Here is a 57,671-nt window from a genome sequence, read left to right on the forward strand (position 1 = left end):
AATACTTATTGAAAAGCCGTCCAGAAAACCGCCACCCGAAGAAAAACATCCTGGGCTCCTGGGAAAAGAGGGGGCGACTGTTAGGCAACCGCCAGCAGCCAGCGCACAGTTACAACTCGGACGAACCCGAAAAATCCCTAAGTCGGAACCGCCGGCTTACGATTGCCGGCGGCTGGGGAGGGTAACAGCGGGCCAGGTCAGGCACGACGGTTTCGGGGGCTCAACCCGTAGAATTTTCTTCGAGTTGACCCCCCCTTTTTTTATTCTTTGCTGGGCTGGCCCTTCATGGGTTTTCCATTTGTGGACCCGGTGGCCGGGGCCTCCTCTGCAGGCGGTCTGAGTTCATCGAGCAGCGCCCGAGCCTCGGATTTGGGCACATACCGCCGAACGGTTTCCACCATGTCCTCCTGGCAGTAGCCCTTTGCCTGGATACCCTCGATGCGCAGGTTGCGCGGGCGGATTCCATACGGACTCAACTGCCGCGCCAGCCACCGGTCGTCAATCGGTTTGCCTCGCAGCAGGTCCTTCCATGGCCGGTTCGAGTAAGCGTTCAGGCGCTCGACCAGCCTCGAACTGAACAACCGATCGCTTTTGGCCAAGTCAAACTGGATGAACACGTCGAACAGGAGCACCGCCATCGGATTCGAATCCGAAGAGGCGGCGGCTACGCCGATGGCCGCATCCCGCGCGAGCTGCGGCCAGGAGCCGCCTGCCAGGTCCGCTATAACGAACAGCGGTTCCCAAACATCGGCCGCGCGGTCGTTGAGTTCACCAGGCATCTCCGGTTCGGCTGCGGCTATCTCCGCCGCGTGGTCCAGCACAAAACGCAGGCATTTGCGGTTCAGGTCGTCGGATTTGAATTTTCTGAGCCGCTCGCAAGGTTCATCGGCTGTTTTGCGCTGCAACCGGAACACAATGCAGCGATCGGCTAGAGTCGCAGGCAACGCCCCGATGCGGGCGATCAATTTCGGGCACCAGCAGGAAAAGCGCAGAATTCCCGGGTTATATCCGCAAGAGGGATTAACGGAGGATGCACCGCCATTGCCGGACGCCGCCCCGGTTTGGCTCGGCAGGTTCACCGCCCGCAGCACGAACGCGGTCTTTTTGAAAGAGCTCGAATTCAGGATGCCACGCAGCTCATCGTTGCCGGTCAGAAACGTATCGGCTTCATCGATGAACAGCGTCGGCAGGATTTGGGCAATCACCCGGAAGAACGATGGCGCGGTGACGTTCGAAGCGACCACCGCCCGCTGGGTCAGTTCGCTCAGTATGGTGATGAGGGTGGATTTGCCGCACCGATGTTCCGGCGACTCGATGCCCAGGTAGGTCGTGATATCGCGATATTGAAAGGCAAACGTGTGAGGGACCCATAGAGCCATCGTTTCGGGCGCCCACCTGGGAAGCACCACGTGGCTCGTAATTTTAAGGCGAATCGCTTCGAGCAACTCGGCCCCATTCACAGGCTCCGGCCAGGGCGCGACCGGCGGAAGTGCCAGGATGGATTCGAGGTATTCGTCGAGCTCAGCCGCGGCCTGCTGCGAGACCGCCGGGAGCGCGGCAGTCGTCCCCGCCGATGGATCGATGGCGCGCGTTTCCGCTGGCCCCGCCGGCCCAGCCTGACTGACGAGAGGTGAGTTGTGACCATTGGCTTCTGATTCCTTATTCATGTAGTTTTCATTTCCCATTTTGGCCTAAGCCAGACAAAAAAGGTTTAGGCATGATGCCGCAATGCAGTATCAGTGCGCTGAATGCAGCGATTTCCGGGCCAAACTCGGGCGCAGCAACATTGGACTCCGGTGCGCTCGGTCCCCGGATTCTTTCGTCTCCATTCAGCCTCTGACTTCCTGATCCCCTGGAAAAACGAGTGAGACGGAGTGATGGGGTATTGGAGTGATGGAGTGGTGGAAAAACCCAATACTCCGAGCCTCATCGCGCTTTGATTGGGACGGTTGGGACGGTTTGGGACGGCAGTGGGACGGTCGCAAAAGTGAGAATCGCCCGTGTTTACCGGCCTTGGGACGGTGGGACGGCTGTACACCCCCAAAGCACCCCCTCTCCCCCCCACCCCGGCTCCGTGCCCTTCCGATCCTTCGGTTCCTTCCGATGTTGAATGTTCGACGTTGAGCGTTCGATGTTCAGCCCCTGGATTCCGCTTCCCCCTCATGACTTGCACTTAATTGCACTTAATTCCACCAAGTTTCACTTAATTTCTCCTAATTGCACTTCGACCTTGTTAGCCGACCTCCCAGTCTGTGGTCTTCTGGCCTTCTTTCTAAAAATTCAATGTCAAATTTCATCCTCGTCCTCGCTCGTTTTTTTTCGAACCCTTCCTCCTTCGAACCAAGCCAGACCTAACCTGTCTAACGCCTGCCAACAAAATCACGCCTCCTCATGAACCGGAACCAACCGGAGCTAATCGGAGGTAATCGGAACCAATCGGAGGCAAACCGCCCCTTTCTCGTGCCTCCGTGGTTTAGTCCCCTCCGGTTCAGTCTTCAGCCCACCGACCACCGACCACCGACCACCGACCACCGGTTGCACCAAATTGCAGTTAGTTGCGCGAAATTGCAGCAAATTGCGCCAAATTGCACTTCGCTCATTTTGCCCCCCTTCCGTTGGCTATCGGCCATTGGTTATTGGCCATTGCCTCTCCCCCCCAGTCTGCTCTTCCCCAAAAAACCGGCGTCATCCGGAGTCAACCGGACCTATCTCAGTTTCCTTCACACCTTCCCCAGTTGACTGCTCCTCCATATCGCTAGATAACGGTAAATAACGGTAAATAACGCTATTTTGTAATATTTCAGTTTCCCTGCTGTTCGTCTTGCAAACTGCTCCCAGCGTTCGTGCTTGGTTTGTTCCACCGCCCTGACAATCTGCTCCCAAGTCACGGACGGGGCAAGCTGCTTCAAAGCCGCTTGTGCTCCCGCCGGTTGCCCCGCATTCGACGGACCAGGCTTGGCGCGAAGGCTTCCGTGCCCAGCACCAGCTCAGTGGGTGAGGGCATAGACGGCGATGTTGAGGGCGAGGCGCTGGCCGTCTTCGGGGCTGATGCCTTTGCCTTCGTTGCAACTGTTGTTGGCGCTGAAGGCGCAACAGAGGCCGTCTTCACACAAGACAGCCACGAGGTTTCCTTTGTAAAAGAGGCCCTCGAGCTGGATGTCGCGCGGTTCATTGAGGCAGCGGATGCGACTCAGCTTGTAAAAAGAGCGATAAATCAAGTGATCGTAGGGAATCGGCTTGACCGCTTCACCCGGGAAAATCCGGCTGAATTCGCGCCGCCAGGCCTTCGGGAAATTCGGATTGGTGCAACAACCCGAAGCCAGGAAGAACCCGCCATGGCTCAGATAAACTCGCAGGTTGTCGATTTCAGACTGAGTCAGGGTGAAATCATTGTGGCCGTTCATGAAAAGGAACGGGGTTTCAAACAGGTCCGGGTCGGTGAGGCTGATTTTGCGTTCTTCCTGGACCTTGATAGTCGAGGCGCGGGAGACCAGATTCATGAGTTCCTGGCCAACACCGCCGCAGTCGTTGCCATCATTGGAGCTATACTTGACGCGGCCCATAAAGAAGGCGGCCCGGTTGTCCTTGATCTGGTTGTCCTTGATCTCCTGGCCACGGGCGGAAGCGAGTAAAGACCAGACCAGGAAACCGAGGGCGAGCGCAAGTCGAGTGGGGCGAAGGACAGGGGAGAATCGACAGGGAGGACCGTTGGATGGACTACACAGAGAGGGCCCGCTCTCCCCCGCCCTCTCCCTTTCTGAAGGGGAGAGCGGGAATGCTCGGCACCTTACAGTTGTAGCGCATGCCGCGAGCGCGTGAAGTTCGGGTATGGATGTTTTGGCAATTATCATTACCTCAGCCCCCAGTGTTTGCGCGCCAGCCAATCCCCGCATAGGCCCGCCAGCACCAGGGTGAGGGTCCAGCCGTTCAGGCCAATGGGCCGGTGTACCATTTTGGCGTGGCGGACCTCCTGGATTTTGCCTTTGATGCGCGAGACCAAGTCCGCTGCGTCCGGACAATCCTCGACTTTGAAGGCCAAGCCATCGCTCACGGAAGCCCATTGGCGCAGGGTTTCCATGTTGCGCGCGGTATTTTGGAGTTCGATATTCGGTTCGCGAATCTCGATTGGCCGGGTGCAAACCGGCGTCTTTAAGTTGTCGGTCACCAGGACTGTGTAGTCCCCGGCTTTTTGAGCATAGAAAGAGAAATCCACAGGCTGAAGGGGCTCCAACGCGATGGCCTCCTCATGGAGCACCTGTTTGGCTTCGTTGAGCACACGCACAAAAAATGTTTGGTTCGAATTTGTGAGGCTGGCGGGACTGGGCTGCTTTTCGATTGTGACATGGACATCCATGCCCGGGTGCAGTTCCTGGTCGGCGAGGTGAATGGCCACATCCTGCCGGGCGGTGTCGCCCAGCCAGCGGAAGAGCTGGCGCCAGAAGCGATCGAATTGGCCGGGGTTGGAATCTTTTGCCAGGCGCCAGCGCCAGAAATTTTGCGCACACAGAACCGCTGAGAGACCGGCGCCATAGCGCTGGGCCGCCATGAGGATGCGTTTGCCCTCGGGTCCCTGATCGGCAGGATGGCGCATCCAAACCAGCGCCCCTGGTTTGGCCGCGTCCACCCGCGCGTATCTTGAAAAGGTTGGCAACTGGGCCCATGCCTCGGCTGAGGAGCGGTCCTCGGCGATTTGGAATACGGGGTTTTCGAGCGCTTCCTGAGTCAACTGCAAGTGAAAGGGCCGCTCCGGGTCAGCGAGGGCGTCTTCAGATGAAAAGGTCACCGGCAGCAACTGTTCAAGGCGGCTATTTTTCCAGGAACTATCAAAGGTCGCCGGACCGCCGATGAGCAGCACGCCGCCGCCCAACTCGCCGCAAAACCGGGCGAGCATCTCCTGTTGTCCGGCGCTCAGGTCTGATGGGCGCAAGTTGGATAGGACCACAATCCGAAACGGGGCCAGTTCGGCCAATGACGTGGGAAACCCATTCACCAATTCGCCCGCGCTCTCCACATTCTGCCGGAAGACGGAGTTATGCGATGTGCGCGCCAGGCCCGTGATCTTGATGGCCGGATCGGAATGCAAGGCGAGGCTGATAAACTTGTAATCCCAGGTAAGGGCCCCTTGCATATAAAGCAGCCGCAGCTCTTTTTGATCGGCAATCCGAACCGGGACGCTGGCCAGCGCGTTGAGGCACTTAAGGCCCGGCTGTTCAGGAGGCACCAATTGCACGGTGTAAGTATGCGCGCCCTGGGTTTCCTCAGTTTGCCGAAAGCTCTCGAGCCAATCGCGGGCGCCTTTGCCGGGGTTCGCGGTTCGCTTTTGCACAACCTGGCCGTCCCGCAGCAGCAGCAGATCAAAAGCGGGCATTGGTTCGGTGTCCATCATTTCCAGGCGCGCTGAAATGCTGAAGGAGGTTTTACTCGCCACTGTCGAGGGGGCTTCGACCCGGCGCAGGGAAAGGGTATTGAGCCCCTGGTCACTGCCGAAACCGAGGCCAATGAATGGGGTATGGGTTGCAAGCAGCCCGCCTAAGGCGCGCGAATTGTCGGCATCTTCGTTAGCGCTCCCGTCGGTTAGGGCAATGACGGCCAGCGGCTGTGGCGTCGAGCCCTCCAGCGCTTGGGCAATTGCGCCCGCCAGATTGGTGCGTTTGCCTGACGGCTTGGTGGCAGCCAGTCTGCGACCGTCGGCCAGTTCGGTGGATTCATCAAAAAGAAGGGCGCGCACGGGCACGCCGGTGGCCTTAAATGCAGGGAGCAGGCGCTGGCGCAGGAATTGGAGGGCCTCTTCATAGCGTGTTGTGCCGTTCTCGGCCAAAGACATGCTCTCGCTGCGGTCCATCAGCAAGACGACCGGACGCGATGAGGCAGACAAGGCCGCTCTATTCAGCCAAATAGGCCGGGTTGCAAGAAAGAGCAATGGCAAGAAGGCGGCCAGGCGGAGCACGGCCAGATAGGCAATGCGGGAGCGACTCAAACCGCGTTGATGCTGTTGCCAGGCGGCAAAGGCCAGGGCCGCGCTCACAGGGATTGCAGCGAGCCAGCCGAGGGGGAATTCAAAGACGATTGCCGCAGTCATCAAAACTTGGAGTGGAAAGCCCTCAATGTTCAGACAGTTTTTGGAAATAAGTTTGTATGCGACTGCGGTAGTTCGGAGGGAACCGGGAAGGGTCCATGCTTGTAACCTGTGGCTGGTCTTCCTGTTTCGCCAACCGGGCCGAGGTCTCCGTCGAGAAGCGCTGCAGCTCATTCATAAGCATTTGCAAGGCATTCGGGTCAATCGGGCCCCCGCCCTTGAGGGTTTGTTCAAGCTGGTTGAGGAGTTGCCGGCCTTGATCGGTTCCCTGAGAGTCGCTGCTGATGCCGGCCTGCAAATTAGCGAGCGCCTCCTGAGCCTGGCCTGCCCGATCACCAGCGGAGGATTTGCCGTTGTGTTCGAGTTGCTTCAGGAGGCTGTCGAGTTGGGCCATGCCACGAGTTAAACCGCCCTTTTCATCGGGCTTCAGAGGGTCAGACTGGCGCGCCATTTGAAGGGATTTAGGCTGGCTTTGCTCGAAGGCCTTGCTGACCTGAGCCAGGGCGTCGCGAGCCTCGGCAGCGCGTTGCGCGGGCGGGACATCGCCGGGTGCCTGGCCTGGGGATTGTCCAGCCTGTTCGAGACGGTCCAACCGAGTGTCCAGGTCCACTTTGCGCTCGCCGCTGAGGGCCTCGCGCAAAGGGTCGCCGAAAGCAGCACGGGTGGGTTCCTCCTCAGCAGCCGACCGGAGCTGATTGATGGTCTCGCGGGCCTGCCCGGCAGTGCGGGCGCCCTGCTCAGCGGAGACCTGCCCATCCTGCCTGGCCATGTGGTCGAACGTTTGGATATGTTGATCGAGCATTTGTTTGAGCCGGTAGGCGTCGGCCAGCTGATCAGCGGTGGCTTGGCGTTGGAGTCGCTGGTTAAGCTGTTCCAATTTCTGCGTGGCATTGCTGACCGCCTCGGGCGCCTGGCTGCTGCCGTGCGCGAGCGCGTTTGCGGCTGATGCCATAGCCTTCTGCGCCTGCTCGGAAGCGCCTTGCGATTTTTTAAAAACCTGCGGGTGCTGTCCCTGAAACTGGTTGAGATCATTGCGGAGTTGTTGCTCCTGTGAGGCCAGCCGCGAGCCTTCATCGGGCGAAGCCGCCTCAGACGATTGCTGTTCGATTTGGCGCTGTTGTTCGAGTGTTTTCTGAACGAAATCCGCGCCGGCCTTTGATTCGTCACGGAATTCGGCCATGTCTTTTAGGCTTTTGCCTGCCTCGGCAGAGCCTGATGATGCCTGCTGGCTTTGTTTCTGAAATGCGCCGGGCTGCCGGTTCACGCTTTGTTGAAAGAGTCTTCGAGCAGCAACCAGATGGGCGAGCGCATCGCGCTCAGGGCCTTGGGCTCGCTGCATTTGGTTCGTTTGAAGAAGGGTCGAGGCGGCTTCGAGGCTCTTTTGCGCCTCTCCAATACGATGCAGCGTCTCCGCGTCCGGCTGGTCTCCAACTTGGGCCGCCAGGTCTGCTTTCAGATGTCCTGCCGCGCCTCCAATGTCTTGTTCGGTCTCTGCAAGTTTTCTCTGGTCTGCCGAAGCGGTTTGAACGGGGCGCTGAATATGTTGGTAGGTTTTGCGGATAACCTGTTGCTGCTGTTGAATCATCCCCGAGAGTTGGCTGAGGGTCTTATAGGCCTTGCCCTCCCGGCCTCCAGGCAGGTTCATCAGCTCCTGCTGAAAAGGGCGCACTTCCAAAAAATAGAGTTGAGACGCGTAGGAGCTTTGGTGATCGGTGCGCGCGCGCGCGAAATAGGCAATCACGTCCCAATTCGTCAGATGCAAGCTGCTGAGGTCCAGGGCGGGCTGATATAAGGCGTAGTGCGGTTCGGAGGGCGCCGCCAGCGGATGGGTAACTTCCTCTCCGCCATTGAGCGTTGAGAACCAGCCGACATTGGTGAGAGCCTGATTAGCCGCCGCTTCAATCTGAAGCCGAACGATGTCCACGCGGGTGACGGCCAGGTCCGCACCCGGCTCGGTAATCCGCACCTCACCCCAAGCCTGGTTTGATTGGATGCTATTGGTTGGCGGCAGAGCCAACTCCAATGGTTGTTGAGTCGGGCGTGGTCGGACCGAAGTGATCTTTTGCGCCGCCATTAGCCGGCTCCAGGGAGCTGAACGCTCCAAAAACAAGACGGTCACCGCTGCCGTGAGGATGAAGGCAAATAAAAAGCCCAAAGGCCTGCAGGCTGAGAACGGTTGAGGGGATGCACTGCCCGTCAGCAGATGATGAGTTTGGCGGGCGATGCGCAGGGCAAAGGATTCCGAGCGGGCCTGGCTGGGGCGGTTTTCCAGGAAAGCAAGGGTGTTCAACCGATCGAGCAAACGAGCGTCGGATTGCTCGACAGTTCCAGCCAGCCAGCCCCGGTCAGGCCCGCCTTTCAGCAAATAAAACAAAACCATCAGCCACGCTGAAAATCCGCAGCCGCCGATGAGGCTGAACCCGATGGCCGCTGTGGTCTTGTGAGTAATCCATCCACGGAGGATGGCCGTCCCCAAGGCAAGGGCTGCCAGACACAGCAGAATGCCCAGCGCCGAACTCAATTCCAGCAGCCATAATAATTTCCAGCGCAGTTCCGCCCGTTTCAGGCTATGTTCGACAATCGTAAAGCGCGATTTCACGCGGCCTCCTTCTTTGCGTCTGCCAGCGCCGACTCAATGGCCAACGCCAATAACGCTGCCAAAAGCATCCACCACCACCAGCGCTGCTGCAAGATAACCCGCATCGACTGGCCCCCGGGTATTCTACCACCGATTGAGCCAGCGGCTTTATCACCGCTTCTCCAACTCTTCAGCGCATTGGGTGGGGCGGCATAGACTAATTGCGATTCCTTTGGCGAGGGGTTTACGCAAAGCATCCTGCCGGTTCCCTCAGCGCCATAACGCAGATCATAAACTCCAGGCTGGTCTGGCATTGGCAATTGCACCCTGCGCTGCTCGATGCGGACGCGCTCGACTTCGCGTCCCTCATGCAAAAGGACGGCCTCACGCCCCGAGGCCCCATCAGGCAAATCGAGCCGGACAACCTCGCCGGGTTCAAACACGCCAGGACTGGCCCGTTCGGCTCTCGCGGCTTGCAGCGCCAGGTCCAAAAACGGGATAAAGGTGGGATGAATCGGCCACGAGGTGTGCTCCCGGTCCAGACCAAAGGCTAGCAAGAATAATTTTCCTGGATAATTCTTGCCCTCGAAAAAAAGACCGGCGCCGCTCTGGCCCAGAACGAGGGGGACGCCCTGGACAGTCCGCAGGCGGGCGAACTGGGTGACTTCGATGTCCAACAGATTGCCAAAATCCGGCGCCAGGAATGGACGGAAAATGGGATGCGTTGAACAGATGAAACCAAAATGCTGAGGCGTTTGGGTTGCGGACTGCTCGCCCGGCTCAAGGTCGAAACCGAGTTCGTGCAAGAACGCCACCACAGCAGGCGCCATCCGATTGACGAGCAAAAAGACCCCGCGCCGGTTGTCGAGATAGCGGTGGACCAATTTGCGAGCGTTGGCCGATTGGAGATAGCCGCTCTCGATGCAGAGCACATCCGCCAGCTCTTGCGTTTCCATTTCCGGCGCCAGATTGGCCGGGTTCAGCAACCGAGGGGCCCATTGGCCCCGCATGACCTCGGGCGAAAGCGCCAAACGCAGGTAAGGCGATTGAGCCAGCAACGCCACTTTGCCCTCGGCTAATGGGTCCAGTGAAAAAAAGACGCTATTGTCCGCCTTCAACGCGTCGGGTTCTCCCTGGATGGTTGCCTCGCCCCGGACGGGCAGCTCGCGGGCGGCTTGCCACTGCGCTTGGAGCAGCATCGTCTCTGGCTGGCCTTCCAGGGGAACGGACCGGCTGAAAACCGGCTGGCCATTGGCGGTGACAATGACCCGAGCGGTTTTTGCAGGACCAGCGTGGTTGAGTTTCACAGTAAGGTGCACCAACGATTTTTCACCCGGCAATACCCGCTGCGCGTGGGGGTCAGCCAGCCAGAGATTTGGGAGCGAGGGCGCGGTGGACTTTGGAAGCTCGATTTGCGCGTTGCCCAAAAAGGGCGGGACGCTGCCATTTTCATCCCATTGATTGCGCTGGTTGTCCCCCAGCAGAATGATGCGCTTATTTTTCACCAGGGAATTGGCGAGCAGCGAATTGGCCATACGGAAAGCGGCCAGATACGAGCCGCGCTGGAAAGAAGGCCGCAATGCACGAACCTTTTGGCGAGCCGCCTGGCGGTCAATGCCAAACGGGGCAATGAGCCGAGGCGCGGCGGTTAATTCGACCACCGCAACCTGAACATCCTGGCCGGCGCTTTCGAGCTCATGGATGACCCGGGCACGGTCGGTTTCAAAGCCATTGTTGGCCTGGCGGCTCATGGTATTATCCAGCAGGTAAACACGGCTTTCCCGAATCCCGGCAACGCCGGCGCGATGAAGGTAGGGCCAGGCAAAGGCCCCCAGAACCAGGAGCAATCCTAAAACCCGCAGAGCCAACAGCGCCGCGTCCCGCAACCGCAAAGGGGCGCGGCGCGCAGCGGGCTGGTCTGTCAGAAACTGAACGGCAGAAAACTGGATTAGACTTTTCTGCTGTTTGCGGCGCAAGTGCAGCCACAAGGGCGCCACAAGACCCAGGGCGCCAAACCAGAACCAGGGATTGAGAAAAGACAGCGGCATCGGTTTAGCACAGCCGTTTGCGTTTGGTTAAAAACAGGGCCAGCGCCTCCCAGGGGTTCTGGTCGGTGCGCACCACGCAGTGGGGCATCGAGAGATCACGGAACAATTCATAATGACGCCGCATGAAGGCGTGGAACCGCTCGAGGTACTTCTCGCGGACGGCTGCTGGAGAAACCACTCGCCGGACTCCACTTTCCAAATCCTCGAAAACTCGCGGCTCAAGGAAAGGAAACTCCACCTCGTCGCGGTCCAGGACCTGGAAAATAATGACCTCATGGCCTTCGAAGCGGAGTTGTTTAAAGGCAAGGGCGATTTCATCGTTGGATTCGAGCAGGTCTGAAAAGAGCAAAACGACGCTGCGGCGATGAATCAAGCGGGTTGCCTGCTGCACGAGACGCGCCAGGCATGGGCCGCCGCCGGGCGCCAAGGCTTCCAGGCGCCGCAGCATCAATCCAAATTGCGCAGTGCCTTGCGATGGGCGTATGTACTCCGCCGCGTTCTGCTCATCCAGCCGCACCATTCCCGCCGCGTCGTTCTGCTTCAATAAGAACCACGTCAAGGCCGCCGCGAGGACCTTGGCGCACTCAATCTTTGAGCCCCAGGCCCCAGCCCCGCGATAGCCCATTGAGGCGCTGGCGTCGCAAAGGATATAAAACCGGACATTGGTTTCCTGCATGTAGCGCTTGATACAAAGCCGATCGCTGCGCGCATAAAGGCGCCAATCCAGGTTTCGCAAGTCATCCCCGGCCTGGTAATTGCGGTAATCGCTGAATTCCACGCTGAACCCATGGAACGGGCTGTTGTGCAAGCCGCTCAGGAAACCTTCCATCACATAGCGCGCCTTGAAATCGAGACCTTCGAGGGCAGAGAGCACCTTCGGATCGAAATGCTCGGCTAAAGTCTGTGTGGGCTGCTTAGGCATTTGGCTTTTTGGTGTTGATCAGACCCGCCTGACGCCGGCTCCTGCATGTTTAAACCGCCTTCTCAATCCCGGCCCACGTCCTCAATCAGTTGATTTATGATGTCGTCGCTGGTCTTTCCGTCCGCATCGGCGTGGAACGTGCGAATAAGCCGGTGGCGCAAGATGAGCGGCGCCAATGCCGCAATATCCTCACACGCCACGTTGAATCTACCCTGGCAAGCAGCCCGTGCGCGCCCGGCCAAAACGAGGTACTGGCTGGCGCGGGGGCTTGCGCCCCAGCGGACCCAGCGTTTGATGTAGTCGAATTGCTGCCCATCGTCAGCAGGCCGCGTGGCGCGCACTAGGCGAACGGCATAATCGATAACATTGGGGGCCACAGGCATCTCGCCTATCGCGCTGCGGAACTGGAGGATTTCGTCGGCTCCCAGCACCGGCTGGATATGTTCGAGCGGGGTAAAGGAATGCTGGTCCACCACGCATTTCTCTTCCTCGAGCGTCGGATAAGGCACCAACAGTTCAAACAGGAACCGGTCCAGTTGCGCCTCCGGCAACGGATAGGTCCCTTCCTGTTCGATCGGGTTTTGCGTCGCCAGCACCATGAACGGCTCTTCCAACCGGTAAACCTTTCCCGCAACCGTTACGGTCTTTTCCTGCATGGCTTCCAAAAGGGCTGCCTGCGTCTTGGGCGGCGTGCGGTTGATTTCGTCGGCCAGCAACACCTGGCCGAACACCGGGCCGCGGATAAACTCGAATCGGCGATGCCCCGTCGCGGTATCTTCTTCGAGTATTTCCGTGCCGGTGATGTCCGAAGGCATCAGGTCTGGCGTAAATTGAATCCGTGAAAAGCTCAGGTCCAATGTCCGAGCCAGGCTGTGGACCAGGAGCGTTTTAGCCAACCCGGGCACACCGACCAACAAGCAGTGCCCCCGCGCCAATAACGCATAGAGCGCCGCCGCGATGATCTCTTCCTGGCCGACAATCACTTTGGCTATCTCACGGTGAAGGGCTTTTGCCTTTGGCGCCAGGGCCTCCAGGACCGCCCCTGGGTCCTGAACGACGCCCATCGCCGGCCGGATGGCCTCACCCGGTTGAATGGTGGATCGGGCAATCATACAACTCTCAACCTCCAGAACAGTCCCAGGGCTATCAATCAGGATAATCCCCCCTTTGGGGTGGGTTTAGTCCTCCTTGATCATTAGCCGCGAAGGAACGCTAAGAATCAAAGGAAATCCAGAAGCCAATACCCAAGCCGCTTCCGAAGCCCAAGGCTCTTAACGGAGGTCTCCAGAAGTTTTTCCCGCTCTTTGCGTTCTCTGCCTTCTTTTGCGGCTAATTCGCCCGCGGGCCCCTTAGATCTCCGCCTCGTCATCGTGCATGTACACAGCCACGTTGGCGAAACCTTCGGTCCCGGCCAACTCAGTCTGCAGCTCGCTGGAACGGGAGATGTCGCGCAGCAGCAGGCGGTAAGTGATATCGGTTCCTTCCTTGGTGGCGCGTCGTTCGCTGGCGAGGTCGAGACGGGTGGCATGCCGCTTGAGGATGGATTTCAGAGCGGCCATGCCCGCTGCGATGTCGCCGGTCAACCGCAGGCTCAGCACAGCATCATAGCGATGGCGTGTGCCAAAGTACATGAGTCTGAGGCACACAAAGGCGGCAGCGATGCCCAGGGCGGCGAGGACTGCCGTAGAGAAGCGGGTTGTGCCCACGGCCACCCCTTCCATGATCACCCAGAGGATGTAAGTCGTGTCGCGCGTATCCTTGAGCACATTGCGGAAGCGCACGACGCCAAAGACACCGAGCAAACCAAAAGCGACAAACAGGTTGCTGGCCATGGCGATCATCAACATCGCCACAATAATCGGCAGAACAGCCAGGCCGCCCACAAAAGTGCGCGAGTAGGAGAGGGCCTCGTGCGTCCACATATAGACGAAGCCGGCAAACATCCCAATCGCAAACGCCAGCACGATCATGAAGATGATGACCATCGGCTCCGGAGCGCCAGGAATCGCGGAGCGGCTGAAATCCGCACTTGAAAGGGAATTGAGAAACTCATTCATAACACGAGTTCTTCCTCTTGTTCGGGCAGGACCTGGCGGCCGCAGTGGAGTTGTTGCGCATAAATACAAGCCGAGTACTTGCAGACGGGTGTCTGCCGGAGATTGAAGATTTTGACAAGATCAAACATCCAGCGGGGTGCCTGGTTATCGAACTTCAGTTCGAGGATGACCCCGTCTTTCGGAAAGGGGGCCAGGTAGGGCGGGAGATAAGGCTGCCAGCCGCGGCGGGGCACCCGCATCTCGCCGCTGCTGTCGTAACGGCTGCCGTGAATGTAACGGTCCAGGGTCACACGCAATTCCTCATCATCCGGGGCTTCATAGATTTCCCGGTAATAAGAGACGTAAATAGCGCCGCGCACCCTGGTGGTGTTGGCGAACTGCCAGAAATCATCGCTAACATCCCGCCGGCGGGCGCCGTGGATCAGGTGCCGGGAATCGGCCCAATAGGGCTGGTCGGGCCATCCGTTGAGCAGGATTTGGCGGACGCCGTCCCGGGTAATCATGGCGCGGTCTTTGCAAATCACTTCGCTCACGCGGCGTTTGACTTCTAGAAAAGCGGGCCGTTTCCACTCGTCATCATAAAACCGGATGCGGAGTTTCATACGGTTTTTATGCCCAGTGTAGGACTGCCAGAAGAAAAAGAAATCGGGTGAATCCAGGTACAGGCTGATAACGGGATGACCGCGAATCGGGCCGGAACCGTTGTGCTCGGAGGGACGAAGGTAACTGCAGAGGAAATCCGCGATAGCTACCGCGCGTGACTCCTCGATGACAAATTTCAACTCGAAACGGGCGCTGTGCCCCATAAAAACAGGAGGGGGTTCTTACGGAAGTTCATCCGAAGGAGCAGCATAAGGGGCCTCGACGGCGGCCCCCGTCTGGGATTGACTCTCCAGCCGGCGGGTTTCATAGGTCAGCACCTCCCGCGCAAATCGGATGCATTCGATTGGCCGTGGGCTAAAGACGGTCTCCTTTCCCAGCATAATGGCGTCGGCTTGCTGCCGGGCAATCAGCGAGAGGTCGGAAAGCTCGGCGCGTTGTGGCAAACCGGTCTCGGCGAAGGTCTCGAGGACCTGGGTGGCCACAACCACCGGTTTGCCTGTCATCCGCGCTGCCCCGACCAGCCGGTCCTGCGCCTCGGGCAGCCGGGCATAACCCAAGGCAAGACCCAGGTCCCCGCGCGCCACCATAATCCCGTCCGCCGCGTTCAGGATGTCTTCGGCGCATTCCATAGCAGCGGCGGTCTCGAACTTGGCCATGATTTTAGTCTTCCTGCCCAAATAATTGCGCACCTCACGCCGGGCTGCGGAGACGTCTTCTGGAGAGGCAATTAACGAAAGAGCCACCCAATTGGGCACAAGGCCGGCGGTTGCGAAAGCTTCCAACAATACGCGGTCGGCCGGGGTAATGGCCGCAAATGGGCTGGGGCTGTCGGGCAGAAAGAGTGAATTAGACGATTTGAGCGGGATGGTCCCTTGAACCAGATGCGCCAAAACGCCTTGGGCGCACAGCTCATCGACAACGAAGTTGAGCCGCCCATCGCAAAACCACATCCGCTGCTTGGGAACGAGCTTTTCGTGCAAATGCGCCAAACCCGGCAAGGGCACTGCGCAGAGGCCATTTTGGGTCGGCGCGACTTCAAAAATTTCCGAGTCCCAGAATAGCACGCGGTCGCCAGGATTGAGCCGGACTTCCTGCATGGAACCGGTGCGTGGCCGCGAAGAAGGAAGGTCCAAAAGCAGTTGGATTGGGATACCGCTTTGAGCGGACGCCGCGCGCGCGACCCGGGCGTTCTCCAAGTGGGGGCGCTGGCGGTAGCCGCACGGAAGCCTTATCCAGCGAGCGCCGGCTTCAATGGCTCGGACCAAATCTTCGGATTTCTCCAAAGTTGGTCCCATCGTGGCCATGATTTCCGGAACTTTCCAATCACCCGCTAGAGTCATTCGGCGATATGTCACAGATGGTTCGAACAATTCAGAATAAATGCCTTAAGGCATAATCCGCGCCACATTTAACACAAAGGTAACAATTCTGTTGTCAGGAGTCAATCATTTTGAAGCCACAAGAACCAACACCCGACGGGACCCCCCTCCCAACACCCGCGCTGTACCCAAGCCGGCCCGCTGCGCCTGGGCTAAGATTTCTTCTGCGGAAAACCAGGCCTTCTCCTCCGGGGCATGCTGGAATTTCGAGCGAGCCGCCTGATTGAGAAAATCAAAAATGAGAAAGCCTCTTGGAACAAGGGCTTCTTTTGCCGCTCGGAGCAGGGCTTCACTATGTTGCCGCCCGTAATGGGATAGCAGGACGCCTCTTGAGAGGACTGCTCCGGCTTTGGGGCAGAGGGCGGCTAGCCGGAAACAATCACCCTGGAGGAACCTGGCGTTAGGGATTCTCTTCCGCCGCGCCATTGCGAGCATTTGTCGGCTCACATCGACCCCAATGCCCCAGGCGAATGAGGAGAGAACCTCCGCCAGAACCAGGCCCGTGCCACAACCGGCATCAATGACGCCGTGTCTGCGACAAAAGGCGCGTCGTGATTCAATCACCCGATGAACTTGGCGCAGAAAGCGGGCATAGGCCGCGTCCTCATTTAGATGGCACTCGGCCTGGTTCAGGGTGCTGTCCCACTCTGCCGCTCGGGCATCCCAACGCGCGGCGATCGCCGCCACCTGGCGGCCTTCGTAGAGCCGGGAAGACCTGAGCGCCTGGGCGTCCGACGAATCCCGGCTCCCGAACTTTCCGCTGCGTTTCACAGGTGAATCTGTCCGTTCACCGCGTTGAAAGTGGCCACCAACTCGCTTGCGCCTGGGTAATCCCGCCAGTGCCAGCGCTCGGGCAGCCCAATGGCGTCGCAAATGATTCGGCGCACCAATTGAGTGGGGACATCCTTCCCATCATAGGCCAAACGCGTGCCATCATTTTCCTGAACCAGGAGATAGCCGAATTCAGCATGGCGGAGCTGGGACAGTTCAGAAAGAGCGCCGATGGGAAAGCTCATGCGCTCAGCGAGGTGCGGATAGACCTGGACCACGGCAGGAAAGACGTTCAAATGGGCATGATCGACACAGCACACACCTTTGCCCCACTGCGGAGCCGGACCATGTTCGAACACAAGCGGAGCCACGCCCCACCTTTTCTGCACTGCTCCCCCGATCGCCTTGAGCAGACGTTCCAGATGGCCCAACAGCGCATCTTCCACGTGCGCAAGGGACAGGACGTGCGCTCGCGTCAGCACCAACAGACCTCCTTCCATGAACTCGCCCAAAGGCGGCATTACGATGAAATGCTCGTCTTCATAAACGATTCTGGAGACCAACCGGTCGCCCATCATCTCCTGAAAGATGCTCGGGCCGTCCTGGTCGAATTCGGCGCAAAAAGGACATTCATAGCCGGTTGCTGCCGGGCAGGGGATTATCTGAGGGGCGCTTGCCTGGGCTGCTTGCAAGTGCAACTCGAAAGCGGCCCCTTTCAACGAGGCCAGCGCGCGGGCTCGATGCGCCAGGCGGCCGTGTTCCGCCTGCTCGTCTGGGACAAATAAATCCGAAAGAATCATTCTCCCATCGCGCGGTCGGTGGGTGAAGTCGATGCGGCCCTCGATCTGGCCGTTCCAGCTTCGGAGCCGTTCGTCCATCCAGCAGCCGAGATGGCATTCCATTCTGGCCCGGTTTGATGCCCCGGCTAAGAGGCGCTGGAGGCCCGGGATACCGAGGCTTTTGATTACTGTCGAGGTAAGCGGTCCGGGAAAGGGCGCGTACTCCTCGAGCACCACCCCCGCGTCATCGACCAGGACGGGTCGGCCAAACATGGCTGCGGCTGCCCGCGCCTTAGCAGCAAGGTTTTCTGCGAAGCTAAGGCTTTGGAGTTCCGGAAGGGGCGCGTGTGGCCGCTCAATGCAAATACGCAACCGGTCGAGGTCCTGTTTAAAAGGGGCGTACTTGGCCGGGTTGGAGGTGACCAGCGTCAACATGGGATTTTCTGCCGGATGAGTTCCAGAGCCCGGGCGGCGACGTGGCCGGGCGCCGCCTGGTCCACATCCAGGAACAGGAGGGTAGAATTTTCTTTTGCCAGCCAGCGATAGAATTCCTGTTCGCGGGCGTGGAAGGCGGGTTGGGCGGTTAATTCATCCAGAGCGCGCGCGGCCCCGGCTTTGCGGGCAATCCTCGATTGGCACGTCGCAAAAGACGCATCCAACACAATCGTCAGGTCCGGCGCCTGGACTTCGATGGCGATTGGCCGCAGCATGCACAGGAGCTTCTCGAGGCGGGCCACGCTCTCGGCGGCATGCACGGCCAGCGTGGACCACAGACAGCGATCCATTATGACCACCGGGGCCGCCAGGCCACGCAGCAGGCGCATCTGCTCAAAACAACCGCTCAAAAAAAACATCGCAGAGGCGTACCATTCGGCGTCCCGAATCATTCGGGCTTTGAACGGCTCGCTAAACCAGGCCGCGTCTGTTCCGAGGCAGGACGGGACGCCCAATGCGCCTGCCAACGACCGGCAAAGAGTACTCTTGCCTGCGCCATTGGCTCCTTCGAAGGCGACAACAAACGGGCGCGAGTCCCGTCCTGCAAACTGCGGCAGCGCCATGCCCTTTAACGCGGCGCGGTATTGTGCGAGGTCCTGCTGGGCGGACTCGCCAGGGGGCATGGGAGTCATGCCGCCAGCATCGGCGCCGTGGGACGAAACACGTTCATCGAGTTGCGGCACAGCGGCGTGGTATAAATATACTCCGCACCCGGCCCAGCCTGGTCGCTGCTGACATACCCGGCGGCTTCGAGCGCCTGGACAGTATCTTCGAGCAACTGCAGCAGTTGTTCGTGGCTCAGATAATCGAACTGAATGTCCCCGTCCAATCCGCCGTAGCAAAAGCTTTCAAAGCCTTTCGGGTTGGCGATGCGGATGCCAAAGCGGGCAGGCTCAGAATAATAAATGGTACCGGGGAACGGAATGAGTTGGTGAATAGAGATTTCGTGTGGGCGCAGGTCGAGCATGAAGGGAATGGATTGGTATTGCTCTTCGAGAGTCCCGGGCAGGCCATAAATCCAGCCGGTCTTTACTCGCAACCCAGCCGCTATCGCCGCGCGAATCCCACGCCGAATCTGGTCGGTGGTCATCCCTTTCCTGGCATTCTGTAAAACCCGGTCTGAGCCGGATTCAACGCCGAAATAGACCCGCTGGCATTCGGCTGCGGCCATCGCCTCGGCGATGGTCGAGTCCACACGGTCGGCCCGCATTTGCCCAATCCAGCGGACCCCTATCCTTCGCTCCGCATACGCGCGGCAGAAATGCAATATATCCGCCTTGCGCAGCAGAAAAATATCATCCGCAAAAAAGATTTCGCGCGCTCCGTAACGATCCCGCAGGTGCTCGATCTCGGCAATGACCCGCTCGTGTTGCCGGATGGCCACCCCGTCGCTGCGGACCGTTCCCGTGTAATTGCAGCAGAAGGCGCAGTGATGCGGACAGCCGCGGGAGGCCAGCATGGAATGATGCGTATAGCGAGGCAAGTTATACAGGCTGCGATCCACCAGCGGCAAATCGTCCAGGGCGGCGGTTTGCAGGCGGCCTTCCGTTCGAGTTACCTTCCCGTTAGGCCCCCGAAACACCAGGCCCTTTACTGCCGACAGGTCCTCTCCCGATTCCATTCTTCGCAGCAACTCCGTTATGACCGGTTCGCCTTCTCCCAGCACCACTACGTCGGCCCCCTCTTCGAGCAAGTCCTCAGGGAACAAAGTCGCATGGACCCCGCCGGCCAGAATCCGAGTGTGCGGCTGTTCCTGTTTGAGCCGGCTAATCTGTTTGCGGGCGACCGGGTAGTTCGGCGTGATAACCGAGAAACCCACCACAGCCGGTTGGAACTCGGCAATTTGCTGGAACAACTTGGAGTCCTCGAGGCCCTCGACGTTCTGGTCGAAGATGCGGACCTCGTGACCATTCGACTGAAGGAGTGTGCCCAGGAAACCGACGCCCAAAGGATATTCCCGATACATCTGTTTGGGATTATACGAGCGCGGCACGGCAAACAAAACGCGCATCAATGGCCTCCTTCCGATGCGGCGCCAATCCAGTCGCGGGCTCCATCGAGCATCTGCTCGATTGCTGGCCGGTCCCTATGGTAGATATGGCTTGAACCGATCCAGCCCCGAACGTCCCCCGCCTTGAGTCCAAGGCCTTCGGCTACTTGCCGGGCCATGCGCCCTACGCAAAGACCGTCGGCGTAAAATTTCCTGAACGCGTCCTGGCCTCTGGCAAAGTACATCGTGTGCAGGGCATTGTGGCGCACCAGGAATTGAAGTGTGTTTAGGCAGGGCACTTTGCCATTGCCATCACCGCAGAAGGTGACCACCGCCCGTTTGCTCCACGGTTCCTGGCGCAGCAGGGATATGACATCCCCCAAATCTTGCCGGCCCTCAGGCCCGCGCAGTAACTTCGCATAGCTGTGGCCCAGCGGATTGGCGCCCTCGGTGAAGAAAACCCGTTCCATCTGGGCTATCATCTGGCAGTCCCCCCAACGGTCGATCACCTCATCACCTGAATTGACCGCTCCGAACCCGACTTCGACCCCCAACAACTCGAGGCCCTCGACTCCCATTTCCGCGCCTAAGTGCAGCGTTCGATTCACCAAATTGACCCAAGTCTGGCCCAGCGCCTGGAAGCGCACTGGGTTTGGAACCGTCTGGAAGAATCCGCCTGACTGCTGGGTATTGCTGGGAAATGAGTTCCGGACGTTCCCGGATAATTTCACCGACCCATCCACGGGGGAGATGCTGCATTGCTGGCTCACAATCGGTTCACTCAAGGGCTTATATCGCAGAAGCTTGAACCAGCCGTATCAGAAGTCAACCTTAAAGAATGACAATGCTGTTTGGTCTCTCTGCGTTTTCTGCGCGGCTAATAATCTTTAACCCAAAAGCTGCGAAAGGTCCTCTGCGGAAACGGCAGTTCATGTTGGATGACACCGTCGCGCACCTGTTTGCCGTCGTCGCTTAGGATTTGAATTTGCTTTAAACCCATTTCTGGATAAATGACGAGGGCCTCGGGATGATAGCGGTTCAGGTGATTTATCTTCAGGCGTTTGGGGGAAGAGCTGCGCCCGTCCCAGAGATAAAGATGAAACGGAAAGCCACCGTCGTACGGCCCCGCGATAATGACAAAAACCCCATTATAAAATGCAATGTCGCGTATCCCCAGCCCATCGAGGTCCAGCAGAATCGCGTCGCCTAACCGTGCCCGTTCGCCCTCGATAACCCGGTTCGGATTCAACAAAGGAATGAGCAACGCCTTTCCATCCGGAACCGGGTTGCGAAAACCAATGAGCAGGCGCCCCTCCGCTGTCCCGGAAAGCCCTTCGATATTCAGGGCATCCCGTTCTTTTGGAATTCTCAAGGCGGCCGCGGCAAAATGAAAGCGGTCAAAGCGGGAATCGTTGATCAAATCATCCAGGAGCGATTTGTAGGGTTTGCCGGCGGGAGTAAGGGTCACCTGATCGCCGGCGACCTGGATGTCTGTTGCAAATAACCGGCAACGGTTTGTCCGTTCTTTGCCGGAACGATTGCGCCCATGTGACCCAATCCAAAAGGCACGGTCCCCAAGACGCGCGCCGGCCTCGAGGTCGGCTTCGGGGAATCTGCCGGTGACTTCGAGGAAAGCATTGCAATCGAATTCCTTCAGCGGCGGGCCGGGTTGGTCGCTGCGATAAAGCCGCAGAGTGTTGTCTTCATCATCTGCGGCAACAAACAGATTGGAACTAACCGCCACAGCCCCGGAGGCATCCGCCATCCCGCTGTACTGCATCGGCCTGATCAGGTGGTACCTCTCTCCTGCCGCGGCGGGGAGCCACAGCCCCAGGAAAAGCAGCCACCATGTTCGCACGGGCGCACTTTGACTGCTCCATCCTTAGAACACAAGAACATCAAACGACATCAAACGACTGACTGCAGTCAGGTTCTGCTTTCAAGCCAAGGCCGCTTATGCTAGACAGGACATTCTCTTAATAATGAAAAATATAATGATAGCGGCCATGGCAACGGCGCTGACAGTGCTGCTCCCGCTGCCGCTCCAAGCCGAGACAGGGGCCGATTCCATCCAATGCATCAAGTCCGCCACGTTCCTGGCGCCGCCTCAGGCCCTGGGGGTCCGTCAATACGCACCCGACCGCGAGCCGCAGATCATCCACCTGGCATTGGATGTAACACCCGATTTCCACGAGCGCTCGATCGAGGCGACCGCGACGATTCGTTTCAAAGCCATCGCCCAACCGCTCCAGCAGGTGAAACTGGACAGCGTCGGCCTGGACGTCCACTCGGTGACCGCGACGATCGGCGTGCTGGCCTGGCATTTAACGGAGGACAAGTTGATTGTGATTTTTACAAAAGCATTGCCGGCCGATACCGAGGCCTCGATGACCGTGGCGTATTCCGCCCATCCCGAGCAGGGCCTGTACTTCCGCACGCCCGAAATGGGATACAAACCAGGCGACACCCACTTGTTTTCGCAAGGAGAAGAGATAGAGGCGCGCCATTGGTATCCGTGCATGGATTCGCCCAACCAGCGGCTGACTTCGGAAATCACTTGCCGCGTCCCCGAGGGGATGACGGCCATTTCCAATGGCCGGCTGGTTTCCCAAAGCAAAGACCCGGCAACCGGGTTGAACGTGATTCATTGGTCACAGGAAAAGTCTCACTCGAACTACCTGATTTCATTGGTCGCAGGCTATTTCAAGGAACTCGATGACAAGTACGGCAATGTGCCTCTTGCCTTTTTTACGCCCCCCTCCGAATTCAACGAAGCGCGCAATTCCTTTCATGGAACAAAGGACATCATGGAGTTCTACAACAGGGAAATCGGCGTGCCGTTTCCGTGGGACAAATACGACCAGGTTTGCGTCAATGATTTCGTGGCCGGCGGCATGGAGAACACCAGCGCCACGACCCTGACGGACCGGACATTATTCACCGATGCGACGGAGAATATCCGCTCGAGCGAGTCTCTGATAGCGCATGAGATGGCCCACCAATGGTTCGGGGACCTGGTCACCTGCAAGGATTGGAGCCACATCTGGCTGAATGAGGGCTTTGCCACCTTTTATGAGACGTTGTACAACGGCCATAAACATGGACGCGACGCGATGCTCTATGAGTTGTTCCAGCGGGCGCGGCAAATCACCGGGACCACGAATGATTCGAGGGCTATCGTGCGGCGCAATTACAATCAACCGGGCGAGATGTTCGATTATCTGGCCTATCCCAAAGCAGCCTGGGTGCTCCACATGCTCCGGTGCCAACTGGGCGAGGGCCTGTACCGCCGCTGCATCAAAACCTACCTCCGGCGTCACCAATACGGCAATGTTGTCACCGATGACCTTCGGTCAGTGATCGAGGAACTCTCGGGCCGGTCCTTCGACCAGTTCTTCGATCAATGGCTCTATCACGGGCGCCAGCCTGAGCTGGAAATCAACTATGACTGGGATGACCTGACGAAGCTGGCCAAAATCTCCATTCGCCAGGTCCAGGAAATCAATTCGGATGTCCTCCTGTTCAATTTCCCGCTGACAATTCGCTTTAAGAGCAGCTTCGGGACCTCCAATGCTCCCATCGAGGTTACCAAAAAGCAGGAGGACTTTTACTTCCCTTTAAGTGCGGCGCCTGAACTGGTGCGGGTGGACCCTGAATACACGCTGCTGGCCAGGATTCAATTCACGGTGCCCAGACCAATGCTCTACGCGCAATTAGCCGATAAAGAGGATGTGATAGGCCGCTTGCTCGCCATCGAACAATTTTCAACCAAAACCGATAAGGGTGTTATCGCCAAGCTCCAGGAGACGCTCAACCACGATGGCTTTTATGGGGTGCGCATCGAGGCCGCCCGCGCGCTGCGCTCCATCCACACCGATGAAGCCCTCAATGCCCTGCTCGCCTCCACGCTCCAGCCCGACGCGCGCGTCCGCGAATGGGTCGCATCGGCTATTGACGGATTCTACGACCAGAAGGCCTATGACTTCGCCCGCCAACGGTTAAGCGAGGAAAAAAATCCAGTCATCCTCTCGCAAGATATTCGCGGCATGGCAGGCTATAACAAACCCGAAGTCCGTGAAGCGGTGCTGAAGTTGCTGGACACGGGCTCATACCGCAACGAGTTGGCGGACGCTGCCATCAGCGCAGCGCGCCAGCAGGATGACCCGGCTTATATCCCGCCTTTGCTCGAAGCGCTGGCCAAGCAGGAATCGGCCTTCACCAGCCGCGGCTTTGGGCAAGGGCTTGCGGCGCTGGCCTGCCTGGCGCGCAACAATGATACAAAAGATAACGTGCGGCAGTTCCTTGCCGGCTATGTCAACGATAAGCGAAAGACCGTCCAACTGGCGGCCATTAATGCGCTGGGCACTTTAGGCGATCCGAAGGCCATCGCCCTCCTTGAGACCTTTACTTCGGCTCCCCAGACCACCCCCGAAGGCTCCGCCGCCGACCAGGCCATTGCCACCCTTCGGGCCGGGCGCAAACCGGTCGATGATTTCAAAAACCTGCGCAGGGAGGTGTTGGACCTGGAAAAAGCCAACCGGGACTTGCTCAAGAGAATTGAAGACTTAAACAAACGAGTGGAAGCAGAGTTAACCTCCCACCCGGCCAGACGGAGCCAAAAAGAGAAAGTTTCAAGCCCGAAATCTTCCGGGTGAATGTTAAGAGGCTGTTTGTAAAATCTGCGAAATATTGACTCGCCCGCCGACACCGGCTATGAGTCGCCCAGTTGCCCGTGTCTATCACCGTTTCCATTGTTGAAGATAATGAGCAGTTGCGCGCCACGCTCGCACGGGTGCTCGGGCGGGCTGAGGGGTTCAAATGCCTGACCCAATATCCCGACGCCGAATCGGCTCTCGAAGGCATCCCCAAGGAGCACCCGCAAGTAGTTCTGATGGACATCAACCTGCCCGGCATCAATGGCGTCGAATGCGTTCGCCGTCTTAAGGTTGTCACCCCGGAAACTCAGGTCGTCATGCTCACCGTTTACGAGGATACGGAAAACATCTTCAACGCTCTGGCGGCCGGGGCCGCCGGCTATCTGCTCAAGCGCACCAAGAGCGCTGAACTCATCGAGGCCATTCGCGAGGTTCAAAGGGGCGGTTCACCCATGACTACCCACATCGCCCGCAAGGTCACCCAGTCCTTCCAGCGGGCTGGCCCTTCCGCAAAACCGACCGAGAATCTTTCCGAGCGCGAACAGGAGGTCCTGGATTGTTTGAGCCAGGGGTTTTTATACAAGGAAATCGCTGAGAAACTGGGCATCAGTTACGAGACCGTTCATACCTATATCCGCCGCATTTACGAGAAGCTCCAGGTCCGGACCCGCACCGAAGCAGTGGCCAAGTTCCTGAAGCGGTGAGGAAAGGCTAGAAAAAAAAGGTCACACCCACCAGCCCCAGCACGGTGTTCAAACCCTGGTTGGGCTGGCTCAGCCCCGCGCAGGACAGGTGGAGGTATCGGCCTTCGAGGGTGAGCGCCATCTCATCGCCCACGAACCAGTGTACGCCCACTCCGCCTTGTAGATTAAACTCAAAGGTGTTGCTCAAATCCGGCGGCCCTATCCCGGTCGCCGTCAACCCGGCGCCCCCATCCAGGAAAGGCACGAATCGTGTTCCGGTGGCGAAGTTGTAGCGCAAGTGCGGCGTGAGCCCAAACAACCAATTGCTGTCTGGCGAGAACTGCGCTCCTCCAAATGCCTCAAGCCGAAGTTCCCAGTTGCCCCGATACCAGGCGCCCTTGCCCATGATGCGGCCAATCATGTGCCCGTAAGAAAGGCTCAAGAACGCTAAGTCATGGGCCTGAGCGCTGCCAAAAGCGGCGATACCAGCGCCCCCTGCGGCACTGATGCCTAATGTTTGTACTGCGGGGTCAAAACCATTACCAATACCTTCCGGCCAGATAGACGGGCCGGGAGCGTTGAAGGAAGCCGGGCCAGAACTTGTGGCCGGGAATGAAGGCTGGGGTTCAGCGCCAGGCGAGCAATGCACGATGAATGCCAACACGACGGCCAAACTGCTGGTCAACGCCCCTGAATCTCTCATCGTGATAATAACCCTGTTTCCCCTAACGTTCTGCTTGCTTCTGATTCGACTCTTACATCCGGTACCCTCCTTTACACCCAATCGCTCTTTAGTCAAATGACGCATCTTATCCATTCGCATTAATTACTTCCACGCGCGCTTGACGCTCAGGCGCTAAAGCCCCAAATTTTTGTGTCGGGCAGGTGTTCCTTTGTTAAGTCGAGAATTTATGAAAAGCGCAGATAATACCTTTGGCGCCTTGCAGTCATTCGATGCGGGCGGCGGGCAACAAGCCCTGTTTTATTCATTGCCGCATCTGGACCGGGCGGGGACAGGCCCGGTCTCGAGACTCCCGGTTTCAATCCGGCTCGTGCTGGAATCCGTGCTGCGCAATTGTGACGGCAGGCGCATCACCGAGCAAAATGTTCGGTCTTTGGCCAATTGGAAGGCCAAAGCCCCGCGCACCGAAGAAATCCCATTTGTGGTGGCCCGCATCGTATTGCAGGATTTTACCGGTGTTCCATTGTTGGTGGACCTGGCAGCGATGCGCTCGGCCGTTGCCCGGCTGAATAAGAATCCCAAACTCATCGAACCCCTGGTGCCGGTGGACCTCGTTGTGGACCATTCTGTCCAGGTCGATTTCTACGGCTCGCCAGAGGCATTGCGCCGTAATCTGGATATGGAATTCCAACGTAATCGTGAGCGTTATCAGTTTCTCAAATGGGGCATGCAGGCCTTCGATACCTTCAAGGTAGTGCCGCCCGGTATCGGCATCGTCCACCAGGTGAACCTGGAGTATCTCGCCAAGGGTGTTCTTTCTTCTCAGGTGTCTGTCAATTCCGCAGCTTCGGAGCTGTTCTATCCCGACACTTTGGTTGGCACCGATTCGCACACCACAATGATTAATGGTCTGGGCATCGTCGGCTGGGGCGTTGGGGGAATCGAAGCGGAGGCGGGCATGTTGGGCCAGCCGGTCTATTTTTTAACCCCTGACGTGGTGGGTGTGCATCTGACCGGCTCGCTTCGCGAAGGGGTGACGGCGACCGACCTGGCCTTGACGGTCACCCAGATGCTGCGCAAAGCGAAGGTGGTCGGAAAATTCGTCGAGTTTTACGGACCGGGGGCGGCTGCGCTTCCAGTGGTTGATCGGGCAACCATTGCAAACATGGCCCCCGAATACGGTGCTACGATGGGCTTCTTCCCCATTGATGGGGAATGCGTCGCCTACCTCGTGGCCACAGGCCGCACCCAAGAACTCTGCCGCGCTTACGAGAATTACTATCGCGCGCAGGGCCTTTTCGGAATGCCGCAGAAGGGGCAGCTTGAGTATTCTGTGGACCTGGAGCTGGACTTGGCGAGCGTGGTTCCCAGCGTCGCGGGGCCCAAACGCCCGCAGGACCGTATCGAGTTGCCAAACCTGCGCAACGAATTCGTTTCCGCTTTTGCGCGGCCCTTGAGCGAAAACGGTTTTGGCAAAACCTCAGCGGACCTGGCAAAGTCCTTTTCAGTTAAACTGGATGACGGCTTCGCTTCGGGGGGCGGCAGCCAGGAACCGGTCGCAGGCCAAAAGGCGCGAACCAGCAATACCAATCCGCTCACCGAATTGGAGATGGCCAATAACCGCCCGACCCCCGATACACTTGCCGGGGGAGCTCCGAAATGCGAGGGAGAAATCCACCATGGGAGCGTGTTAATCGCCGCCATCACCAGTTGTACAAATACAAGTAACCCCTCCGTGATGTTGGCGGCTGGGTTGCTGGCCAAAAAGGCGGTCGAACGCGGCTTGATGGTGAACCCGCTCATCAAAACCTCTCTGGCCCCTGGTTCGAGGGTTGTCACCGATTATCTCGCCAAAACCGGCCTCCAGCCTTACCTGGATAAGCTTGGGTTTAATCTGGTGGGTTACGGTTGCACCACCTGCATCGGCAACTCCGGCCCATTGCCCGCACCCGTCGATGAGGCCATCGGCAAATACGATCTGGTTGCCGCTTCTGTTTTGTCGGGCAACCGCAATTTCGAGGCGCGCGTGCATCAAAGCATTAAAGCCAATTTCCTGATGTCTCCCCCATTGGTGGTAGCGTTTGCTTTGGCGGGCCGGGTCGATATCGACCTGAGCCGCCAACCGTTGGGGAAAGGAAAGGACGGGCGCGAGGTCTATTTAAAAGACATCTGGCCTACTCTGCAGGAAGTTCGTGACCTGCTCCAATCCGCTTTGAAACCGGAAGTGTTTCGGCAGCTTTATCACGATTTCGCCGCCCAAAATCCCAAATGGAACGAAATCCCCTCCCGCTCCGGAGACGTTTACCCCTGGGAAGCGGACAGCACCTATATCCAGGAGCCGCCTTTCTTCAAGGAGTTCAACCTGCAACCGGGCCAGATGCTCGAGATTAAGGGCGCCCGCGCTTTGGGCATTTTTAGCGATAGTGTCACTACCGATCATATTTCCCCCGCCGGCAGCATCAAAAAGACTTCCCCCGCTGGCCAGTACCTGCTCGAAAAGGGAGTCGGCTTCGCAGATTTCAACAGCTACGGTTCACGGCGCGGCAACGACCGTGTCATGACCCGCGGCACTTTCGCTAATGTGCGGATTAAGAATCTAATGGTCCCCGGCACTGAGGGTGGTGTCACCAAATGCTACGCCAAAACCGGGCGCTTTGCCTCAGACCAGGTCGTTCCCATTTTTGATGCCGCCATGGCCTACCAGCAGGAGGGCACTCCCCTCATCATCCTGGCCGGACAGGAATACGGCACCGGTAGCTCGCGCGATTGGGCCGCCAAAGGGACCGCATTGCTTGGGGTCAAAGCAGTCGTCGCCCAAAGTTTCGAGCGGATTCATCGGTCGAACCTGGTTGGCATGGGGGTGTTGCCGCTCCAATTCAAGGAGGGCATTAACGCGCAAGGCCTTCATCTCGATGGCACCGAGACCTATGACGTCCTGGGCTTGGGGCACGGACTCAAGCCGCAGCAGGACCTTCAACTGCGCATCACACGCGCTGGAGGACAGGCCCAGACCATCCCGGTCACGTGCCGAATTGATACCCCCATCGAAATCGATTACTACCAGCATGGCGGCATTTTGCCTTACGTCCTGCGCCAATTGATTGCAGCGCAGAGCCCGGGCGCCAAACGGTGAAGGACCGCCCATCGCGCGCAGAACCCCGAGCTCCCAGGGCGGTGAGCGCTATGACGGCGGACCTGCTCCGCTTTGCTGAGCGCGTGATTGCGCGAGCCGACCGCGAGCACCCGGCCGATGCGGTGCTGCGCCAGGACCTCAAGGGCCAGCGCTTTTTGCCCGCTCAATCCACCGCCCAGGTCAGCCATGCGGTCTTCGCTTTTTACCGATGGCTGCGATGGCTGGACCCACACCAGCCGCTCACCAGTCAAATCGAGCACGCCTTGAGTCTCGCTGAACGGTTCCAGAATCAGCCGGCAAGCTTTACGGACGCCGAGCTGGTCGCTCTGGCGGTGCCGGAATGGTTGGCTGATTACATGACCATTACGCCCGCCTGGGCGCGCGCCCTGCAAACCGCCCCCAGGCTCTGGTTGCGCGCTCGGCCAGCCCAGGGCATCGCCTTGTGCAAAAGCCTCGGCCAATGCCGCCCTTTCGGTGACGGGCCGCTCGCCGATACCCTGGAATACCAAGGAGACCGGGACTTGTTTCTTATCCCTGAATTTCACACCGGAAAATTCGAACTCCAAGACCTCAGTTCCCAAGCCGTTGGTCTCCTCTGCGCTCCGCAGCCGGGTGAAACCTGGTGGGATGCCTGCGCAGGAGAAGGGGGTAAAACGTTGCACCTTTCCGATCTTATGCAGAACCGGGGATTAATCTGGGCGACTGACAAGGCGCCGTGGCGATTGCAGCGGCTCAAGCGCCGGGCCGCACGGGCAGGGGTTTTTAATTATCGGGCCGCCCTCTGGTCTCAGACCGCGCGGTTGCCAACCAAAACCAAATTCGATGGCGTCCTCATCGACGCGCCTTGCTCCGGCACAGGCACCTGGCATCGCAACCCGCATGCCCGCTGGACAACTACTCCCAGCGACCTTCAAGAACTCGCTCTCTTGCAGGAAGAACTTCTCTGCTCTGCCGCTGCTGTTCTAAAACCCCGCGGCAAGTTTATCTATGCCGTTTGCTCCTTAACTCGGCCTGAAACGGCGGATGTGGCCGCAAAATTTGAAAAGGAATGTCCAGCCTTTGCACCGTTTGAAATCCGTAATCCCCTGGACCCCGGTCTCCCAGCGGCGGCTCAATGGTATTTCAAGCCCGAACGGTTCGGAGGGAACGGTATGTTCGTCGCCGCTTGGACACGGACGCAGCGCCAAGGAAAGTATATTTGAAACACAGACACTGAGAAACCGAATATGCCAATGTGTGCAACTGGTACTTTAGCGGCTGTGCGGCGCCTGATCCCTAAACGAACGTTCCTTCGATTCACCGCAATGCGCCGCCTCTTTTTGCGGTCGGACGCCTGGATAAATCCTGCCCGATGGGCCATGATGTTCTTAGCACTCATATCCTTGCTGCTGACTTCTCAGGTGGCCTCTGTGAGCGCGGCCGCTTCATCCGAGGTGGCAGTGGCCTCACCGGAGTACTGCTCAGAAGTGAAAGGAGACACCACCGTCACCCTTGATGCGCCAGGCTTCAAGAGCCTCACAGTCAAATGCTGGAAGCAAGGCAGCGGCTTTGGGTCCGATGCCACGGTTGCTATTGTGGTCCTGGATGAAAAGGGCCATGGCTCGTTCGTGTTTCCCGCCGGCCAGTATCCTCATGGCCCCGTCACGGTGAGAATCAGCGGCCAGAATAGCACCGCCCAGGATAACTGCTATCTTCAGCTTTATAATAAGGGCGGCGTTTCCTGGAACGAGGGGTTGCCCAAGGAGCCGCCACCGGCGGCAAAAGGCATGGCCCTGGTCTTTGCTGACGATTTTGATCGACCACTCTCTATTTCGAGCACAGACAGGAAGGCCACCTACTATGATCACAAGCCCCCGGGCGGCTGGCAGGATTTCAGCAAGCACACCTTCTCCAGCTACGATTCACCTAAAAATCCCTTTGCGCAGGTCGATTCCTATCTCCGCATCCGGGCTAGCGATAAATTGCACAGCGCCGGCTTGATTTCCTCAATGAAGAACGACGCCAGCGGCATTACGGCCAGGGCCCCATGCTATTTCGAATGCCGGTTCATTGGTCCCAATGCCATCGGCACCTGGCCGGCCTTTTGGCTGCTGACGGACTATATGACCGAGCAGGTCAAAGGTAAGAAAGTTCCATGCGACGAGTTGGATATCATCGAGGCCTATGGAGGCGAAGGTCCTCACGAGCCAAACGCTTTCGACGCCTACATGATTTCTCCTCACGCCTGGGACCAGGGAGAGCCCGGCAAGGCCCTTGAAAGAAAGGCCTTCGAGGCGATGCACAATCCGATTCGCATGCGCAAGTTCGGCATTCCCTCGACCTGGTTCGAGACATTCCATCTCTACGGCTGCAAGGTTACCGAGACGGACACCATCTACTATTGCGATAATATCGAAGTGGGGAGACACCTAACGCTGCCGCTCTCCAAAGAAAATCCATTCTTCTTTTTGATCAATCTCGCGACCGGTGGCGGTTGGCCGGTTGATTTGTCGCGCTATCATGGCCTTGCCGATATGTACCTTGACTATGTTCGGGTTTATCAACAAAGGAATTGATGGCTTCTGACTGACTGCGGCTCTGGCACGGTAAATCAGGCCTGACTTGTTGCGCCGGCAGCTTGAAAGCCATGTGGCCTGAAAAGACCTTGCGCCGGCGCGGGGCAGGGGTAGGTTCGGCTCATGCATGCGACTACCCCTGCAAGCCCCGAAGGTCGTTTCCCTTGTGTAGTGGCGGTCGTTCTGCTCGCCCTCAGGACATTCAACGCTGAAGGCCAGGGACTTTCCGGACCTACCTCGGACACGTACAGCAATCTGGCTGCGACGGCTTTGCTCCAGCGCGCACAAAAAGTTTCCCGAGCCCTGACGGGCAGCGGGTTTTTGCCGGAAGAGTCCTTCGCCAATGCTTCGGTCATGCTAGAGGGAGAATCCACCCATCCTTCGGCGCGAGTCCAGGCGAGCTGTTGCGAATATGAATTTCGCCAAGGCCTGCTGCAAACGATTCGTCGCAGGGATCTGTTCGAGGATAAAGGCCCGGCCAGCCTGATCCTGCGTCACCTGACAAACGAGGTCCTGACACTAACGGTGGCAGGCGCGACCAACCGCGCTCTCGAGGTGCTGCGTCTGCTTTCTTACCCGGCAAACCGGATTCAGCAGGTTTATCGGTTCAATGTCCATGATGACATGATGGATGCGTATCCAGTGCGAAACGGAGGCCGCAATTTCCCCAGGGACCTGCACTTTTATGGTGAACTGATCTCGCGAAAGAAGATCAAGTTAATGGTAGGACTAGGACCGATTGACTCAACGATTTTGGAAACGCCAGGTCGGACGCGCCCGGAAACTCAAATCAACTTTCTCGCTACAACCGGCCAACTGCTCGAAGCTTGGTGGTTGCCAGACTCTGATACAATGGCTCGAATTGGAATGTCCGGCCCTGAACCGATTACGATCAGGCAGGCGGCAGATTTCGCGCCTCCAGTTTTTGTCTCGGCCACGCGAAGGCTCTCCGACGGGGAGGTGACCGCTACAAGGATTCAAGCGGCAGGACTCGTCCGCGACGCCTGGAAGGATTTGCAACAGAAACTGGGGACCAATCGGCCCCAATGTATCCTTATCTGCGATAATCTCAATGACCCGACCGCCGTAGCGAATTCAATGAAGGAGATAGCGCGGGATATTCCGTGGGCAGGGGTCTCCCATTTGTTCCGGCTCGATTTGCCATTTGAACCAGCGCAAGTGGAACGTCTGGCCCAAGGAAGGCGCGGTCTCCGCCTTATGGCTATTTGCGGCACTGGGGACATACGATTGGAGGTGCTGTCCGGCCTCGACGCAGTCCCACCCGCGCGAGAGGAGGACCTCGCAACGCCGGAAGGACAGCAAGAGTGGAAACAGGTTTACGAGCAGGAGCGTCAGCGCCTCGCGCCGAGCATTGGTGAGTTGATCCATCGGCTGCGTCTGCCTGAGGCTTTACCCGATCATGCGCTTTTTCTTCTGCAGGCGAAGGTTACATGGCCGTCAAGCGACATAATACCCCAACTATTGCAGTCAACCTTGCCTGACAAAGCTCAGGTAATTTCGGTCATGGGGTCAGGTGATTACTCACGTATTGGTGAGGGTTTTACGTATTTCAATGGCAAAGTGCTCACAAATGCCATGGCCGTCCTGAGCCTGAGTGGCTTTCTCCCGTTGCAGCAGGACATCCTGCACCTAATGGCGCTTCGGTTGGCCAGTTTCACCAACTCTCCAAACTATAATCCGGATAAGTTGAGCCTGTTGCGGTCAAGGTCCCCGAGGCGAATCGTTAGTCCCGAAATTGTTAATCCCGTTCGTCAATTGGCCTATGCCTTCGGGCCACATCCACTGGAAGAATTGGTGGAGTTCCTTGGCTTGAGCGAAATCAAGATGCTGCGGGGCTCTGACAAGCTGGAGGTTTTTGAAATCAGGCCGGACCCGTTCGATTCCTCGTCAAAGCCAGGAATTTCCATGATCGAAGGTTACGAATTGGTTACGCGCGGCGACACACTTGATGAAGAATCTGCGCACGAGTTTACATCAGCTCTTCTGACGGACAAAAACGGTATCGGTGTGGCGAGCAGTTGTGAATGGCAACCGGTCATTGTTTTCCGCGCCTGGCGAGCAAAGGAATACGCGAGCCTGATCGTATGCTTTGAATGTAACGAGGCAGCTTTTAAGTTTTACGACGGATCGGGAAAACTAATCCATCAGACTCATCCATTCCTTTTCTCGGAACGTCTGGAGCTGCTTCGGCTCGCTCGTCAGGCATTGCCGAATAGCGCCGCTCTGAGGAAGGTCAGGTGATCCTTCGAGCGTCGAGCTTTCCTTTACTTCTCTTTCCCGGCGCAGCGGTAAAGATCGTCGGCAGTGCCGATGGCGCTGTCTTCCCAGGCCTTGTTTGGCCCAGCCGAGCGGATCAACACCTCGTCATTGGAGAAATACACGCGCAGCGGGGTTCCCCAGGGATCGACGATTTCGCCCTTGTCATTGAGGTCAGCGCGGCGGACGGCCAGGATGAGCACCTTCCTCTCCGTCTGGCCCAGGAGCGCTTTGGTGATTTGGGCATTGTTGCCGGTGGGGTAACTGCCGGTGAACTCCCGGTACTGCTGAATTCCCAGAATCAGGGTGTCACAGTCAGCGTTGAATTTGGCTACTTTTGCATCCGCGCGTTTGAGTGTCCAACCCTTAGCCACCCACAGGACACCCGCGACGCCCAGGACAACCAGCATAATCGTGATGAGTCGCTTCATAATGTCATTCGTTAATCATTTATTGAGCGTTTTTAAACGCTGTAAGGCTGGTGTAGCAGGTGGAGTGCCGCTGCTGGCACGGATGATCAGTTCGGCTGCCAGCCGCTTGGCTTCGGGCCGCCCTCCACGGAGCAATTGGACCATGGAATCGACCCCAGCCGATCCCAGTCGGTGTTTGGGCTGGCTGACGGTAGTCAGGGGGACCTGGAAGTATTCGCTGAGCATGGTGTTTCCGAAGCCGGTAATGGAGATGTCCTGGGGTATCTTAATGCCTTGCTTTAGAAGAACCTCTGCAAAACCCGCCGCCACAAGATCGTTGACTGCCTGGATAGCTGTCGCCTCGCAACCCTCGTGGATCATTTGGTGCGCCGCCTGAGCCCCATCTTCCATTGTGCGCCCGGCATGAAAAACCAACCTGTCCTCGACATCCCTTCCGGCCTCCCGCAGCGCGCGGCGGTAGCCCTCGAAACGCTCCTGTGACCATGGATTGGAAGGCGGCCCGGCGAGAAAGGCGATTCGTTTGTGTCCGAGCTGTATGAGGTGCCGGCTGACGTTGTAACCGGCGTGAAGGTCGTCGGTTTCAACATTCACAAACGAGGCGCAGAACGGCGCCGTATGACCCAAAATGACGGTGGGCACCTTGCGAGCCAGCAACTCCTGATATATCCGGGCTTCGCTGCCAATCCGATAGACAGGCGAGATAAACAGGCCATCGACGCGCCTGGAAAGGAACCGGCGAATGCAAGCCTCCTCGCGCTCGGGAAGATTCAGGGTGTACGCCAGGATGACATCATAGCCCAGGTCGTAGGCGCGCTCTTGAATGGCGAGGATAATCCTCGAGAAAATTGGATTGGCCAGCGAGGGAATGATGAGCCCAAAGAGCTTTGTGGTCCGGGTGCGCAGGCCCTGAGCGCTGGAATCGGGCACATACCCCATTTCCTCGGCCACCAGCTTTATCTTGTTCTTGGTCGGCGTCGAGACATCGGGCTCATCGCGCAAGGCCTTCGAGACGGTCATCAATGAAACCCCAACTCGCTGCGCTATGTCTTTAAGCCGGACCATATGTTTTCAGAGGGTGGCTCCACGCCAGTGCAATTTGCGCCGCAGCGTGTCGGCGAACGAGGTCCCCGCCAGGTGCACCAATCGGACGCTGTGCCGGCTGCGGCTGATGGTTAGCAGATCGTCCGCACGCAGTTTACTGACTACCCGGCCATCGGCGCTGAGGATGGTTGCGGGTTTTCGGCTGATAACCATCACTTCGATCTTAGCCGTTAGTGGCAGGATCAAAGACCGGTTCGATAACGTGTGGGGGCAGATCGGCGTAATCTCCAGCACGTCTGCGGTTGGAAAAACAACCGCCCCGCCCGCCGCCAGAGAGTAAGCAGTGGACCCCGTAGGCGAACAAATAATGAGTCCGTCACACCTGTACCGGGTGAGCGGGGCTCCATCGACCCGGACATCCAGCTCGATCAGGCGCGACGTGATGCCGCGGCTGATCACGATATCGTTGAGCGCCGTTTGGGCAACCCACCGTTTGTGACAGCGCCCTTGGGCCTCGAGCAGCAGCCGGTCTTCAAAAGTGAATTCGTTGTTCCAAACCCGGTCCAGTGCCTGGCCCAGCTCGTTGGAAGGAGTGGCCGTGAGAAAACCCAGGCTCCCGATGTTGACCCCTAGAATGGGCGTTTGCGACCCGGCGATCTCGCGCGCTGCTCTCAGCATCGTCCCGTCGCCGCCGAAGACGAGCAACAGGTCCACTTTGCGGGTCAGCGCTGCAACATCCGGGCAGAGCTTGGCGTCGATTCCGGCCCACCGGGCGGTAATCGGCTCGCTATAGACCTTCCGCCCGGCAGCCTCGATGAGCCGGGCGGCCTCGGCGACCACTCCAGCGCCTGAAACCTTTTCGCTGTTGCCCAGCAGCCCCACGCGCTTGATGCTATCAGCCAGTTTTTTCAATCAGTGCCAGAAATTCCTTATTGCCGGCCGGGCCTGTTATGGGCGATTCAACCGCGCCCCGCCAAAGCAGGCCCGATTGAGCGGAAACGAAATCCTGCAACTCGCGCAGGACCCGCTCATGAATGGCCGGGTCGCGAATCACACCCGCCCCGCGGTCGGCCTCGGCTTTGCCGGCCTCGAACTGCGGTTTGATGAGTGCGACGATTCTAGCGGAGGGTGGCAACAAAGCAACTACAGGCGGGATGATTTTACGCAAGGAGATGAATGAGCAATCCATGACCGCCAGGGTGGCAGGAGTCCAGGAGCCGGGGAAACTGGCGAGAGTCAGCTCACGGGCGTTTGTTTTTTCCATCACCACGACTCGAGGGTCATGGCGCAATTTCCAAGCCAGTTGGCCCCGGCCCACGTCGATGGCGTACACCTTGATTGCGCCGCGCTGAAGCAGGCAATCTGTAAAACCGCCTGTCGAGGCTCCCACATCCAGGGCCGTTGTCCCTTTCACATCAATCCCGAAATAGTCCAGCGCGCGTTCGAGTTTGTAGCCCCCGCGGCTGACAAACTTTTCGGGCGCCTCCAGTTCAAGCCGGTCCTGTGGGGACACCAGCGCGCTGGCTTTGCCGGCTGTTTGGCCGTTGATTCGCACCTCTCCTGCCAAAATGGCGCGCCCGGCCTTTTCGCGGCTTTCGCAGAGTCCGCGCTCCATCAGGGCCTGGTCCAGCCTGAGTTTCATTTCCGTTACTGAGGACACACGCGGCAGAACTCCGAACCGGAATCACGTGTTCTGTGTCTATTGCGCGCCCCAGGTATAGCGCTTTCATCCCGAGGTAAAAGGAAAACCCGCAGCCGGAACCTGCTCCGGGCTGCGGGCCGAAATAAGCGGTGTGACCGCGGAAGCTACTTTTCGAGGTCGATTTTGGTGACCGTTAACTCGCGCTTGCCATCCACCCGTTTAACCGTGCCGGTCGCGGTTACCTTTTTGGGTTCCTGGCATACGTTTTCGTGGAACGCTTTGGCCATGTCATTGGCGACCAGGTAATAGGTAATGGTTTTGCCGTTCTTGCCTTCGGTCTGGATGACCGTCTGGCATTTGGTGGTTTCGTGCAACGCGCACTTGGCACACTTGGCAGTCCCCGAGATAGTGACTTCCTTGTCTTTAGCGAACGTTGGCGTGGCCAGGGCAAAAAGCATCAGGCCCGCAATACCCGTGAGAAGCATTTTTTTCATAATACACATTATTAATTTTGCTGACGATTTATGGACAATGTAGCCAAGTTTTTGTTCAACGCAAGGGCGCGGTGACGCTTTTCGGCGGAGCGCGCCGTCCCCGGGCGCATAGCAGTGAACTGGCTGTCCCGGAGGGACATCCGACAATAGCCCAACGCTACAGCGTTGGGTGTGGAGTTTGGAGATTTTCATAACGACCTGATCTCCTTTTGTCGGAAACTTTGTCGGAGACTTGTCAAAGCCCAACCTCGCTGAAGCTCAGAACCTGCTGAGCATGGCAACCACTCGGCTCAAGAGGCTCTCGGCCTTCAGCGCTCCCCGCGCCAAAGGGGAAGCGCCCTCTGGTAGAGGTCCAAATAAACCGCCGCTTTTACCGCCGATAAGGCAGCAAACCGCCGCGTAACCTTTGAACTTGTGATGCGTGAGCGATCAGCCGGGCTTGACCAAACCACTCGACAAAGTTTCCGACAAAGGAAGGCAAAACGCGCCTTGCTAAATGTCCAAGCTCCAGGGGACTCACGTCAATGCGACGATGTCAGCACCAGTACTTGCTCGAGAGTGGAAACACCATCGCGCGCCCGGTCCAGGGCGACCATGCGCAATGTGCGCATTCCCTGGCCGATGGCCACCTTGCCCAATTCCCTGGAATTGGCCCGCGCGATGATCAGCTTGCGGATGTCATCCGACACACTCATTGCTTCGATAATTGCCAAGCGCCCGCCATAGCCGGAGTTCTTGCAACGCTCGCACCCCCGGCCGCGGTAAAGAGTGGTGCCGTCAAAGATGCTCGGATCGATGAGCAGGTCCTGGTACATCTTGGTCGGGTAGGTGACTGGCTCTTTGCAATGCGAGCAGATTCTGCGCATGAGCCGCTGGGCGCAGGCCAGGATGACCGAAGAAGAAATCAGGAATGGCGCGATGCCCATATCATCCAGGCGCGCGATGGCGCCGGGGGCGTCATTACAGTGCATCGTGCTGAGGACCTGGTGGCCTGTCAGCGCTGCCTCGACGGCGATTTCCGCCGTCTCGGTATCGCGGATTTCACCGATCATGATGATGTCCGGGTCCTGGCGCAAGATCGAGCGCAACGCGTTGGCAAAGGTGAGCCCAATTTCCTTTTTGACTGGCACCTGGTTGATGCCGGCGAGCTGGAATTCGACCGGGTCCTCGACCGTGATGATGTTGTAGATCGGGTTATTGAGCTCATTGAGGGCCGAGTAGAGAGTCGTGGTTTTGCCGGAGCCAGTGGGGCCGGTCACCAGGATCAACCCGTGCGGCGCGTCCACGGCCGCCTTGAACTGGGCGAAGGTGTCGGAATCCAGGCCGAGCTTGTCAATGCTGGCTGAGAGGTTGGATTTATCGAGCAACCGCAGCACGATCTTCTCGCCATGTACAGTTGGCATGATCGAGACGCGCAAATCATAATCTTTGCCCCCAACCCGAATCCGCATGCGCCCGTCCTGGGGGAGCCGGCGCTCGGCGATATCGAGGCTGCTCATGATCTTGAAACGGGAGGCCAGCGCTAATTGCATTGTCTTGGGCGGCGCCGTGGCATCCATCAGTACACCGTCAATGCGGTACCTCAAGCGCAGGCCCTTCTCGAAGGGCTCGATATGGATGTCGCTGGCGCGGTCTTTGACCGCTTGGACCAGAATGAGGTTGGCCAGTTTGATGACGGGGGCCTCTTCGCTCGATGCGGCCAACTGGTCCAGGTTTACTTCCTCGGCGACGCCCACGTTGCTCGAGACCTCGATCTTCTCGTCTTCTTCCTCCTTCTCGGCGTTTTGGACGCTCTCCTTGATGATGTCTTCCATGCTGCCACTCTTGGTGGCATCGATGCCGTTGAGCTTATCCAGAATCGCTTTCTCAGAGGCTATGAGCGGCCCAACTTCCAGCTTGGTAATCCGGCGGACATCATCAATGGCCAGCACGTTGAGCGGGTCGGCCATGGCCAGAAATACTTTGCCATCGAGTCGTGAGACCGGGACGACTTTATAATTATAGGCCACCTCTCGAGGGAGCAACTCGGCGATTTCGTGCGGGATGCTGATGCGGGCCAGGTTAATCGGGGGGACATTGAGCACCCGGCCCATCGAGATCGCCATATCCTGCTCGCTGACGTATGCCTTCTCCAAAAGGAGTTTGAGCAGGCGGGTCCCTTCCTTCTTCTGCTGCTCCAGCAATTCCTCGACCTGCTGGGCGCTTAGCAGGCCGTCCTCGACCAGCACGTCAGCGATCCGTTCTCCGAATGTCTTGACAGGTGGCATGGCTTAGCGGAATGCCTTGTGGATGTTTTTGACCAGTTCGGACGGCGGCACCAAATACCACAGCAGGCGCTGTCCGGAAGCGGCGGCCAGCTCCTTGCCGGCCTGCTGGTTGAATGGATTGGCTGTGGCAACCAGGATGGATTTGCTCATGCGGTCAAAGGGCAGCACGCACCATCGCTGGCACGTAACGGCTGGAAATGTGCGGGCCAAATCCATGTCCATGTCATAGAAATTGAGCGGCAAGTAGGCGAAGCGCGATTTGTCGGACAATAATTTCAAGGATTTTTCCACAGGCAAAATGTCCTTGTCCGCCAGGACCTGGATGAAAGGCTCGACCACGGCGCGCGGGGGTTCAAGCAAATCGGGTTGAGGCCAGCACAGGTCGAAATCGCCTGCGGCAATGGTTTTGGTATCGACGAACAGCTTGTGCATCGCGCGGCGGCCATCCTCGATTTCAACGGCCGAAGCAGGAACCAGTTTGCTGGCCGGCTTGGTCATTGTAATGGTATCGCCGTTGCGCCGGGCCATGGTCGAGGTGTCGGGCGGAATTTCCAGGGGAAAACTGCTGGCCTTGCTTTCGATTTCCTGCAGGGCTTTCTGCACATCCGGATCGTCGGGATAGCGTTGGAGGATAGTTTCGTACTCGAGGATGGCCGAAGAAAGCTGGCCCATCTGAACGTAGGCTTGGGCAATGCGCTTAGACGTTCCCACGACCTCCGGTTCACGCCCCAGCTTCGAATAGGCCTCCTTCAGAATTTCCAAAGATTGATAGTCCTGCGGCTGCGACTGAGTGATGACTTCAAACATCTCAATCGTCTGCGCCAGTTGGGCTTCTTCACCTGGACTCAATGTGCTGGTCATGCGACTTTGTTTCCCGAGAACCGCGCCGGTTTTGCCTAACCCGGCTTACGCGGCTTCTGGGGCATTTTTCGTATAGCAAACTTCCCGCCAGTTCACCAGCGGGCGGCACTCAACTCTATGGCATTGAGCTCCGGCCCGCATTTGGAACGGCATAACTGCCTGAGAACAGCAGCAGTTGTGCCGTTATCACGTGGTTTGGCTTTAAACTCGTCAAACTCAAGCAAAGGCACACTGGCCTTCAGCAGGCTGCAACGCCTCAGCCGCCGGATTATTGGCTTCCTCCCAGACAGTCTGCCCAGATTTTACACTGCGGCAGTTGCTTTCCGCTGGGAACCTGCCAATCCTAATCTGTTTCTGGAAGGCCCCGAATAGCCCGAGGCCGCTCTCCAGGACGGGGTTACAAGTGCAACAACTGGTTCCTTTGATGGTCCCTGCCCCGGGCGATTCCTGGCAACGGTTTGTCGGGGACCGGCTCCGAATCACCCTGCGCGACCGTGAGGGACGCAGCCCATCCGAGGGTTGGCAGGCATTCCTGCGCACGAATCTGGGACGCGCAGAGCACTTGCGCCGCGAAATCCTTCAAGCCCACACGCGTGGGTTGCCCTTGGCAGGGGAATCCTGGCGCGACATTCCCATGAAGCGGGATGAGGCGGGCTGGGCACTGGAAATGCCGCTGGCCGAGGTGGGCTTTTTTAAAGCAAAAGCATACCTGCTCGACCCGGCAGGCTGGCAGCATTGGCCGGAAGGGCCTGATTTTCGCATCTCTGTCCATCCCGACCGCTATCGAACCGCCAATATCCTTTATTGCGCGTTTCCGCGAATGTTTGGCCGGACAAAAGCCCTCGCCAGCACCCACAACGAAAATCAGGAACGGGTGCTGGGCCCACTGGACGAAAGCGGTTATACCGTCATTCCTCCGTCTGGGAAACTACGGGATGTCATCGAACAGTTGCCGCATATCTTTGAGACACTCGGTTGCAGCATCCTGCAATTGCTCCCGGTTAATCCCGTACCGACGACTTACGCGCGGTTTGGGCGATTTGGGAGCCCTTATGCGGCCCTGGACTTGACTGCTATTGACCCGGCGCTGGTGGTGTTCGATCGGCGCACCACGGGCATCGACCAGTTCCGCGAACTGACCTATGCGGCCCATCTTCACGGCGGGCGGGTATTTTTGGATATCGTCATCAACCATACCGGGTGGGGGTCGCTCCTGCAGGAGCGGCATCCGGAATGGTTCCTGCGCTCGGCCAATGGAACGTTCGTCAGCCCGGGAGCGTGGGGCGTAACCTGGGAAGACCTCATCGAGCTGGAACACCAGAACGTCGCGCTTTGGGATGAGTTGGCGCAGGTGTTTATTACCTGGTGCCGCCGGGGTGTCGATGGGTTCCGATGCGATGCAGGCTATAAAGTGCCTGTGCCGGCCTGGCAGTATATCGTGGCCCGAGTGCAGCAGGAATATCCAGAGACCATCTTCCTGCTCGAAGGCCTGGGCGGGGCCTGGGAAACCACTGAAGCCTTGCTGAGCGAAGGAGGGATGCAGTGGGCGTATTCCGAGCTGTTTCAGAATTATTCCGGCGCGCAGGTGGCCTCGTATCTGGAGCACAGCATCAAGCAGAGCGGGCGTGCCGGCCTCCTGGTTCATTTCAGCGAAACTCACGATAACGATCGGCTGGCTGCGCGGGGCCGCGCCTGGTCTCTTTTGCGCAACCGGCTGTGCGCCCTGGCGAGCGCCAGCGGCGGGTTTGGATTCACCTGCGGAGTCGAATGGCTGGCCACCGAGAAAATCAATGTCCACGCCAGCACGGGCATGAATTGGGCTCACCCGGAGAACCTCGTGCCGGAATTGGCCAAGCTCAGCCGCCTGCTTTCCGAGCATCCTTGCTTCTTCGACGGCGCGCGCATTACCCGGTTGAGCAGCCTTGATTCACCCGTGTGCGCGATGCTGCGCACATCCGAGGAAGGCAAGGATACCGTGCTGGTCGTGGTCAACAACGATGTGGAGCGCTCGCAACAATTTGCGTTGGGCACACTGACGTGCCTGTCGCCTGCACAGGAAGTATTCTTCAAGGCGACGGCACAGTGGGTGGACCTATTGGGAGGACCGTGGAATGGACTAGACACGGAGGGACCCCTCTCCCCTCCCGCTGCGACGACGCGACAGCGCGGCGAGTTGGAAGGGGAGAGGGAGAAGCATCGGCAGATTAAAGATGGCGCCGAGGCCAAACCGGTCTTGACCTTGCCGCCGGCAGCCGCCTACTGCCTGGCGGCGGCGCCCGTTCCCGCCGGTCTGAGCGGGGAGTCGTACCGCCGCGCCAGGGCGCGTGCTGCCTGGGCTTTGCAGGCCTTGGCATACCTGAAGCCGATCGAAGAATTGGGCGGCTTCGAGTGGACTGGCCTCGCTTCTCTGGTGGACCGCTCCCCTGCCCTGTTTCTAGGGGCTGTTTCCAGACTTTCAACCGCGCCTCTTTTAAACAGGGATTTGGCCCACCTGATGGACGAAGAGGGCTTCGCGCCGGTGGTGCAGTGGACAAGGCTTGATGCCCGGCGGGTGACGCCTGTGCCGCCGGGGCACTGGTTGCTGCTCGAAGATAACGCCCCATTCCGCGCCGCCCTCAACATCGAGGGGGAGCAAATTACAGAAAACCTTGAGTCTATTACAGCGGGGAAAAACCACATTGTTTGTTTCCCGCCGCGCCGTAAGGCGGCCAACGCAACCCTTCAGCTTGAACTCTACGGCGGACCAGACCGGCACATCGAGGCTGCGATTCGCTTCCTGGATGCCAAACCAATGTTGAAACCCGCCGCGCCGCGCAACAGCGATCTGGTCTTGCTGACAAATGGCCGGGGCGGCATGGGCCGTCTTCGGGTGGACCTGGGCAGGGTCCTTTCGAAATACGACTGCGTCCTGGGCGCCAACTTACATCCAAGCCTGCCCGTTGACCGGCATATCTTTGCCAAAAGAATTCGTGTTTGGGTCGATGCCGACGGCTTTATTTCTCCACTCGATTTCCGGAGCCTGGCCTCATTTGATCCCGGTCCGCCGGCTGTGTGGGATTTTGTCGCTCCTGCCGGCGACGGCAGGTCGCTTGAGATTCAAATGATGGCCGCCATGCCCGAGGGCCTTAATACAACCGTATTCCGCTTTCGCCGTCCCACAGAGGCTCAGGCGGCAGGCAAACAACTGCCGGCCCGCGCCGACGTGCGGCTGACAGTTCGGCTGGACATCGAGGACCGCAATTTTCATTGGGAGACCAGGCGCAACGGCGGCGGCGAATATCATTTCTCGACCCACACGCGCCCAATCGCCGCGTCGGTCCAGAATCCTGCAGATATTCACGGCGCCGGCTCCAAAATCCACTCAGGCTCCGATCCGGTAACTCTCGCCGGATTCGAGTTCGCCCCGGCCCCAGACCGCCGTTTGCGCGTTTTCGCCAGCAGCGGTTGCTATCATCCGCAGCCGGAGTGGAGCGAAAATATTCCTCATCCTATTGAACAAAGCAGGGGGCAAGTGGGCGCTGGAGACGCTTTCAGCCCAGGCTGGTTCGATCTGCCGATGGCCAAAGGCGCTGAGGTGGTACTGGTGGCCACGGCCGAAGCCCCTGACACGGACGCGGCATCGTTCAAAAAAAACGCGGCTGCTGCGGTCGGCTCAGGGACTCTACTGCAAGCCGGGGGCCAGGACCCATTCGCTGCCAAACTCCTCCGCGCCATCCGGGCATTCGTTGTGCGCCGCGGCGCCGGCAAGACGGTTATCGCCGGCTATCCCTGGTTTTTGGATTGGGGCCGCGACACTTTTATCTGTGCGCGCGGTTTGTTGGCGGCAGGTCTGGTCCAGGAGGTGGAACAGATCATCCTTACTTTCGCGCGCTTTGAACGGGATGGCACTTTGCCCAACACAATCTTTGGCGAAGACGCCTCGAATCGCGACACCTCCGATGCCCCGCTTTGGTTTGGCCTGGTGTGCGAAGAGGTTGCCCAGGCCTATGCCGCCTCGGGCTCAGGGGAGTCTGTCGAAATGTTCTATAACACCCGCGTGGATGAGAAGGGCCGCTCACTTCGCCAAGTGCTCGAGAGCATCGCCGATCATTACTCGCGCGGCACTCCCAATGGGATATGCATGGACCCTGATTCCGGGCTGATTTGGAGCCCGGCTCATTTCACCTGGATGGACACCAATTACCCAGCGGGCACCCCACGCGAGGGTTACCCGGTTGAAATCCAGGCGCTTTGGATTCGATTGCTCCGCCAAATCGCCCGCATCGGCGATTCTTCTGGCCGCGCAGCCGTTTCGCAAATTGCCGCGCGCGCGCAAAGCGCCTTGGAGAGCCGCTTCTGGCTCGAGGCGCAGGGCTTTTATTCCGACGTGCTGCCGGCCAGGCGCAGCCAACTGGCCGCACAAGCCAAGGCCGATGACGCCTTGCGCAGCAACAATCTGTTCCTGGTGAGCTTGGGCCTTGTGACAGGCCAGCGCGCCCGGCGCTGTGTCGAGGCTGCCCGCCGTTACTTGATTGTGCCCGGGGCCATGCGCTCGCTGGCGCCCCTGCCTGTTTCGGTTCCGCTGCCCATTTACAGCAACAACGGCCAGCTCCTCAATAATCCCCGCGAGCCTTATTGGGACCGCTACGAAGGCGATGAGGACACGCGGCGAAAACCTGCGTATCACAACGGCACGGCCTGGACCTGGACCTTGCCTGTCTTTTGCGAGGCGCTCGCGCGAGCCTGGGATTTTGCGGATGAACCTGTGGCCGCGGCCCGGGCCTACCTGGGAACCATGGCGGGCCTGATGGCCGAAGGCTGCCTGGGACAGATTCCGGAAGTCCTCGATGGCGACGCCCCTCATACGGCGCGGGGTTGCGATGCTCAGGCTTGGGCCGCGACCGAGGCTCTGCGGGTATGGAAGCTCTTGGGATAGCTTTTAGGACCCGTGCAAAATCAAGTCCTGAGATTTGAGTGAGCTAAGGCCGAGCGTGGAGCGTGGCAAGTGCTCCGAGGTTCCTAACGCTCTACGATCTGACACTCCACGCCGCAAAGACTCAGCAAATTCATCATGTGGGAAAACGCCCGAAGAGGGAATCTGTTCTTACAGAATCCCTTAGCCCAAGTTGAGGTCTTCCGGGTCACAAAGGAGGGGTTTTAAGGCATCCAAGCCGGGGTCTGGAGAGCCGCATCTGCCATGGGTTGCCTGAGTGGACCTTGCCCGCGGGCCAGACGAAGTTGTTCTATGGAGAAGAGTTTATTACCGATCAAGCGCCTCCTGAAGAAAAGGGATACGGCTGAGTATTACGCGGGCCTGGGGAAATGGTCCGGAAATATCGGGGAGGCCCAGGAATTTCACAGCATCCGGGAAGTGCTGGAAGAGATGAAACGTCAAGGTCTTAACGACTGTTGCTTCATCGTATTGAAATTCGACAACGAACAATTCGACGTGCGGTTGCCGGTCTAACAGTCAAGTCCTGGTTTAAATTTGTCACTTCCGCGAAGCTGAAGTGACAAATTTAAACCAGGACTTTGACCCTTTCAAAAGGCTTGTGTTCCCTGCGGAATTCGTTCATGATTTGTATGTGACAGACGGTCGTTGACAGGTGCCGGGGTCAGGACCTATTCTGCGCCAGACATTTAATCGATAAGTTACCATGTTGCGAATCAGTCTAATCCTCGCCATTGTCTTCGGGTTGGCGGTGGGCGTGTTGAACGTTGTGATGGTGAAAGACAAAATCACTAAACTGGCTGCGGACCGGGACAACGAGAAAAACATGAAAGTGCAGGCTCAAACCGAGCTCGCCAGCACCAAAAGCCAACTCAGGAAGACCACCGATCAGCTCAAGCAGACGCAGACGGAACTGGCTTCAACCAAAGACGAATTGTCCAAGGCGAGCGCAGAGGCCGCTTCGCAGCAAAAGCGGGCTGATACCGTGACCATCGAGCGAGACAAGGCCCGCAAGGAGCGCGATGATGCCCAAGCCGAGTTGGCGGCCTACAAACTCACCGATCTCAAGCCGGAACAGATTCTCGCCATCAAGAAGCAATACAACGACCTGGTCAAACAAGTCGAAGGTTTGATGGGCGAGAACAAAGCTCTGGGCCGCCGGATTGTCGCGCTTACCAACGAACTGGCCATCTATAGAACGCCCGAATATGTTGTCCCATTGCCGCCGGGACTTCATGGGAAAGTTGTGGCCTCCGATCCCAAGTGGAATTTTGTCATCCTGAACGTTGGGGAAGAGCAAGGCGTTCTCGAACAAGGCGAGTTGCTGGTTAATCGCAACGGCAAGCTCGTGGCGAAGGTCAAAGTGCGTAGCGTCCAAAAAGACCGCAGCGTCGCCAATGTCGAGCCGGGCTGGCAGATCGGAGAAGTGCTCGAAGGCGACCAGGTCATCCCCGCAAACCCCAAGTCGTCATGAAAACGTTCTTCTTTAAGCCGCGTTGGGCGATGTTCCTTCTTTTGGTCCTGGCGGCTCTTGGCCTTTCCGCGTGCGCGAGTACTGAAGATACCGATAACGCCTCCGAGCGCCCTTGGAATGCCCCGATGGGCTGGGAGAATGGGCTGCCCAACGACATGATGCAGGGCCATTAGGCTGCCCCGGGCGCTTCGATTGATTCTTACGGCGTCGTTGCCCAATCGTGCGCCTCCGGCCCCTGCCCAACGACCGGGAAAGAGCTGATACGCAGGCGCGCGGCGCCCATGGGAATCAAAGTGACCGTTTCCACAGGCTGGTCTGAGCGGACCGGGCTGGGCTGCAGTTTGGCAACCAACCCGGTTTGATCCTGGACCCATGCCGGGATACGTCTGGCCTGTGCTCGAAGCTCAATTGGAGCGGTGTCGGGCGTGAAAGGTTGGGCAGCCAGCGGTCCTTTACGCCGGATTATCTTAAACGATTTTTCAGGATGCCTCTGCTTGAGGACCAGGCCGTAATTCCACGGTGTGGTTGGAAAGACTTCGAACTCAGGCCAGCGATCGGTGCCCCCATAACGCCCCCAGCGCTCGCCAATATCAAGGGCAAAGCTCAGCGGACCTAAATTCACAGAAACGGAATCATCGTTTTTGTCCCACTGCCGAACCGAGATTCTCATGGGCAATGTTAACCGGAGACGGTCGCCCTGCTGCCAGGCGCGCTCGACACGCAGATAGCCGCGCGGGGCGTTTGGCGTGTGAATGGTTCTTCCGTTAATACTCAACTCCGGATTCCGGCACCAGCCTGGCACCCGCAGGTACAGCGGGAAGGTATTGGGCTTCTCCGTGGAGATGACGAATATGACCCTTTCCGCAAACGGATAATCAGTTTCTTCAGACACGCGCACGGTCGAGCCGTCGCCTGTCTTAGCCGTCACTCGACTTTGGGAGTACAGGGACGCGCACAGACCCCGGTCCGGGGTGGCAAGCCAGAGTTCCTCGGCGTAATAAGGCCAGCCATGGGAGACATTGTGCTCACAACAGCGATAGACCTCGTAGGGGCTATAAGAGAACATCGTGCCGCTATTTTGCACGCCGGGGGCTTTGTTGTCTTTGTCGAGCTGGACCTGGTTGGCGCAGGTCAGGTAATGGAGTCCCTTCAGGTCGGGTGTCAATGCCGCCGGCAGCGAGTTGAAAGCCAGGTCCTCACAACGGTCGGCCCAGCGGGGGTCGCCCGAGATTTTGGCGAGCATCTCGAAACTGTGCATGAACTCGACGATGCCGCAGGTCTCGAACCCCTGACGCGGACCGGTAAAACCTTTGCGGCAATTCTCATCGCCGGCAAAGCCGCCGCCCGGGAACTGCCCATAAATTCCCATAACGGTCTGGTAATTGCGCTCGGCGTCCTCGATATACTTCCGGTCATGCGCCTGCAGGTAAAAAACGCCCGGCTCGCGGAATCCCTGGGCGATGTTGACGTTATGCCAATTAATGACCCCGCTATCCCAGCGAGCCATGTGGTTGTGGATTCGCTGGGCCAGGTCCAGCAACCACCCCTCGCCGGTTCGGTTGTACAGCCAGTAAATAGTTTCGATATTGTCGCCAAACCGGATTCTGGGCCAGTAACCGGCGCCGAAATCCTCACCGGGAAGAGTGTTCAGCCATTGAAAGTACCGGGTCAAAAACGGCAGCACCCGCGCGTCGCCGGTGAATTCATAGAAGGACTGGAGAACGTTGCACATCACCATATGCGGCCAGAGGTCGGGTTTGCCTTCCAGGCCGGTTTTGTTGGCGCGCGGCCCAAAGAAGCCGTCGGCTTCCTGGCTGGCCAAAACAGCATCAATCCATTTGCGGGCGTTTTGGATGATATGCTCGTCCCCGAGCACATAGCCAAGGTCGCCATATCCCTTGAGCCAATAGGGCAATTCTTCCCAGCCGAATTTTCCCTCACCATTGGGTGAGGCCCACGCGCTTTCTTTGAAATTGCACCACTTCGAGATTTCTTCCATGTGCCCGGTCATGCCGTTGGCTTCCAATTCGAGCTGGTCTCTGAGCCAGCCCCCTGGAGTAATGGCGCCAATCGGGAGCTTGATGAGAGGGCTTGAAACCAGCGGCTCACGATTCTCCATATACAATGAATGGTCTCGAACCAGGGGCGGGCAATCGACCACCTCGACACGTGTGGCATCAGACCCCGCATGGGCGCATGGCTGCAGGCATAAGGCGGGGATGGACAATAACGGGAGGATTAGGCTCCGTGTCGTATGGGAAAAAGGAGATTCATGCATAACTTATCGGTTCAAGCCCATTGGCCGCGCGTATCCATTTAAACCGGGCGCTGGCCGGCACGTCAAGCTGCGCCGAAAGGAACGGGCTTTCGAGTGTCGCCACGCGACGCCTGGAGTTTAGACATTTACCAGTCGCCTTTTGCCTTCGTTTGTCGGAAACCTTGTCGGAAACTTTGTCGAGCGGTTTGGTCAAGCCCGGGACTGAACGCTCACTCATCACGAGCTCAAAGTTTACGAGAAGGCGCTGGTCCTGGCCGGAAGCGCCCGAGAAACTTTCTGCTGGCTGTTGGGCTTTGACAAGGTTTCCGACAAAGGGAGACGAGATCGTTATGAAAATGTCCGAACTCCAGGGCGCCACTGCGCGGTGCGCCTGTTGTTCCGTTTAAACTGACTTGCCCGCCAAGGCCGATCTGCTTTAGGCTCATTGTCATGGCCCGAGTTCTCCTGGTGGATGATGAATTGACCATGGTGCAAATGGTTGCGGGGCTGTTGCGCCAGGAGGGGCATGAAGTCTTCCCCTTCACCAATGGGGATGATGCGATTGCGGCGTTGGTTGCCCACGGCCCCGAGTTGGTCATTACGGACCTGTATCTGGATAAAACGCGGGCTCATGGGCTGGAGATACTCAAGAAGGCGCGGGAAAAGGTGCCGCCTGCGGTCGTTATCGTCATTACCGGGTTTGGTTCGATCGAGACAGCCAAAGAGGCGATGAAGAACGGCGCCTTTGATTACCTCGAGAAGCCGTTCAAGGTGGACGAGTTTAAATTGTGTGTTCAACGCGCCTTATCCTACAACGCGGCGGTCTCGGAAGCAGTTTATCTTCGCAAGGAACTCAAAAAGAAATACCAATTCAGCCAAATCATCGGCAACGCGCCTAAAATGCACGAGGTGTTCCGGTTGATAGAAAGGGTGGCGGACACAGACAGCACAATTCTGATTCGCGGCGAGAGCGGCACCGGCAAGGAGTTGGTGGCCAGGGCGCTGCATTTCAACAGCCGCAGGCAGTTCGCCCCGTTCATCCCAATCAACTGCACGGCGCTGCCGGAGAACCTGCTCGAGTCGGAACTGTTCGGCCATCGCCGTGGGGCCTTCACGGGCGCCATCAACGACAAGAAAGGCCTCTTTCAGGAGGCCGATGGCGGCACCATTTTCCTGGATGAGGTCGGCTCGATGCCCGCGTTGCTTCAGACCCGGCTGCTGCGCGTGCTCCAGGAACGCGAAGTCCGCCGGGTTGGCGACAACACGCCGGTCTATGTGAACGTGCGTGTCGTTGCCGCTTCAAACGAGCCGCTCGAGAAGAAAATCAAAGAGGGCGCTTTCCGCGAGGACCTTTACTATCGGTTGAATGTGATTTCCATTCCGCTACCCGGCTTGCGCGAGCGGCGGGATGACATTCCGCTGCTCGTCGCGCATTTTCTTAAGGACAAGGCCGGCAGCCGCACCGACCGTCCATTGCAGCTTACCCGCCAGGCGATGGAGATACTCTGCGCTTATGATTGGCCGGGCAACGTGAGGGAACTGGAAAACGCCATCGAGCGCGCCGCAACGCTCTGTGAGAAGGACGTCATTCAAGCCTCCGATCTCCCTCCAAGCCTGGTGGCCGCTGTGAAGGATATACGCCCGGATTTGGAGCAGGAAAAGGCCATCGCGCTCCCGGAGGTCCCCGAATCGGCTCTCTACCCGCTGCGCGACGGCAGCACGGCCAAAGACAACTCGGACGCCGCAAGGGAAGCGCTTGAGAATTTCCTGCCGCTCAAAACTTTTATGCGCGAGCAGGAGCACATGCATCTGAACCGCGCTCTGCAACAGTGCGACGGAGACAAAGAAAAGGCGGCGCTGGTTTTGGGGATCAGCCTTGCCACCCTGTATCGCAAATTGGGTGGAGATGACAAAGAGACAGGCGACTGAGCGGAGGTTTTTCGCTGTGACAGCGGCGTCTCATGCTGTCTGCGCGCTAAAAGCGCGCTTCCCTCTCATCCCTCGTAGGAGAGGGTCGGGGAGAGGAGGCTCCACTCGCTGCACCCGACAATGAAAGTCTTAAGCTTCACCAGCGAATAGGCCCCTCTCCCTAACCCTCTCCCCGCTGACGGGGAGAGGGAACCTGGCAGCGCGCGCTATCAGTTTGCGTTGGTCGGCAGGCCATCACTCCCTCTCCTCCAAAGGGAAGAGGGGCGGCGCGCCGACGCTGCCTCCTGCCTTACGGCCTTACCCGCCTTACCGGGCGTATCCTTTTTTGCTTTCCTTGCCGCGGTTGGGTCCTATCATCCCGGTTCCAGTCAGCGCAATCCGGCGCATGAGTGACGGCTAAACCTATGCCACTGACACATACCAGAGATCTCTTCGCAAAGGCTTTGAAGGGCAAATACGCCTTGGGCGCTTTCAATGTCAATAACATGGAACTCCTTCAGGCGATTGTCGAAGCGTGCGAAGAGGAGAAGGCCCCGGTGATGCTTCAGATTTCCCGAGGGGCGCGCAGTTATGCAAATCCGGTTTACCTTAAGAAGCTGATTGAAGCCGCCGTGAGCCTCTCGACCATTCCCATCGCCGTTCACCTGGACCATGGGGATTCGTTTGAACTTTGCAAAGACTGCATCGACGAGGGGTTCACCAGCGTCATGATCGATGCCAGCCACGAGTCGTTCACCAAGAATGTCGAAATCTGCCGGCGCGTCGTCGATTACGCTCACAAACACAATTGCGTTGTTGAAGGGGAGTTGGGCCATTTGGTGGGCGCCCAGTTTGATGAAGGAGAAGAGGGCGGCAGCTATTCACAAGAAGGGCATTACACCAACCCGGAACAGGCGGTCGAGTTTGTCAGGAGCTCCGGAGTGGATTCGCTGGCCATCGCTATCGGCAATTCCCATGGCGCCTACAAATTCAAAGGCGAGCAACACCTGGACCTCGAGCGGCTCAAAGCGATTAAAAAGGCGCTTATGGATGCAGGTTTGGGAGATTACCCGCTGGTTCTGCACGGGGCATCGAGTGTCCCCAAAGACCTGGTCCAGGAAATCAACCAGTATGGAGGGAAGCTTGGCACCGACACGGCGGGTGTGCCGGAGCCGGACATCGAAGTGGCCCGGCGAGTGGGCTGCACCAAGGTCAATATCGACACCGATCTGCGCTTGGCAATGACCGCCGGCATTCGCAAGGCCTTTGCCGAGAATCCAAAAGAATTCGACCCGCGCAAGTATCTCGGCCCCGCCCGCGCGCGTGTCAAGGAATTGGTCCGGCACAAAGTCAATCACGTCCTGTGTTGCGCCGGACATGCCTTTGATTAACGCTCAGGCACTGCGAGCGGGAGCGATCCTCCCAGGCGCGCCACAGAATCCAGCAACAACTGGCCGCGATTCCTGTCCAGGCAATAGTTCTCAGGATTGCCGCGATCCGCTGGTCAGACTCCAGCAGACCCCATCGCGGAAGGATCGTGTGCCAATCATGGTCGCCGCCGCCCACCAGCGGCAGTTCCATCCGCCGCGCGTCGGCAACATACCGCGCTATGTTCAGCCAATTCTCGCAAAACCAAATCGCGCACGTCGCCACGCCTATCGGTTGGCCTCTGCGCCAAAACGCGACCTCCAAAACCGCCGGAAAGAACAATTGGCCCATCGTTCCGCCATACGGCTCCAGACGGCTGCTGAACAGGCCAACGACCGGGTGCCCCGCCTCGTGGAAAACCAGGTTCGCGTGGTCCACGAGAAATACAAATCCGGGTTCTGAGCGAAACAACACCAACAAAAAAACTCCTAAGCCAGCGCCAAAAGCCACCAGCTTTCCGGTCGTGAGCGGTTCCCAATTCTTCGTCCTGAACATAATGAGAATGGATGTTTCGCTCGAATCATAGCCTCTTTGGAAGTTGCATCCAGTCTTAAGGGCCTGCGCATCCCATGCCAAGCTGCTTGCTCAATACGCAAGATTCGCATCCAACGTAAACCAGTATTGATGGATCAAACCGGCCAGCTCCACCAATGCGTTGAAATCCACCGGCTTGACCAGGTAAGAGTTGGCTCCCAGCTCGTAAGCGCGCTTGACGTCCTCCTCATGATTTGAAGAAGTCAAAACCACGACCGGCAGGCACCGGAACTGGGCCTGCTGACGCATCCAGGAGAGCAGCTCAAAACCGCTCACACGAGGCATTTTCAAATCCAGCAGGATCAGCCGTGGAAACGGATGGGCTGAGCGGTCGGAAAAGGCGCTCTGGCCGCTTAAATACGCGATGGCCTCGTCGCCATCGGCCACAACATGCACGTTGAAATCGACACGGGCCTTCTGGCAGGCATGCTGAAATAAAACCACGTCGTTTGAATCATCATCGACGTGCAGAATTGTTGCGCGGCTCATGCCCAGTTATTCTTAGACGGCCTTTCAAGAGCATCGTTCAAATCTGTGGAAAAATGCGCTTTCGTTGGGCTTTGGCGGGCTTAGCTATTATTTTTTCTTCACTGGGGCAAAGGAAATGCGGGGGACAAGGGGCCAATGAGCTTGGATTTTTACCAACAGCCAGAAATACCGCAAGCGCCAACGCAACGCCCAACCGCCTTCAACTTCGCCCGCCAACACAGCGATTACAGCCGACGGCACGTCGTAGTGGTCTCGTGGTTGGAGCAATAACTCCATAAACGGCGTCGTATAGTAATTCTCCACGACGCGCCAATAGAACCTCAGGCCACGACGGACGCGTTTCTCATAAACCGCAAATCGATGCTCGCCGGACTCGCCGCGATTGAGCGCTTCGGTCACTGTCTCGGCGGCCAGCTTTCCCGACCACATGGCCAGAAAAACACCTGCCGAAAAAATCGGGTCCATGAACCCTGCGGCGTCGCCCACGCGGAGCAGCCGCTTTCCAACAAGGCGGCGATTGTGATAGCTGAAGTCCGAAGTGGTCTGCATCGTGTTCAGGAGCCGCGCCTGGGCCATTCGTTTTTTGACAGCCGCGCTGGCGTCCACCCAATACTGGAAGATTTGTTCAGGAGTGCCGTTGAAACCGGTGAATTCATCCTTGTCGAGGACCAGGCCAACGCTCGTTTTCTGCGCCGAGAGTGGAATGATCCAAAACCATTTGTTTTCCAGGCGCACGATAATAGTTTCGGTGCGCTCCTCCATGGGGGGCAAACCAACGTTGGCGAACTGACCGAAGACGGCGACCTTCTTGTGCCGTGGATGGATGACGCGCAGCGCCTCTTGATTGCCGGTAAGATTGCCACGCCCGCTGGCATCAATCAGGAACGCAGCGCGGAAACTGTGGCTTCGATTGTCTGGCGAGCGGGCCTCGACGCTAACACCGTCGGCATCTGATAAAAATTTGTGGACTGTCCAACCTTCACGCACGTCAGCGCCGCGGGCGCGGGCGTGTTTGAGCAGAACATGATCGAACCGCGAGCGTTCCACGTGGATTGCCTCCGGCTCGCGATTGAACCGACCTTCACCGAAAACGATACTGGTGCCGATGGAATCGTTGGCGAGTTCAAAACGGGCGGCGAGTTTTCGCAGAAAGCCAGCCTCCTGCAACTTTGGCAGCACGCCCATTGCCCGAAAGATGGTGTGGTTGCAGGGCAGGAGCGACTCGCCAATGTGGAAGCGCGGGAAAACTTCTTTTTCCAGAGTGAGAACACGCTTGCCCGCGAGCGCCAGGAAGGTGGAGACGCTGCTGCCACCCGGCCCACAACCAATCACAATGGCATCGTGCTGGCAATCGTTCATGGGAATACAATAAACCCCGTTATTCCGCGTAATCAAGCCGGCCTTCCTCGGACGTGTGGCAAACCCCGGGCAGCCCGAGCCCAAACATGCTCGGACGCATCACTGCGAATTCAAATAATTGAATTGAATTTCCTTTTTGGCGCGCGAATTGTTTTGTACGCGGCGCGGGTGATGACTCCACTGAGGGCGACAAACGCGATTGTGTCGGTGGGGGATTCCAGTGTCATCTTTTCGACGGCAAAAGGGTTGCGCAGGATGTACTGGGCTGTACTGGGCGAGTTCTTCCAGCTTTGACTTGGCCTCTGGCTGGAACTATAGGTCTTCATGCTAAAAGGCCGACCTGGAAAGACCAGTGATCTGCGAGTGCCGAAGTCTCAAATAAAAGGATGACAGAATTGTCATTTGTCATTTATGGTCAGGTACTTTTGAATTGAGCGAAGAACGGGCCTTGAACGATAGGCCATAGGAACATGGAACTTATGAAAACGCATCCTGTCCGATTTGCCCTCTTGGTTGGCGTTGTTTTCAGTGTTGCATCCGCTTTCGCTGCGGAGGGCCCTTACCATTTTCTGAAGGAGATCGTCGTCGGCGGGGACGGAGGATGGGACTATTTGTCCGTCGATTCAGCCGGTCGCCGCCTCTATGCGAGCCATAGCACAAAAGTGGTGGTCATTGATTTGGACAGCAACAAGGTGGTGGGCGAGATCGATGATACCCCCGGGGTGCACGGCTTGGCAGTGGCCCCCGACCTGGGGCTGGGATTCGTCAGCGATGGGCGTGAGAACAAAGCGAGCATCGTTGATTTAAAAACACTGAAGACTTTAGCCAAGGTGGATACCGGCCCAAACCCGGATGGGCTGGTCTATGATCCAAGGCAGCAGGCGGCTTGGTTTTTCAATGGACGCGGTCAGTCGGCGACGGTGATCAACGCCAAAACGCGCCAGGTGGTGGCCACGGTGCCGCTGGGTGGCAAACCGGAATTCCCGACGGTGGACCCTGAGGCTGGCCGGGTATTTGATAATCTTGAAGACAAGAGCGAGGTGGCGGCCATTGATACCAAAACGCATGAAGTGGTGAACCGTTGGCCAACCGCTCCGGGCGAGGAACCCTCCGGGATGGCAATCGATACGAAGCACCACCGGTTGTTCCTGGGGTGTGCCAATGAATTGATGGTCATGATGGATTACACGGATGGCAAGGTCGTTGCCACCGTGCCGATCGGACGGCGGGTGGATGCCAACGCCTTTGATGCGGGAACCCAGTTGGCGTTCGCCTCGTGCGGGGATGGAACCACCACCATCGCGCACGAGGATTCAGCGGACAAACTGACCCTGGTGCAAAGGCTGCAGACTGCGCCCGGAGCCCGGACGATGACCCTGGACCCCAAAACGCACAACATCTATCTGGCTGCCGCCCAGTTCGAGACCATGCCCTCACCGTTTCCTGGCGGCAGGCCACGCATGATTCGAGGAACCTTTAGAATTCTCGTATATGGGATGGAGCCGGCTGCGAAATAGACAGCTACGCTGGAACCCGGCGGTGAGTTTCCCGGGGAGCGCACCCGCCCCGCGGTCGGTGCGCTGGAATCCCTCGGAGGCGTGGCCATCCTTGTTTTGTCTAGCGGCACTCTTGTTGACGGGATGCGCCCGGTTCGAGCCGCATCCGCTATCGCCTGTCCAAACCGCTGCCGAATTCGACTCGCGCTCGCTCACAAACTCGGGTCTCGCCGCTTTTCTGTCTGCGAATCATGCGCAGGTTCCTGAGCCGGGCAATCCATGGGAACTCAACGAATTGACACTAGCCGCGTTTTATTATCAGCCATCACTGGGGGTAGCCCGAGCGCAATGGGAAGGCGCCCAGGCCGGCAAGCTCACCGCAGCGCAGCGGCCAAACCCCACGTTGGGGGTAGTGCCGGGCTATGATTCCCAAATCCCCGGCACGCCCAGCCCGTGGATCGTGACCGTCACGCTGGATGTGCCTATCGAGACTGCAGGCAAACGCGGTTACCGCATCGCCCAGGCGCGCCATCTCTCGGAGGCGGCCCGGTGGAATCTTGCCACCACCGCCTGGCAGACCCGCAGCCGAGTGAGGATGAACCTCCTCGGGCTTTATATTGCGCAAGAAACCAGGCTGCTACTGGACCGCCAGGAGAATGCGTTGAGCAATGTGGTGCGGCTTCTCGAAGGCCAGCTTGCAGTTGGCAATGTATCCGAATATGACATTACCCAGGCGCGAATCTCTTTAAACACGACCCGTCTGTCCGGCCAGGACGCCTACCGTCAATACCTCTATGCCCGCAGCCAGCTTGCGGATTCCATAGGCATTCCCTTAAGCGCCCTGGCGGATGTCGCTCTGTCCTTCAAGGGGCTGGATGTCTTTCCCACCGAGTTGACGGCCCGCTCGGTCCGCAGCGCCGCGCTGTTGAACCGGACGGACGTGCGCATGGCCCTGGCCCAATACGCGGCGAGCCAATCGGCGCTTCAGCTCGAAATTGCGAAGCAGTATCCGGATGTCAATATCGGTCCGGGTTACGCGTGGAACACGGGCAGCGCCGGGGACAACATGTGGCAAATTGGATTGAATGTCACGTTGCCCGTGCTGAACCACAACCAGGGACCCATTGCCGAGGCCAAGGCCAGGCGCTCGGAAGCCGCCGCCGTATTCCGGCAGGTCCAGGCCCAGGTCGCAGCCCAGGTGGATGGGGCGGTGGCCGCATACGATGCGGCGGTGCAGCAATCAACGACAGCGGCAGCCCTGCTGAAAGAGCTTAATGAGCGTTTGAAATCGGTCCGTACCATGGAGCAAGCGGGAGCAGTGGACGCCTTGGCGGTGGCCAATGCCGAGGTTGAATACAACACGGGCGCCCTATCGAA

At 58.2% G+C, this 57,671-nt stretch carries 43 protein-coding genes (1 of these 43 running past the window's edge); 14 read left to right on the forward strand and 29 right to left on the reverse strand.

From position 1 onward, the window contains the following. Positions 1–260 precede the first annotated feature (260 nt). The 16 genes from VG146_19670 to VG146_19745 all read right to left on the reverse strand — a co-directional run bounded on the left by VG146_19670 (position 261) and on the right by VG146_19745 (position 21,556). Positions 261–1,667, reverse strand: coding sequence for a DUF3631 domain-containing protein (locus VG146_19670; protein ID HEV2394576.1), 1,407 nt, complete (start codon positions 1,665–1,667; stop codon positions 261–263). Positions 1,668–2,987: 1,320 nt separating this feature from the next. Continuing rightward, positions 2,988–3,563 (reverse strand): DUF4159 domain-containing protein, encoded by a 576-nt coding sequence (locus tag VG146_19675; protein HEV2394577.1) that lies wholly within the window; start codon positions 3,561–3,563, stop codon positions 2,988–2,990. Positions 3,564–3,850: 287 nt separating this feature from the next. After that, positions 3,851–6,079 carry a vWA domain-containing protein gene (locus VG146_19680; protein HEV2394578.1) on the reverse strand — a complete coding sequence of 743 codons (2,229 nt, stop codon included), beginning with the start codon at positions 6,077–6,079 and terminating at the stop codon, positions 3,851–3,853. A 22-nt stretch (positions 6,080–6,101) separates the two neighbouring features. Continuing rightward, complete coding sequence (locus tag VG146_19685; GenBank protein HEV2394579.1) at positions 6,102–8,675, reverse strand: hypothetical protein; 2,574 nt, start codon at positions 8,673–8,675, stop codon at positions 6,102–6,104. Continuing rightward, on the reverse strand, positions 8,672–10,702 hold the full coding sequence (locus tag VG146_19690) for a BatA and WFA domain-containing protein (GenBank protein HEV2394580.1): 2,031 nt from the start codon (positions 10,700–10,702) through the stop codon (positions 8,672–8,674). Before VG146_19690 ends, VG146_19685 begins: the two co-directional genes overlap by 4 nt. Before the next feature lie 4 nt (positions 10,703–10,706). Beyond that, positions 10,707–11,624: a DUF58 domain-containing protein gene (locus VG146_19695; protein ID HEV2394581.1), complete on the reverse strand. Its 918-nt coding sequence runs from the start codon at positions 11,622–11,624 to the stop codon at positions 10,707–10,709. A 62-nt stretch (positions 11,625–11,686) separates the two neighbouring features. Further along, positions 11,687–12,736 carry an AAA family ATPase gene (locus VG146_19700; GenBank protein HEV2394582.1) on the reverse strand — a complete coding sequence of 350 codons (1,050 nt, stop codon included), beginning with the start codon at positions 12,734–12,736 and terminating at the stop codon, positions 11,687–11,689. 237 nt (positions 12,737–12,973) lie between these two features. Next, on the reverse strand, positions 12,974–13,681 hold the full coding sequence (locus VG146_19705) for a DUF4956 domain-containing protein (GenBank protein ID HEV2394583.1): 708 nt from the start codon (positions 13,679–13,681) through the stop codon (positions 12,974–12,976). Beyond that, a complete protein-coding gene (locus tag VG146_19710; GenBank protein ID HEV2394584.1) occupies positions 13,678–14,487 on the reverse strand; it encodes a polyphosphate polymerase domain-containing protein in 810 nt (269 codons plus the stop codon). Before VG146_19710 ends, VG146_19705 begins: the two co-directional genes overlap by 4 nt. Before the next feature lie 18 nt (positions 14,488–14,505). After that, a complete protein-coding gene (locus tag VG146_19715; protein ID HEV2394585.1) occupies positions 14,506–15,639 on the reverse strand; it encodes a pyruvate kinase in 1,134 nt (377 codons plus the stop codon). A gap of 90 nt (positions 15,640–15,729) precedes the next feature. Further along, a complete protein-coding gene (locus VG146_19720) occupies positions 15,730–16,434 on the reverse strand; it encodes a class I SAM-dependent methyltransferase (protein HEV2394586.1) in 705 nt (234 codons plus the stop codon). Beyond that, a complete protein-coding gene (locus tag VG146_19725) occupies positions 16,431–17,648 on the reverse strand; it encodes a non-canonical purine NTP pyrophosphatase (GenBank protein HEV2394587.1) in 1,218 nt (405 codons plus the stop codon). The genes VG146_19720 and VG146_19725 overlap by 4 nt, the downstream gene beginning before the upstream one ends. Next, complete coding sequence (locus tag VG146_19730) at positions 17,642–18,391, reverse strand: deoxynucleoside kinase (protein HEV2394588.1); 750 nt, start codon at positions 18,389–18,391, stop codon at positions 17,642–17,644. The genes VG146_19725 and VG146_19730 overlap by 7 nt, the downstream gene beginning before the upstream one ends. Then, positions 18,337–19,719, reverse strand: coding sequence for a radical SAM protein (locus VG146_19735; GenBank protein HEV2394589.1), 1,383 nt, complete (start codon positions 19,717–19,719; stop codon positions 18,337–18,339). The genes VG146_19730 and VG146_19735 overlap by 55 nt, the downstream gene beginning before the upstream one ends. After that, entirely contained in the window at positions 19,719–20,468 is a 750-nt protein-coding gene (locus VG146_19740; protein ID HEV2394590.1) for a thymidylate synthase, read from the reverse strand. The genes VG146_19735 and VG146_19740 overlap by 1 nt, the downstream gene beginning before the upstream one ends. Before the next feature lie 107 nt (positions 20,469–20,575). Beyond that, a complete protein-coding gene (locus tag VG146_19745; GenBank protein ID HEV2394591.1) occupies positions 20,576–21,556 on the reverse strand; it encodes a DUF3616 domain-containing protein in 981 nt (326 codons plus the stop codon). 124 nt (positions 21,557–21,680) lie between these two features. Between VG146_19745 and VG146_19750 the strand changes: the two genes are divergently transcribed. Beyond that, positions 21,681–24,353, forward strand: a complete 2,673-nt coding sequence (locus VG146_19750) for a M1 family metallopeptidase (protein HEV2394592.1) — start codon at positions 21,681–21,683, stop codon at positions 24,351–24,353. Between the two features lie 77 nt (positions 24,354–24,430). Continuing rightward, positions 24,431–25,057, forward strand: coding sequence for a response regulator transcription factor (locus tag VG146_19755; GenBank protein ID HEV2394593.1), 627 nt, complete (start codon positions 24,431–24,433; stop codon positions 25,055–25,057). A 7-nt stretch (positions 25,058–25,064) separates the two neighbouring features. Here VG146_19755 and VG146_19760 read toward each other — a convergent pair whose 3' ends face one another. Further along, the gene (locus tag VG146_19760) at positions 25,065–25,739 is read right to left on the reverse strand and encodes an acyloxyacyl hydrolase (protein HEV2394594.1); all 675 of its coding nucleotides are present in this window, start codon (positions 25,737–25,739) and stop codon (positions 25,065–25,067) included. Between the two features lie 208 nt (positions 25,740–25,947). Here VG146_19760 and VG146_19765 point away from each other — a divergent pair, with 208 nt between their 5' ends. The 4 genes from VG146_19765 (at position 25,948) to VG146_19780 (ending at position 33,668) form a co-directional block, all read left to right on the forward strand. Continuing rightward, positions 25,948–28,851 carry an aconitate hydratase gene (locus VG146_19765; GenBank protein HEV2394595.1) on the forward strand — a complete coding sequence of 968 codons (2,904 nt, stop codon included), beginning with the start codon at positions 25,948–25,950 and terminating at the stop codon, positions 28,849–28,851. A gap of 50 nt (positions 28,852–28,901) precedes the next feature. Then, the gene (locus tag VG146_19770) at positions 28,902–30,053 is read left to right on the forward strand and encodes an RsmB/NOP family class I SAM-dependent RNA methyltransferase (GenBank protein HEV2394596.1); all 1,152 of its coding nucleotides are present in this window, start codon (positions 28,902–28,904) and stop codon (positions 30,051–30,053) included. Positions 30,054–30,209: 156 nt separating this feature from the next. Continuing rightward, positions 30,210–31,406, forward strand: a complete 1,197-nt coding sequence (locus tag VG146_19775) for a glycoside hydrolase family 16 protein (protein ID HEV2394597.1) — start codon at positions 30,210–30,212, stop codon at positions 31,404–31,406. Positions 31,407–31,529: 123 nt separating this feature from the next. Beyond that, positions 31,530–33,668: a hypothetical protein gene (locus VG146_19780; GenBank protein ID HEV2394598.1), complete on the forward strand. Its 2,139-nt coding sequence runs from the start codon at positions 31,530–31,532 to the stop codon at positions 33,666–33,668. Positions 33,669–33,691: 23 nt separating this feature from the next. On the opposite strand, the gene VG146_19785 is transcribed toward VG146_19780, so the two are convergent. The 7 genes from VG146_19785 to VG146_19815 all read right to left on the reverse strand — a co-directional run bounded on the left by VG146_19785 (position 33,692) and on the right by VG146_19815 (position 40,419). Further along, positions 33,692–34,114, reverse strand: a complete 423-nt coding sequence (locus tag VG146_19785; GenBank protein HEV2394599.1) for a hypothetical protein — start codon at positions 34,112–34,114, stop codon at positions 33,692–33,694. A gap of 15 nt (positions 34,115–34,129) precedes the next feature. Further along, positions 34,130–35,176 (reverse strand): LacI family DNA-binding transcriptional regulator, encoded by a 1,047-nt coding sequence (locus tag VG146_19790; GenBank protein ID HEV2394600.1) that lies wholly within the window; start codon positions 35,174–35,176, stop codon positions 34,130–34,132. A gap of 6 nt (positions 35,177–35,182) precedes the next feature. After that, positions 35,183–36,067, reverse strand: coding sequence for an NAD(+)/NADH kinase (locus VG146_19795; GenBank protein HEV2394601.1), 885 nt, complete (start codon positions 36,065–36,067; stop codon positions 35,183–35,185). Then, the gene (locus tag VG146_19800; GenBank protein ID HEV2394602.1) at positions 36,051–36,797 is read right to left on the reverse strand and encodes a TlyA family RNA methyltransferase; all 747 of its coding nucleotides are present in this window, start codon (positions 36,795–36,797) and stop codon (positions 36,051–36,053) included. Before VG146_19800 ends, VG146_19795 begins: the two co-directional genes overlap by 17 nt. A 164-nt stretch (positions 36,798–36,961) precedes the next feature. After that, the gene (locus tag VG146_19805) at positions 36,962–37,291 is read right to left on the reverse strand and encodes a DUF6370 family protein (GenBank protein HEV2394603.1); all 330 of its coding nucleotides are present in this window, start codon (positions 37,289–37,291) and stop codon (positions 36,962–36,964) included. A gap of 521 nt (positions 37,292–37,812) precedes the next feature. After that, complete coding sequence (locus VG146_19810) at positions 37,813–39,558, reverse strand: ATPase, T2SS/T4P/T4SS family (protein ID HEV2394604.1); 1,746 nt, start codon at positions 39,556–39,558, stop codon at positions 37,813–37,815. A 3-nt stretch (positions 39,559–39,561) separates the two neighbouring features. Beyond that, positions 39,562–40,419, reverse strand: a complete 858-nt coding sequence (locus VG146_19815; protein ID HEV2394605.1) for a tetratricopeptide repeat protein — start codon at positions 40,417–40,419, stop codon at positions 39,562–39,564. 403 nt (positions 40,420–40,822) lie between these two features. Between VG146_19815 and VG146_19820 the strand changes: the two genes are divergently transcribed. The 4 genes from VG146_19820 (at position 40,823) to VG146_19835 (ending at position 46,996) form a co-directional block, all read left to right on the forward strand. Then, the gene (locus tag VG146_19820; protein ID HEV2394606.1) at positions 40,823–45,334 is read left to right on the forward strand and encodes an amylo-alpha-1,6-glucosidase; all 4,512 of its coding nucleotides are present in this window, start codon (positions 40,823–40,825) and stop codon (positions 45,332–45,334) included. Positions 45,335–45,643: 309 nt separating this feature from the next. Next, positions 45,644–45,865: a hypothetical protein gene (locus tag VG146_19825; protein HEV2394607.1), complete on the forward strand. Its 222-nt coding sequence runs from the start codon at positions 45,644–45,646 to the stop codon at positions 45,863–45,865. A gap of 190 nt (positions 45,866–46,055) precedes the next feature. Beyond that, the gene (locus tag VG146_19830; protein HEV2394608.1) at positions 46,056–46,823 is read left to right on the forward strand and encodes a hypothetical protein; all 768 of its coding nucleotides are present in this window, start codon (positions 46,056–46,058) and stop codon (positions 46,821–46,823) included. Further along, entirely contained in the window at positions 46,820–46,996 is a 177-nt protein-coding gene (locus tag VG146_19835; protein HEV2394609.1) for a hypothetical protein, read from the forward strand. The genes VG146_19830 and VG146_19835 overlap by 4 nt, the downstream gene beginning before the upstream one ends. Before the next feature lie 26 nt (positions 46,997–47,022). Here VG146_19835 and VG146_19840 read toward each other — a convergent pair whose 3' ends face one another. After that, the gene (locus VG146_19840; GenBank protein ID HEV2394610.1) at positions 47,023–49,101 is read right to left on the reverse strand and encodes a beta-L-arabinofuranosidase domain-containing protein; all 2,079 of its coding nucleotides are present in this window, start codon (positions 49,099–49,101) and stop codon (positions 47,023–47,025) included. Positions 49,102–49,530: 429 nt separating this feature from the next. Between VG146_19840 and VG146_19845 the strand changes: the two genes are divergently transcribed. Together VG146_19845 and VG146_19850 are read left to right on the forward strand one after the other, a co-directional pair. Continuing rightward, positions 49,531–51,009: a sigma-54 dependent transcriptional regulator gene (locus tag VG146_19845; protein HEV2394611.1), complete on the forward strand. Its 1,479-nt coding sequence runs from the start codon at positions 49,531–49,533 to the stop codon at positions 51,007–51,009. Positions 51,010–51,413: 404 nt separating this feature from the next. Further along, positions 51,414–52,379 (forward strand): ketose-bisphosphate aldolase, encoded by a 966-nt coding sequence (locus VG146_19850; GenBank protein ID HEV2394612.1) that lies wholly within the window; start codon positions 51,414–51,416, stop codon positions 52,377–52,379. On the opposite strand, the gene VG146_19855 is transcribed toward VG146_19850, so the two are convergent. The 4 genes from VG146_19855 to VG146_19870 form a co-directional block, all read right to left on the reverse strand. Further along, the gene (locus VG146_19855) at positions 52,339–52,911 is read right to left on the reverse strand and encodes a hypothetical protein (GenBank protein HEV2394613.1); all 573 of its coding nucleotides are present in this window, start codon (positions 52,909–52,911) and stop codon (positions 52,339–52,341) included. The two genes, VG146_19850 and VG146_19855, sit on opposite strands and share 41 nt — an antisense overlap. A gap of 90 nt (positions 52,912–53,001) precedes the next feature. Continuing rightward, positions 53,002–53,439, reverse strand: coding sequence for a response regulator (locus VG146_19860; GenBank protein HEV2394614.1), 438 nt, complete (start codon positions 53,437–53,439; stop codon positions 53,002–53,004). An 87-nt stretch (positions 53,440–53,526) separates the two neighbouring features. Next, complete coding sequence (locus VG146_19865; GenBank protein HEV2394615.1) at positions 53,527–54,798, reverse strand: NAD(P)/FAD-dependent oxidoreductase; 1,272 nt, start codon at positions 54,796–54,798, stop codon at positions 53,527–53,529. 110 nt (positions 54,799–54,908) lie between these two features. Beyond that, the gene (locus tag VG146_19870) at positions 54,909–55,124 is read right to left on the reverse strand and encodes a hypothetical protein (GenBank protein HEV2394616.1); all 216 of its coding nucleotides are present in this window, start codon (positions 55,122–55,124) and stop codon (positions 54,909–54,911) included. Between the two features lie 153 nt (positions 55,125–55,277). On the opposite strand from VG146_19870, the gene VG146_19875 reads away from it, so the two are divergent. Together VG146_19875 and VG146_19880 are read left to right on the forward strand one after the other, a co-directional pair. Then, the gene (locus tag VG146_19875) at positions 55,278–56,315 is read left to right on the forward strand and encodes a YncE family protein (GenBank protein HEV2394617.1); all 1,038 of its coding nucleotides are present in this window, start codon (positions 55,278–55,280) and stop codon (positions 56,313–56,315) included. A gap of 115 nt (positions 56,316–56,430) precedes the next feature. Beyond that, positions 56,431–57,671, forward strand: partial view of a TolC family protein gene (locus tag VG146_19880; protein ID HEV2394618.1) — the 5' portion only. The gene runs 139 nt beyond the window's last position; only the first 1,241 of its 1,380 coding nucleotides appear in the window; the start codon lies at positions 56,431–56,433; its stop codon lies beyond the right edge, outside the window.

It is taken from the genome of Verrucomicrobiia bacterium (assembly GCA_035946615.1).
Classification (GTDB): domain Bacteria; phylum Verrucomicrobiota; class Verrucomicrobiia; order Limisphaerales; family UBA8199; genus DASYZB01.

Bases quoted from the DNA above. Each gene is read 5' to 3' on its own strand.
- VG146_19845 (HEV2394611.1), top strand. From the start codon at position 49,531: ATGGCCCGAGTTCTCCTGGTGGATGATGAATTGACCATGGTGCAAATG.
- VG146_19690 (HEV2394580.1), bottom strand. From the start codon at position 10,702: ATGCCGCTGTCTTTTCTCAATCCCTGGTTCTGGTTTGGCGCCCTGGGT.
- VG146_19670 (HEV2394576.1), bottom strand. From the start codon at position 1,667: ATGAATAAGGAATCAGAAGCCAATGGTCACAACTCACCTCTCGTCAGT.
- VG146_19775 (HEV2394597.1), top strand. From the start codon at position 30,210: ATGATGTTCTTAGCACTCATATCCTTGCTGCTGACTTCTCAGGTGGCC.
- VG146_19695 (HEV2394581.1), bottom strand. From the start codon at position 11,624: ATGCCTAAGCAGCCCACACAGACTTTAGCCGAGCATTTCGATCCGAAG.
- VG146_19815 (HEV2394605.1), bottom strand. From the start codon at position 40,419: ATGACCAGCACATTGAGTCCAGGTGAAGAAGCCCAACTGGCGCAGACG.
- VG146_19790 (HEV2394600.1), bottom strand. From the start codon at position 35,176: ATGGTCCGGCTTAAAGACATAGCGCAGCGAGTTGGGGTTTCATTGATG.
- VG146_19835 (HEV2394609.1), top strand. From the start codon at position 46,820: ATGAAAACGTTCTTCTTTAAGCCGCGTTGGGCGATGTTCCTTCTTTTG.
- VG146_19860 (HEV2394614.1), bottom strand. From the start codon at position 53,439: ATGAGCCGCGCAACAATTCTGCACGTCGATGATGATTCAAACGACGTG.
- VG146_19875 (HEV2394617.1), top strand. From the start codon at position 55,278: ATGAAAACGCATCCTGTCCGATTTGCCCTCTTGGTTGGCGTTGTTTTC.
- VG146_19735 (HEV2394589.1), bottom strand. From the start codon at position 19,719: ATGCGCGTTTTGTTTGCCGTGCCGCGCTCGTATAATCCCAAACAGATG.
- VG146_19840 (HEV2394610.1), bottom strand. From the start codon at position 49,101: ATGCATGAATCTCCTTTTTCCCATACGACACGGAGCCTAATCCTCCCG.
- VG146_19805 (HEV2394603.1), bottom strand. From the start codon at position 37,291: ATGAAAAAAATGCTTCTCACGGGTATTGCGGGCCTGATGCTTTTTGCC.
- VG146_19810 (HEV2394604.1), bottom strand. From the start codon at position 39,558: ATGCCACCTGTCAAGACATTCGGAGAACGGATCGCTGACGTGCTGGTC.
- VG146_19785 (HEV2394599.1), bottom strand. From the start codon at position 34,114: ATGAAGCGACTCATCACGATTATGCTGGTTGTCCTGGGCGTCGCGGGT.
- VG146_19855 (HEV2394613.1), bottom strand. From the start codon at position 52,911: ATGTTCAGGACGAAGAATTGGGAACCGCTCACGACCGGAAAGCTGGTG.
- VG146_19680 (HEV2394578.1), bottom strand. From the start codon at position 6,079: ATGACTGCGGCAATCGTCTTTGAATTCCCCCTCGGCTGGCTCGCTGCA.
- VG146_19800 (HEV2394602.1), bottom strand. From the start codon at position 36,797: ATGAAACTCAGGCTGGACCAGGCCCTGATGGAGCGCGGACTCTGCGAA.
- VG146_19705 (HEV2394583.1), bottom strand. From the start codon at position 13,681: ATGAATGAGTTTCTCAATTCCCTTTCAAGTGCGGATTTCAGCCGCTCC.
- VG146_19830 (HEV2394608.1), top strand. From the start codon at position 46,056: ATGTTGCGAATCAGTCTAATCCTCGCCATTGTCTTCGGGTTGGCGGTG.
- VG146_19750 (HEV2394592.1), top strand. From the start codon at position 21,681: ATGAAAAATATAATGATAGCGGCCATGGCAACGGCGCTGACAGTGCTG.
- VG146_19770 (HEV2394596.1), top strand. From the start codon at position 28,902: ATGACGGCGGACCTGCTCCGCTTTGCTGAGCGCGTGATTGCGCGAGCC.
- VG146_19760 (HEV2394594.1), bottom strand. From the start codon at position 25,739: ATGAGAGATTCAGGGGCGTTGACCAGCAGTTTGGCCGTCGTGTTGGCA.
- VG146_19675 (HEV2394577.1), bottom strand. From the start codon at position 3,563: ATGGGCCGCGTCAAGTATAGCTCCAATGATGGCAACGACTGCGGCGGT.
- VG146_19710 (HEV2394584.1), bottom strand. From the start codon at position 14,487: ATGGGGCACAGCGCCCGTTTCGAGTTGAAATTTGTCATCGAGGAGTCA.
- VG146_19700 (HEV2394582.1), bottom strand. From the start codon at position 12,736: ATGATTGCCCGATCCACCATTCAACCGGGTGAGGCCATCCGGCCGGCG.
- VG146_19825 (HEV2394607.1), top strand. From the start codon at position 45,644: ATGGAGAAGAGTTTATTACCGATCAAGCGCCTCCTGAAGAAAAGGGAT.
- VG146_19765 (HEV2394595.1), top strand. From the start codon at position 25,948: ATGAAAAGCGCAGATAATACCTTTGGCGCCTTGCAGTCATTCGATGCG.
- VG146_19850 (HEV2394612.1), top strand. From the start codon at position 51,414: ATGCCACTGACACATACCAGAGATCTCTTCGCAAAGGCTTTGAAGGGC.
- VG146_19870 (HEV2394616.1), bottom strand. From the start codon at position 55,124: ATGAAGACCTATAGTTCCAGCCAGAGGCCAAGTCAAAGCTGGAAGAAC.
- VG146_19780 (HEV2394598.1), top strand. From the start codon at position 31,530: ATGCATGCGACTACCCCTGCAAGCCCCGAAGGTCGTTTCCCTTGTGTA.
- VG146_19865 (HEV2394615.1), bottom strand. From the start codon at position 54,798: ATGAACGATTGCCAGCACGATGCCATTGTGATTGGTTGTGGGCCGGGT.
- VG146_19725 (HEV2394587.1), bottom strand. From the start codon at position 17,648: ATGTTGACGCTGGTCACCTCCAACCCGGCCAAGTACGCCCCTTTTAAA.